This window comes from Paenibacillus xylanexedens (assembly GCF_007680605.1).
Classification (GTDB): Bacteria; Bacillota; Bacilli; order Paenibacillales; family Paenibacillaceae; genus Paenibacillus; species Paenibacillus xylanexedens_B.
In genome coordinates, this window is sequence record NZ_VEIO01000001.1 from 1326444 (window position 1) to 1384114 (window position 57671).

Annotated in this window: 50 protein-coding genes (1 of these 50 only partly in view); 45 read left to right on the forward strand and 5 right to left on the reverse strand. The window is 45.9% G+C overall.

Annotated features, from left to right (window positions below; all coding sequences use genetic code 11):
* Window positions 1–50 carry the end of a LacI family DNA-binding transcriptional regulator gene (locus FS818_RS05950; RefSeq protein ID WP_145330477.1) on the forward strand. Its footprint begins 919 nt before the window's first position, so the window shows 50 of its 969 coding nt (coding positions 920–969); the start codon falls outside the window, past its left edge; the stop codon is at window positions 48–50.
* A 267-nt stretch (window positions 51–317) separates the two neighbouring features.
* Window positions 318–611: a DUF3817 domain-containing protein gene (locus tag FS818_RS05955; protein ID WP_145330479.1), complete on the forward strand. Its 294-nt coding sequence runs from the start codon at window positions 318–320 to the stop codon at window positions 609–611.
* A 154-nt stretch (window positions 612–765) separates the two neighbouring features.
* On the opposite strand, the gene FS818_RS28705 is transcribed toward FS818_RS05955, so the two are convergent.
* Window positions 766–903 carry a hypothetical protein gene (locus FS818_RS28705; protein ID WP_186331597.1) on the reverse strand — a complete coding sequence of 46 codons (138 nt, stop codon included), beginning with the start codon at window positions 901–903 and terminating at the stop codon, window positions 766–768.
* Window positions 904–1003: 100 nt separating this feature from the next.
* A complete protein-coding gene (locus FS818_RS05960; RefSeq protein ID WP_145330481.1) occupies window positions 1004–1834 on the reverse strand; it encodes an AraC family transcriptional regulator in 831 nt (276 codons plus the stop codon).
* A gap of 119 nt (window positions 1835–1953) precedes the next feature.
* Between FS818_RS05960 and FS818_RS05965 the strand changes: the two genes are divergently transcribed.
* The 16 genes from FS818_RS05965 to FS818_RS06040 all read left to right on the forward strand — a co-directional run bounded on the left by FS818_RS05965 (window position 1954) and on the right by FS818_RS06040 (window position 24229).
* Window positions 1954–3414: an alpha-L-fucosidase gene (locus FS818_RS05965; RefSeq protein WP_145330483.1), complete on the forward strand. Its 1461-nt coding sequence runs from the start codon at window positions 1954–1956 to the stop codon at window positions 3412–3414.
* A gap of 646 nt (window positions 3415–4060) precedes the next feature.
* Complete coding sequence (locus tag FS818_RS05970) at window positions 4061–9340, forward strand: S8 family serine peptidase (protein ID WP_145330485.1); 5280 nt, start codon at window positions 4061–4063, stop codon at window positions 9338–9340.
* A gap of 261 nt (window positions 9341–9601) precedes the next feature.
* Complete coding sequence (locus FS818_RS05975) at window positions 9602–10609, forward strand: Gfo/Idh/MocA family protein (protein WP_145330487.1); 1008 nt, start codon at window positions 9602–9604, stop codon at window positions 10607–10609.
* Window positions 10610–10744: 135 nt separating this feature from the next.
* Window positions 10745–11668, forward strand: coding sequence for an AraC family transcriptional regulator (locus FS818_RS05980; RefSeq protein ID WP_260984534.1), 924 nt, complete (start codon window positions 10745–10747; stop codon window positions 11666–11668).
* 12 nt (window positions 11669–11680) lie between these two features.
* Window positions 11681–12766 (forward strand): Gfo/Idh/MocA family protein, encoded by a 1086-nt coding sequence (locus FS818_RS05985; protein WP_145330491.1) that lies wholly within the window; start codon window positions 11681–11683, stop codon window positions 12764–12766.
* 227 nt (window positions 12767–12993) lie between these two features.
* Window positions 12994–13707: a glycosyltransferase family 2 protein gene (locus tag FS818_RS05990; protein WP_145330493.1), complete on the forward strand. Its 714-nt coding sequence runs from the start codon at window positions 12994–12996 to the stop codon at window positions 13705–13707.
* A 279-nt stretch (window positions 13708–13986) separates the two neighbouring features.
* A complete protein-coding gene (locus FS818_RS05995) occupies window positions 13987–14739 on the forward strand; it encodes a FadR/GntR family transcriptional regulator (protein WP_145330495.1) in 753 nt (250 codons plus the stop codon).
* Complete coding sequence (locus tag FS818_RS06000) at window positions 14736–15947, forward strand: M20 metallopeptidase family protein (protein ID WP_145330497.1); 1212 nt, start codon at window positions 14736–14738, stop codon at window positions 15945–15947. The genes FS818_RS05995 and FS818_RS06000 overlap by 4 nt, the downstream gene beginning before the upstream one ends.
* The gene (locus tag FS818_RS06005; RefSeq protein ID WP_145330499.1) at window positions 15944–17515 is read left to right on the forward strand and encodes an ABC transporter substrate-binding protein; all 1572 of its coding nucleotides are present in this window, start codon (window positions 15944–15946) and stop codon (window positions 17513–17515) included. Before FS818_RS06000 ends, FS818_RS06005 begins: the two co-directional genes overlap by 4 nt.
* Window positions 17516–17619: 104 nt before the next feature.
* Complete coding sequence (locus tag FS818_RS06010) at window positions 17620–18537, forward strand: ABC transporter permease (protein ID WP_145330501.1); 918 nt, start codon at window positions 17620–17622, stop codon at window positions 18535–18537.
* Window positions 18538–18552: 15 nt separating this feature from the next.
* On the forward strand, window positions 18553–19485 hold the full coding sequence (locus tag FS818_RS06015) for an ABC transporter permease (protein WP_145330503.1): 933 nt from the start codon (window positions 18553–18555) through the stop codon (window positions 19483–19485).
* An 18-nt stretch (window positions 19486–19503) separates the two neighbouring features.
* Window positions 19504–21615 carry an alpha/beta hydrolase family protein gene (locus FS818_RS06020; RefSeq protein WP_145330505.1) on the forward strand — a complete coding sequence of 704 codons (2112 nt, stop codon included), beginning with the start codon at window positions 19504–19506 and terminating at the stop codon, window positions 21613–21615.
* Window positions 21616–21821: 206 nt separating this feature from the next.
* Window positions 21822–22184 (forward strand): Asp23/Gls24 family envelope stress response protein, encoded by a 363-nt coding sequence (locus FS818_RS06025; protein ID WP_145330507.1) that lies wholly within the window; start codon window positions 21822–21824, stop codon window positions 22182–22184.
* A gap of 57 nt (window positions 22185–22241) precedes the next feature.
* Complete coding sequence (locus tag FS818_RS06030) at window positions 22242–22850, forward strand: GNAT family N-acetyltransferase (protein ID WP_145330509.1); 609 nt, start codon at window positions 22242–22244, stop codon at window positions 22848–22850.
* An 86-nt stretch (window positions 22851–22936) separates the two neighbouring features.
* Entirely contained in the window at window positions 22937–23542 is a 606-nt protein-coding gene (locus tag FS818_RS06035; protein WP_145330511.1) for a pentapeptide repeat-containing protein, read from the forward strand.
* 120 nt (window positions 23543–23662) lie between these two features.
* Window positions 23663–24229: a TetR/AcrR family transcriptional regulator gene (locus FS818_RS06040; protein WP_145330513.1), complete on the forward strand. Its 567-nt coding sequence runs from the start codon at window positions 23663–23665 to the stop codon at window positions 24227–24229.
* A 225-nt stretch (window positions 24230–24454) separates the two neighbouring features.
* Here FS818_RS06040 and dapA read toward each other — a convergent pair whose 3' ends face one another.
* Complete coding sequence (gene dapA, locus FS818_RS06045; protein WP_145330515.1) at window positions 24455–25324, reverse strand: 4-hydroxy-tetrahydrodipicolinate synthase; 870 nt, start codon at window positions 25322–25324, stop codon at window positions 24455–24457.
* A 125-nt stretch (window positions 25325–25449) separates the two neighbouring features.
* Between dapA and FS818_RS06050 the strand changes: the two genes are divergently transcribed.
* The 7 genes from FS818_RS06050 to FS818_RS06080 all read left to right on the forward strand — a co-directional run bounded on the left by FS818_RS06050 (window position 25450) and on the right by FS818_RS06080 (window position 32978).
* The gene (locus FS818_RS06050) at window positions 25450–26352 is read left to right on the forward strand and encodes a LysR family transcriptional regulator (RefSeq protein ID WP_145330517.1); all 903 of its coding nucleotides are present in this window, start codon (window positions 25450–25452) and stop codon (window positions 26350–26352) included.
* A gap of 320 nt (window positions 26353–26672) precedes the next feature.
* On the forward strand, window positions 26673–27827 hold the full coding sequence (locus tag FS818_RS06055; RefSeq protein ID WP_186375418.1) for a glycosyltransferase family 2 protein: 1155 nt from the start codon (window positions 26673–26675) through the stop codon (window positions 27825–27827).
* A gap of 54 nt (window positions 27828–27881) precedes the next feature.
* Complete coding sequence (locus FS818_RS06060; RefSeq protein ID WP_145330521.1) at window positions 27882–29168, forward strand: aminotransferase class III-fold pyridoxal phosphate-dependent enzyme; 1287 nt, start codon at window positions 27882–27884, stop codon at window positions 29166–29168.
* 44 nt (window positions 29169–29212) lie between these two features.
* Window positions 29213–30244: a zinc-dependent alcohol dehydrogenase gene (locus tag FS818_RS06065; protein WP_145330523.1), complete on the forward strand. Its 1032-nt coding sequence runs from the start codon at window positions 29213–29215 to the stop codon at window positions 30242–30244.
* Between the two features lie 84 nt (window positions 30245–30328).
* Window positions 30329–31621: an MFS transporter gene (locus FS818_RS06070; RefSeq protein WP_145330525.1), complete on the forward strand. Its 1293-nt coding sequence runs from the start codon at window positions 30329–30331 to the stop codon at window positions 31619–31621.
* A 79-nt stretch (window positions 31622–31700) separates the two neighbouring features.
* Entirely contained in the window at window positions 31701–32294 is a 594-nt protein-coding gene (locus FS818_RS06075) for a DUF1349 domain-containing protein (RefSeq protein WP_145330527.1), read from the forward strand.
* Window positions 32295–32336: 42 nt separating this feature from the next.
* Window positions 32337–32978 (forward strand): HAD family hydrolase, encoded by a 642-nt coding sequence (locus tag FS818_RS06080; protein WP_186331600.1) that lies wholly within the window; start codon window positions 32337–32339, stop codon window positions 32976–32978.
* 44 nt (window positions 32979–33022) lie between these two features.
* Here FS818_RS06080 and FS818_RS06085 read toward each other — a convergent pair whose 3' ends face one another.
* On the reverse strand, window positions 33023–33838 hold the full coding sequence (locus tag FS818_RS06085) for an AraC family transcriptional regulator (RefSeq protein ID WP_145330531.1): 816 nt from the start codon (window positions 33836–33838) through the stop codon (window positions 33023–33025).
* Between the two features lie 228 nt (window positions 33839–34066).
* Here FS818_RS06085 and FS818_RS06090 point away from each other — a divergent pair, with 228 nt between their 5' ends.
* From FS818_RS06090 to FS818_RS06180, 19 genes are all read left to right on the forward strand, one after another.
* Window positions 34067–35200: an NAD(P)/FAD-dependent oxidoreductase gene (locus tag FS818_RS06090; protein WP_145330533.1), complete on the forward strand. Its 1134-nt coding sequence runs from the start codon at window positions 34067–34069 to the stop codon at window positions 35198–35200.
* A gap of 24 nt (window positions 35201–35224) precedes the next feature.
* Window positions 35225–35521: a hypothetical protein gene (locus FS818_RS06095; RefSeq protein ID WP_145330535.1), complete on the forward strand. Its 297-nt coding sequence runs from the start codon at window positions 35225–35227 to the stop codon at window positions 35519–35521.
* Window positions 35522–35567: 46 nt separating this feature from the next.
* Complete coding sequence (locus FS818_RS06100) at window positions 35568–36128, forward strand: GNAT family N-acetyltransferase (protein WP_145330537.1); 561 nt, start codon at window positions 35568–35570, stop codon at window positions 36126–36128.
* A gap of 87 nt (window positions 36129–36215) precedes the next feature.
* Complete coding sequence (locus FS818_RS06105) at window positions 36216–36893, forward strand: response regulator transcription factor (RefSeq protein ID WP_145330540.1); 678 nt, start codon at window positions 36216–36218, stop codon at window positions 36891–36893.
* A complete protein-coding gene (locus FS818_RS06110) occupies window positions 36886–38256 on the forward strand; it encodes a sensor histidine kinase (protein ID WP_145330542.1) in 1371 nt (456 codons plus the stop codon). The genes FS818_RS06105 and FS818_RS06110 overlap by 8 nt, the downstream gene beginning before the upstream one ends.
* Before the next feature lie 202 nt (window positions 38257–38458).
* Complete coding sequence (locus FS818_RS06115; RefSeq protein WP_260989792.1) at window positions 38459–40594, forward strand: serine hydrolase domain-containing protein; 2136 nt, start codon at window positions 38459–38461, stop codon at window positions 40592–40594.
* Window positions 40595–40803: 209 nt separating this feature from the next.
* On the forward strand, window positions 40804–42522 hold the full coding sequence (locus tag FS818_RS06120; RefSeq protein ID WP_145330544.1) for an ABC transporter ATP-binding protein: 1719 nt from the start codon (window positions 40804–40806) through the stop codon (window positions 42520–42522).
* Window positions 42523–42703: 181 nt separating this feature from the next.
* Window positions 42704–43165 carry a MarR family winged helix-turn-helix transcriptional regulator gene (locus FS818_RS06125; RefSeq protein WP_260984536.1) on the forward strand — a complete coding sequence of 154 codons (462 nt, stop codon included), beginning with the start codon at window positions 42704–42706 and terminating at the stop codon, window positions 43163–43165.
* Window positions 43162–44265 (forward strand): threonine aldolase family protein, encoded by a 1104-nt coding sequence (locus FS818_RS06130; RefSeq protein WP_145330545.1) that lies wholly within the window; start codon window positions 43162–43164, stop codon window positions 44263–44265. The genes FS818_RS06125 and FS818_RS06130 overlap by 4 nt, the downstream gene beginning before the upstream one ends.
* Before the next feature lie 903 nt (window positions 44266–45168).
* Complete coding sequence (locus tag FS818_RS06135) at window positions 45169–45840, forward strand: class I SAM-dependent methyltransferase (protein WP_260989793.1); 672 nt, start codon at window positions 45169–45171, stop codon at window positions 45838–45840.
* Window positions 45841–45896: 56 nt separating this feature from the next.
* On the forward strand, window positions 45897–46526 hold the full coding sequence (locus tag FS818_RS06140; RefSeq protein WP_145330547.1) for a pentapeptide repeat-containing protein: 630 nt from the start codon (window positions 45897–45899) through the stop codon (window positions 46524–46526).
* 105 nt (window positions 46527–46631) lie between these two features.
* On the forward strand, window positions 46632–48179 hold the full coding sequence (locus tag FS818_RS06145; protein WP_145330549.1) for a DEAD/DEAH box helicase: 1548 nt from the start codon (window positions 46632–46634) through the stop codon (window positions 48177–48179).
* 106 nt (window positions 48180–48285) lie between these two features.
* Entirely contained in the window at window positions 48286–48639 is a 354-nt protein-coding gene (locus FS818_RS06150; RefSeq protein WP_145330551.1) for an MmcQ/YjbR family DNA-binding protein, read from the forward strand.
* Between the two features lie 68 nt (window positions 48640–48707).
* The gene (locus FS818_RS06155; protein ID WP_145330552.1) at window positions 48708–49613 is read left to right on the forward strand and encodes an alpha/beta hydrolase; all 906 of its coding nucleotides are present in this window, start codon (window positions 48708–48710) and stop codon (window positions 49611–49613) included.
* A 177-nt stretch (window positions 49614–49790) separates the two neighbouring features.
* Window positions 49791–51344: a hypothetical protein gene (locus FS818_RS06160; RefSeq protein WP_145330554.1), complete on the forward strand. Its 1554-nt coding sequence runs from the start codon at window positions 49791–49793 to the stop codon at window positions 51342–51344.
* Between the two features lie 305 nt (window positions 51345–51649).
* Window positions 51650–52807 (forward strand): type III polyketide synthase, encoded by a 1158-nt coding sequence (locus tag FS818_RS06165; RefSeq protein ID WP_145330556.1) that lies wholly within the window; start codon window positions 51650–51652, stop codon window positions 52805–52807.
* A complete protein-coding gene (locus tag FS818_RS06170) occupies window positions 52794–53522 on the forward strand; it encodes an SAM-dependent methyltransferase (protein ID WP_145330558.1) in 729 nt (242 codons plus the stop codon). The genes FS818_RS06165 and FS818_RS06170 overlap by 14 nt, the downstream gene beginning before the upstream one ends.
* Window positions 53519–54658 (forward strand): NAD(P)/FAD-dependent oxidoreductase, encoded by a 1140-nt coding sequence (locus FS818_RS06175; RefSeq protein ID WP_145330560.1) that lies wholly within the window; start codon window positions 53519–53521, stop codon window positions 54656–54658. Before FS818_RS06170 ends, FS818_RS06175 begins: the two co-directional genes overlap by 4 nt.
* A gap of 178 nt (window positions 54659–54836) precedes the next feature.
* Window positions 54837–56027 carry an aminotransferase-like domain-containing protein gene (locus FS818_RS06180; protein ID WP_145330562.1) on the forward strand — a complete coding sequence of 397 codons (1191 nt, stop codon included), beginning with the start codon at window positions 54837–54839 and terminating at the stop codon, window positions 56025–56027.
* Window positions 56028–56172: 145 nt separating this feature from the next.
* Here the strand turns inward: FS818_RS06180 and FS818_RS06185 are convergent, their stop codons facing one another.
* Window positions 56173–56598, reverse strand: coding sequence for a MaoC family dehydratase (locus tag FS818_RS06185; protein WP_145330564.1), 426 nt, complete (start codon window positions 56596–56598; stop codon window positions 56173–56175).
* 197 nt (window positions 56599–56795) lie between these two features.
* Here FS818_RS06185 and FS818_RS06190 point away from each other — a divergent pair, with 197 nt between their 5' ends.
* A complete protein-coding gene (locus FS818_RS06190) occupies window positions 56796–57671 on the forward strand; it encodes an AraC family transcriptional regulator (protein ID WP_145330566.1) in 876 nt (291 codons plus the stop codon).

Here is a 57671-nt window from a genome sequence, read left to right on the forward strand (position 1 = left end):
ATAAGGCGACATCACTGGCATACCGTTTGGTTGAACGAGCAACGACTTGAGCGAAGCAAAACGGATGATATTGATTTGTTGTGGTTTGACCCGCAATGATGTTTATTGAACGGAGTTAATATACGTACGGCGTAAATCCGATCGATTCTATTCAACAATTATTCAAATTTAAAGTAAATCTGAATCGGATTGATGTTTTATAATACGGGGAAGGAGCTTACATACGTTGTGTGAGAATCGAATACAGCGTTGTAAAGCGTCATGTTATAAGTTACATATTTCACAAACAATTTAGCGGAAAGGTGAGAGCATACGGAATGAACACGGTCACAGGTCGCTTCAGAATTGCAGGTATTTGGGAGGGGATATCCCTTCTACTACTCGTATTTATTGCAATGCCACTCAAATATTTAGCGGATATTTCTTCAGCCGTAGCCATACTGGGGATGATTCATGGTATTTTATTTCCTCTATATCTCATTGCGCTGGTACATGTAGGCTTGGTCAAAAAGTGGAAGATATCGCTTTGGATTATGGGCCTATTGGCGGGTCTGCTTCCTTTTGGAACATTTGTGTTTGAGTCTTATCTCAGAAAAAGAAATTGGCAGTAACATAGCGCTCATAACGCATGGCGCATATTGAAAGTTAACGTGACCGAACAACCTCCTGAACAGAAGTCAGGAGGTTGTTTTTGTATAAGCTTTTGCACACTAGGAATTGTATCAGTTATGTATACCATGATGTCCAGCATATAAAGATGAATCGTTATCTTGGTTTAACGGTTCCCGTTTCACGATCAGATAACACGCTATACCCGTTGTCTGTCGGTGCCGCCGAAGCCAAAGCAGCGAACGAGGAAACAACAAACAGGGCAGCAATTAGCAGGAGCGTCTTCTTCGTCATATACGAACCTCCTTTCTTCAAGAATGAGCTACACTTCCATTTTAATCCAAAAATGAAACTTGCGGGAATGTTTTTTTGGAGTTGAACTATATTTTGAAATTTATGTGGTTACCGTCGTTTGCTTGCGATATTCGGTGGGATTCAATCCGGTATGTTTCTTGAACTGTCTGGAAAAGTAATACGAATCGCTGAATCCGAGATTGCCCGCGATTTGAGTCATCGTTAGAGAGGTGCAGTGAAGCATCTCTTTGGCCTTATCTATTTTACGGCTGGTCAGATAATGAATGGGGGGCATGCCTATATGCTGTTTGAAAAAACGAATGAAATAATTCGGATGCATGTGCAGCATCTTAGCCAAATCCTGAACGGACATGTTCTCTTCAATATGTGAATCAATATAGGTGAGCAAGGTGGATAATTTCTCAACCACGGGCACGTTCAAGTAGGTAATCTGGTTCATATCCAAGTTCATGATGTAATAGGAAAGAAGTTCTGTCAATTTGCTCTTGGCCATCATAGGGGCGTAAATTTCATTCGAATTCGCATAGGTTAACACACTGTCAAAGATGTCTTGAAATCGTTCGGGCTGTTCCATGTTAACAACGTGCGGGAATTGGAGAATCTGAAATAGATTGATCCCCCCGACTTTAGCGGAAAAATGACACCAATATTTAAGGAAAGGTTTGTCACTGATTACTGAGTAAGATTGCTTTATTCCTTCCGGCATCAAAAAAAGCTGTCCTGGTTTGGGGTAATATTCCTGATCCCCGATGCGAAGCCAGCCTTCTCCCTCGCAGATCCAGTACAATTTGCTATAGTCCGGTGTGTAGTCCAGATCTCTCCAATCCGGGCCGCAGCGGTTGTAATTCACCATGAACAGATCCACTTCCAGATTCGACAAATAGCTGGTCAGCAGTGTTTGATGATCCATGAGCATATCTCCCTGAAGGTTATTATCGTCCATCTAATCGTTAGAGTTCTGCATGTTCATCGGAATCCTGCCACACTACAATACAACTGTGGTCAACCAGGAAAGGGTGGGGATAACACATGAACAAACATGAATATTTGCAACATATCGATACCCGTATTGCTAACGGAAAATTCAAGGACAACTGGACTTCGCTTCGTGAAATTGTCGTTCCCGAGTGGTATCCAAAAGCGAAATTCGGCATTTTCATCCATTGGGGCGTGTATTCGGTTCCGGCTTATGATAGTGAGTGGTACTCCCGTAATATGTACATTCAAGGGTCCAAGGCTTATGAACACCATCTTGAGGTGTATGGGGATCATAAGGAGTTTGGATATAAAGATTTCATCCCGATGTTTAAGGCAGAGAACTTTGATGCAGATGAATGGGCGACTCTTTTTAAACAAGCAGGTGCAAAATATGTAATGCCGGTTGCCGAGCATCATGACGGTTTTCAGATGTATAAAAGTTCTATCTCTCACTATAACACATATGAAATGGGCCCTAAACGTGATGTGTTAGGTGAGATGAAAGTCGCCTATGAAAAGCATGGGTTGACCTTCTGTGTGTCGTCCCACCGTGCCGAGCACTGGTTCTTCATGTCTCATGGCAAAGAATTCGATTCCGATATCAAGGAACCGTTGCATTGCGGAGATTTCTATTGGCCCGCCATGCCGGAGCCTCCCGATTTTCAAGACCTGTACGGCTCACCGCCTTCGGACGAATTTCTGGAGGATTGGCTCATTCGGTGCTGTGAACTGGTAGATGAGTATCAACCGAGGGTGTTCTATTTCGACTGGTGGATTCATACGGCGGCGTTCAAGCCCTATCTAAAAAAGTTTGCAGCGTATTATTATAACAAAGGCGAGGAGTGGGGCATTCCGGTTGCCATCAATTACAAGCATGATGCGTTCATGTTTGGTGCAGCGGTTCCTGATGTAGAGCGTGGACAATTCGCTGAGCTGAAGCCTTATTTTTGGCAGACGGATACAGCAGTTGCGAGAAATTCCTGGTGTTATACGGAAAATAACGAGTACAAAACGGCAGAAGAGATTATTCGGGATCTTGTGGATATCGTCAGTAAAAATGGAAGTCTGCTGCTCAATATCGGGCCACGTGCAGACGGAACGATTCCAGACGAGGATCGCAATATCCTGCTGGCTATAGGGAAGTGGCTGGAAGTGAACGGAGAGGCCATCTATGAGACCTCGTTCTGGCGTACGTATGGGGAAGGGCCAACAGAAGTGAAGGAAGGCCAGTTCACGGACGGGGATACGAAGGTTTTTACATGTGAGGATATACGCTTTACGGTGAAAGGAAATAGTCTTTATGCGACGGTAATGGTGTACCCGGATAACGGAATCGTGCACATTCAATCGTTGAAAGACGGATCTCCGCATTTTCATGGAATGATTGAGCAGGTTCGGATTCTGGGATATGAAGAACAGCCGAATTGGGAGCGGGATGAAAATGCTCTAACGATTACCACTACGAGTGTGCAGAGCAACGTACCTGTTGTATTTAAAATTGATCTGGATTAAGTGTGAAGAGAACCGGCGTAAGGGCTGGTTCTTTTTTTGGATTATGCGCAAATGCGAAAGGGGTATAGGTCGAAGGTGTATACAATAGATATTCAAAAGCATGATATAGACTTATTTTCTATTTTTTTCAAATAAGGACTTGTGCAGTTTCCACTTTGAAACTATACTATACCAATAAAATCCAATTAAAGCCTAAATTTAACTTTTATATGTAATTCAAGATGTACCCTGCTATTCAAACCCGTACGAATCACCCAGATTCACATACCACTTCATGGCAAGCGTTATACGATCACTTCTGAATATCCTCCACACGAATGCTTACGACATCCCGGTTACTCTCTTATGACATCCACACTAATTATTGATGACATCAGTCAGCATATAGACTTTTATCTAAATACCATTTCTTCACATTTATTTAACCTATGGACAATTTTCGAATGTATCAGTCCCCTATGTTCCTAACCAAACCTGTAAAGGAGGTGAGGCCGTATGTGAAATGAAAAGAAGGTAAGCAAGGTGAAGTAAATAATGTCCGATGATGCTCACTACACCGCTACAAAATCAGCAATTGCATACATTCACAGAGAAGGGTACTTGTACTAGATCAAATCATAAAACCGGGTAAAAGGAGTGGAAAAGTTTGATTAAATTAAAACCGTTACGCAAGCCCGTTTCCATGGGGCTCTCGCTTCTCCTTGCATTATCAATGGCACTTCCGGTTTCTGCACAGAACTCATCCTCATCTAAAATCGATATGAAGTCCAGCTTGGCTGAGGTTTCAACGTCTAAAGTGAATGCCAAACTGACCAAAGCCTTTGAAGGCAGCGAATATGTCACCTATCTTGTCAAAATGAAGGAACAGGTGGATACCAAGGCTGTCTCCAAACAAGCGATGGAAAAGGCAACGATTGCCAAGGAAACACCTTCGGCAACCAAGCTCTCTGTGCGGAACTCTGTGGTGAGTTCACTTCGTGAAACCGCCTCGCGGACACAATATTCGATCGAAAATTATCTGGAAAAGGAAATTGACCTCGGGAAGGTCAAAGATTATAAAAGTTATTTTATCGTGAATTCACTCGCGGTCACCAGTACCAAAGAAGTCATGGAACAGATTGCGTTGCTGCCAGAGGTAGAGAAAATTCTGCCGAACGAAACGCGATATCTGGATAAGGCGGAAGTAAGCAAGCAGCCAGCGAGTGTCTCGACAGAGAAGGATTCCGTCCAATCACCGGCTAAAGAGTCGGCTTCACAAGGAAGCGCAACCAAAGAAGCGGATTCCAAGGTGAAGAAACAGACGGAAAATGTGGAATGGAATATTGACTACATCAATGCACCTGCAGTTTGGGAGCGGGGCATTGATGGCACGGGCATCGTAGTTGCGAACCTGGACAGTGGCGTGGATTACACGCATCCTGCGCTTCGCAGTAAATGGCGTGGTCTGGACGCTTCAGGCAATGTCGTTGATCCAGAGCTAAGCTGGTACGATCCGCATAGTGGCGCGACTCTTCCTGCTGATGGGGATGGACACGGTACCCACACGATGGGAACGATGGTTGGTTCCGAAGCGAACGGCACGAATAAGATCGGCGTTGCACCTGGTGCAAAGTGGATCGGAGTACGTATTTTTAATCCGGAAACAACAGATGCCATTATTCTGGATGGCGGACAATGGCTCATTGCCCCAGTGGATGCCGAAGGCAATCTGCATCCTGAACTCGCACCGGACGTTGTAAACAATTCATGGGGCGGAGGTCCAGGTTTGGATGAGTGGTTCAGACCCATGGTTCAGGCTTGGCGTGATGCTCAGATCTTCCCAGAGTTCTCTGCTGGAAATACAACCTTGACCAATCCGGGAGGCCCGGCTTCAGTTGCGAACCCGGCTAACTATCCGGAGAGTTTTGCTACAGGAGCAACCGATATTAACGGCAACTTAGGTTCATTCTCATTGCTGGGACCATCCCCGTACAATGAGATCAAACCAGAAGTATCCGCCCCTGGCGTGAACATTCGTTCAGCCGTGCCTGGAGGTACATATGAAGGTGGATGGAACGGCACATCCATGGCAGGTCCGCATACGACGGCGCTCGCAGCATTGTTGCTTCAAGCGAACCACTCTCTTAACGTGGATCAGCTGGAACAGATCATCATGGATACGGCGACACCGCGAACCGATAGCAAATTTCCGGTTACCCCGAATAACGGTTATGGTCACGGAATCATTAACGCACTGGATGCGGTTGGTTCGGTTCTAGAAGGCATCGGCACGGTCTCCGGTAGAGTTGTCACGGCTGGCGATGACTTGGAAGAGCCGGTGCTGGAGCACACGCCGGTAAATACGGCCTTTACGGGTCTGGACATTCCTTTAACGGCACATGTGACAGATAATGTAGCGGTGGTTTCAGTCGAAGCTTTTGCCAGAACCAAAGGCACGAAGCAGTACGTCTATCTGCCCATGAATCGGATTGAAGGAGACAGTAAAGCGGGTACGTATACTGCGACGATTCCGGCTTTCTTGATTGAACCAGAAGGCGTGGAGTATTACATTCGAGTGAATGATTACGGCAACAATGGATTTGAGAGTAAGGTATATAACATCGCGGTGTCTAATGGTGTCAAACCTGGATACTTGCAGGACTTTGAAGCCGATCAGCTTGGCTTTACTACAGGCGGCACAGGAAGCACCTGGGTTTGGGGGGCACCTGTGAGCGGACCAAAAGGTGCTTATTCAGGTGAGAAAGTGATTGCTACCAATCTGCAAGGCACGTATCTGCCTAACAGTAATGCGTACTTGCTTGCTCCTCCGATCGACTTGACAGAAAGCCCTGAAGGGGCATTGTTAACATTCAAACATTGGTATGACCTCGAAAATAATCTCGATTTTGGCAAGGTATACATTGCTACTGAAAATAACGACTATGTATTTGAAGAACTGCTTAGTTACACAGGGACGAGTGGTGGATGGAAAACACAGTACATTGATCTGCGCGATTATGCCGGACAGCAGGTGTTCATCCAGTTTAACCTGACCAGTGATGCTTCAGTTCAGAAAGCTGGCTGGTATATCGATGACTTTGCCGTTCAGGAACTGGACGATATTGCTCCAGGAACGCCTTCGGCTTTGTCTGCAACTGCGGATATTTTAGGTAACGTAACCCTGAACTGGACGGGTTCGGATGATGAGGATCTTGAATCTTATGTCGTCTACCGTTCCGAAACGGCTAGTTCCGGTTATGAGGCTGTCGGCACGGTGAAGAAAACCACATTTACGGATACGGCTACAGAGTCGAACTCTACGTATTATTACACTGTGGCGGCACGTGACTATAGTGGTAACGAAAGTGAGAAATCGAATGAAATTTCCATTACCGTAGAGGTGCCGGAAGATATTTATATCGATTCGTTTGATGGAAACGATGATAATGGATGGACTCATGCCGGAACCAAGGATGAGTGGGAGCGAGGTATCCCGTTAACGGGTCCTTTAAGTGCGGTATCCCCGCCTAATGTGTGGGCAACCGATCTTGACAACACGTATGAGAATGGTTCCAACTACTCACTGGTGTCCCCGGTGATTGATTTGACGGATGTCTCTGATGCGACACTTACGTTTAATCACTGGTATGAGATTGAAGGTGGATATGACTTCGGTTATGTCGAAGCAACCAAAGATGGAGGAACAACCTGGACGGAACTCGGCAAATTCTCGCATAACACCAACGGAAAACAGTGGACACCTGTCTTCTATGGACTGAATGCACTGACCGGGAATGAAGTTCAATTCCGTTTCCGGTTAACCTCGGATAACAGCGTGGTGAGAACGGGCTGGTTTATCGATGATTTCCGTGTACTGGGTGTTGCTACACCAACGGTAACAAAGGATGAAGTCGTTGTGCTTTCAAGTGACAAGCCTAAACCGGACTATGATAATCCATGGTACAAAGTCACGCGTACAGACAAATCAACGTTCAATCAGACGAAACAGCAGGAGCCTGACGCCCTAAAACCGGGAACAGGTTCAGTTCAGCCACAAAGTCTCCCGGCGAGTGCAACGGTCACTGTGCTTGAGACCGGGCGTTCCGTGAAAACAGACTCGTCAACAGGCAAGTACAGCTTCACGCATGTTGCAGGAGAGTATACGTTAAAAGCGGAAGCATACGGTTATTATCCGCAAACGAAAACGGTGACGATCACAGATGGTGGCGGAGCCAAAGCCAACTTCAATCTGGAAACGATCCCTTATGGACAGATCAAAGGGGTAGTTAAGGATGAACGCTCAGGTCAACCGATAGCGGATGCCTCGGTGCTCGTTGTGGAGGATGCTAAAGTAGCAGAGGTTCGTACAGGAGCAGACGGAAGCTTTACGCTTCAAGTGTTAGAGGGAAGTTACACATTGTCGGTTCGCGCGGCGGACTACTACAGCAAAAAAGTTACGGTGACTGTACCGGGCAACGGCACAGTAGATAGTAATATCGCTTTGAAACCATTTATCGGTTTCCCTGGTGAAATTGCGTATGACGACGGTACAGCCGAGAATGCAAGAGCCTTTAATGCTGCCGATAATGCGTGGGCCGTTCGAATGACTCCAGAGCTTGAAACAGCACAACTCACGGGAGCTTCGTTCCGATTCTGGAATACGGAGTGGCCTGTACCTGGTGGGACTGCTTTCCAATACGCGGTTTATGATGCATCAGGCGCTGGTGGCGCACCAGGCAAAAAGCTTGCTGGACCGTTCAATGGTACGGCACTGCGGAACGATCAGTGGACTTCCGTGGAATTCCCTGAGCCGATTATTGTGACAGGTGATTTCTACATCGTTTATATCCAGAGTTTAGCGGGTACAGCCGCTCCTGGTCTGGCTACGGACGAGGACGGGACTTATGCGGCACGTAGCTGGCAGCGTGTAAGCGGGGCATGGAGTGCTTCACCTGCTGAAGAGGGGAACTACATGATCCGCGCGGTGGTACAATATCCGGTGAATGCTCCGGTGCTTACACCACCAGCGAATACGTATACCAATCAGTCTACCTTTACGGTCGCTGGAACATCTCCTGCTTCTGGAGCACAGATCAAGTTTTACAATGGCAAGGATGCTGCAGGAACAACAACCGTAAATAACGGGACATTCTCTTATGGAGTGAAGCTGCGGGCTGGCGTTAATGTGATTACCGCAGAAGCTGTCATTAATGGTAAAACGACAGATCGTTCGCTTCCAGTCATTATCATCCTTGACCAGACCAAACCTCAAGTGAACGTTGTCAGTCCAGCGGAAGGAAGCCGGATTAATACCGAGGTCGTTCATGTGACTGGCAGTGTGGTGGAACAATTCCTCGACAAAGTCACCGTGAATGGTCAGACCGTGCAAGTGGACAGAGACAGAAAGTTCAGTCACCGTGTACTGGTGAACAAAGGTGAAAACATCATTACTATTGTGGCAACCGATCTTGCCGGAAATAAAACGACAGTAACACGTAAGGTTTATGTGGAAACGGAAGTGCCTGAACTTACCGATATCACACCAGCCCAAGATGTACGAATTACATCAGGGGAAAGTCTCAACGTTTCATTCAAAAGCAAACCGGGATTGGAAGCTTCTTTCCGGGTTCAGTTGCCTTTGAATCTGAACGCGGACGGTGCGGGAGAGGTGCCTCTGGTGGAAACAGAACCGGGTGTATACACAGGCTCTTACACAACACCTGCTAATCTTGTGCTTGAAGGTGGAGTCATTGTGATCCGGGCACAGGATGCAGCAGGCAACAAGGCTGAAGCTCAAGCCGCTGGAAAATTGTTTGTCCATGCAGAGCAAGGAGAAAACAAAGCAGAAGGGCAGCCAGCTCCTGAGAAGGAAGCTGATGCAGGAAGTGATTTGAAATCGGAACAAACGGATACAGGTTCTGCTCCTGCTGAAGGTCTTGAACCATGAATTGAGTAGAAGACAAACGTATTAAAAAGGCAATTTTAACGAATGACTTATTTTAGATGTGGTTATGGCAGTAGAAGCGGCAAGCCCAGCAATCAGGGCTTGCCGCTTTTTTTGTCTGGTTCACCTTCATTTGGGAGAGGAGAATTAAATGTCGTAATCTTATATATGAATTGTCGTGAGTTTCGATTAAAAATAAACAAATCATGTGATACCTTATAGATACGTTGTCAGAATATTATATACTATGGAGGGAAGACATCCGTGACCATTCGAATTGGAAAAATCAGTTTGTGGCATGTACATGCATGGGACTACATCAAGCAAGCCCAGGAACATAAGGATACAGTAATCGCCGCCGTGTGGGACGAAGACCCGAAGCGTGGGCAGGAAGCCGCTGACCGCTTGAACGTGCCCTTTTATTCATCGCTTGAGGATATGCTGGCACAAGATGACATTGATGCGGTAATTGTAGATGCGCCTACACGTCTCCATGAAGAGGTGATTACGGCAGCTGCCAAGGCGGGGAAACATATTTTCACCGAAAAAGTCATTGCCGCTACGCAAGTGGAGTCTAATGTGATTCTGAAAGAGGTGGAGGCAAACGGAGTTAAAATGACCGTTTCTCTTCCGCGTCTATATGCTGGATATACGCTGACCATTCAAGACGTGCTTGAGCGCGGATTACTCGGTCAAGTTACATACGTGAGGGCGCGATTATCCCATGATGGAGCGATCACAGATTGGCTTCCTCAGCATTTCTATGATCTGCATGACTGTAAGGGCGGAGCACTGATTGATCTGGGCTGTCACCCGATGTATTTAACGAGATTGTTTCTAAATCAGCCAATTACCGATGTGAGCGCAAACTTTGGTTATATTACAGGCAAAGAAGTTGAGGATAACGCAGTGGCAACCCTCTCAACCGCATCAGGAGCGATTGGGGTAGTCGAAGCGGGATTTGTGAACAGTCATTCACCTTTCACCATCGAAGTACATGGCACAGAGGGCACGTTGTTGTACGGCACGCCGGATTCCACATTGTTGATCCGCACGAAAGTAGCGGAAGGTCAGTATACGGATTGGACCGAACTTCCTGTTGCTGAAAATGTAGAAAGCGCATTCAATCAGTGGGTAGGACACATTCAACATGATACCGAGGACAGCGCAAACATCAACATGGCGATGGAGTTGACCCGTTTGATGGAGGCGGCGAATCGCTCAGCGAAGGAAGGTAGACGAATTGCGCTGACTGAGTTGCAAAGTTTTTGATAAGAGGGCCATACAGGATTAGATTGGATTATATAAGTTGAATGATTTATTTACACTATAACGGAGTGGACTGTGTAAAACCTTTAGTTCAACTTATATAAATTCATCCTGCAAGGCGTTAAGGAGGAAGGCATCTTGAGTCTGTATCCGTATGAGAAAATGCTTGATCGGCAGGATCTCCTGGAGCGGCTTGATATTACCGTGGTATGGGGGCATTACGAGATTCGTGTGCTGCGATTTCACCTGACGACGTTTCCCGCGGGACGTATTGTCGACTTTCATAACCATGCGGAGTATGAGTTCCATCTCATTCCTAGAGGAAAAGGCAAAGTTATTATTGATGATCAGTCCCACGCACTATCGGAAGGGCTGTTGTATCTAACCGGACCAGGGGTTGTTCATTATCAGGAAGCTGATGCCGAGCAGGATATGGATGAGTTGTGTCTTCATGTGGATATCGTGCATAAACCACGAGAGCATGTCGATCCATGGGAAGTTGCGGAATCGGAAGAAACGATTGAAAAACTAAAGACACTTCCACATTTTCCGGTTCAGGATTATCACCGTGCGATGCTCTGTTTTCTCGAAGCGTACGAAGCATGTGACCACAAGATGGTCGGATATTATACCTCGATTAAACAGCTGGTTGTTAGCATTTTATTAAAAACGGTTCGCGCTTACGATACGGGCGGGATTCGAGCTCAAGCCCCCGTAAGGGATATGACGGTCTACCGATACGATTATGCCGTTCAGTACATGGAGGCTAACCATGCTTCTGTGGTGACGCTGGAGCATGTTGCCGAGAAGCTGCACATCAGTAGCCGCCAGTTGCAACGCATTTTTTATCAGGTACAGCCTGATATGCCGTTCAGCCGTGTGCTGGAGGACATTCGCTTGCGCGCGGTGTGCCGAAATTTACAGGAAAGCAACGTGTCCATTGAGCAAATTGCGGTTGGCTCCGGCTTTAACAACGCCAACTATTTGCATGCTGTGTTTCGCAAACGCCTCGGGATGACCCCGTCGGCTTTTCGCAAAATGAAACAACCAATACTAAAGTGAGGGTGACTTATGATGAGTAAAGTATATCGCATTGGAATTATTGGCTGTGGCGGAATCGCAAATGGCAAACATCTGCCAAGTCTGAGTAAGCTGGAGAACGTTGAACTGGTTGCTTTCTGTGATATCGTGGAAGAGCGTGCCGCAGAGGCAAAGAAACAGTACGGTTCAGCCGGTGCCGAGATATACACGGATTACCTGGAACTGCTGAAGGATGATTCACTTGATATTGTACATGTGCTTACCCCGAACATTTCCCATGCGGAGATTTCAATTGCGGCGCTGGAGGCTGGCAAACATGTGATGTGTGAAAAACCGATGGCCAAGACTGCGGCTGAAGCTCAGCTTATGTTGGAAGCGGCGGAACGTACAGGTAAAAAATTGACGATTGGTTACAACAACCGATTCCGGCAGGACAGCATGGTTTTAAAGCAACTGTGCGAAGCGGGCGAGTTAGGTTCGATCTATTTTGCCAAAGCCCATGCGATTCGACGAAGAGCCGTGCCGACTTGGGGAGTGTTTCTGGATGAAGAGAAACAAGGCGGCGGCCCGCTGATTGATATCGGAACACATGCACTGGATCTGACTTTATGGATGATGGACAACTATCAGCCGAAAGTGGTACTTGGTACTACGCATCATGAGCTCTCCCAGAGAGAAAATGCAGCGAATGCCTGGGGACCGTGGGACCCGCAGAAATTCTCGGTGGAGGATTCGGCTTTTGGTATGATTGTCATGGAAAACGGAGCAACGATTATGCTGGAATCCAGCTGGGCGCTGAACTCGCTTGATGTGGATGAGGCTAAATGCAGTCTGAGTGGCACCGAGGCAGGCGCTGACATGAAAAACGGACTGCGTATCAATGGCGAGAAGTTCAGCCGTCTGTATACCAATGAAATTGAACTCAGCTCTGGCGGTGTAGACTTCTATGAAGGACAGTCTGAAAATGCACCAGATGTGGAGATGCGCAAATGGATTGAAGCGATCGATAAAGATTTGGAGCCCGTAGTTACACCGAAACAGGCGCTGGTGGTATCACAGATTTTGGAAGCTATTTACGAGTCGGCACACACGGGCAAAGCCGTATACTTTAATAATTAACGCATACGCTTGCGTACACTTATCTTTGCTGTGAGTGTAATGTATTCTTTTAGCAAATAAGCAATGATCATGAATAATGCTAAAAAAATCAATTTTCCTGTAAACCTCTGTCCCTGTAATCAGGGCAGAGGTTTTTATTATTTTGCAAGACTAGAGGGAGCAGTCCATACCTGGTAAGAACCAAGCACATAGGATGAGAGATAATAAGCGGAAAAGAGGGGGATGTTGTGTCTAAAAATCGTACTTCTCCAGGAGTATCCATCGTGGTTTGTACCAATCGCCCACAATTTCTCGATAACATCCTGAAAAATTATCTTCGACAGCGCTACAAGGCCAAGGAACTGATTATTATTCTGAATCTGGACAGCATGAACATGCGTTTGGTTCGGAAAAAGGTACAGAAATACGCAAATGTTCAAGTATACCGGGTACCAGAGAGGGTATCACTGGGGCAGTGTTTGAACGCAGGAATGACGAGAGCCCGCTTTTCACTCCTGGCCAAAATGGATGATGATGATTACTACTCTCCCTATTATCTGGAAGAACAGGTGCGTGCGCTCAGAAGATCCGGTAGTGATATTGTAGGCAAACATTCCTGTTTGGTCTATCTGGAAGCTTCCCGAACATTGTTGGTGAGATCACCGGGCGAGAGCAATAAACCAGTGGAATTTATTCAGGGAGGCACCTTGTTATTCAGAAAAAAGGTGTTAAAGAGGGTTCGATTCACGGATCGTTCGGTAGGGGAGGATGTCACATTTCTGCGGCAATGCAGGAAGAGAGGTTATAAAACGTATGCGACCTCACCTTACAACTATGTGTATCTGCGAAGGCAAAACAAAGCGAGCCATACGTGGAGAGCAGAGGATCGGTTCTATCTCGAAGGAAGCGAGCGGCTGGCTGTAACCGGGGATTTCAGGCCTTTTGCACACAAAGATTTATAGAAGATGAATATACAGAGTATTAAGGGCTACCGGTTACTATCTTCGTTTTTTTTCAATATGAAAATGAATAGCACATCTTCTTGAACGATAGAGGTTCTGACCGATGCAGAGCGTCTTTTTTTTCTTTACAGATCACGTTTTTTCGATAGGGAAAGAAAGGTGCTATGCAGAGGATTAAAATAAATGTTGAATTTTATCAAGAAAAGTATTGCATATCAGTTTAGTCGGAATTATATTAATGGTATAAGGTCTAGACCATATACAGATCGGAGTGATCAGATGTCTAATCCATTCTCCTTTCATTTCGAAAAAGTATCGACTAAAAAGGTTAGTGAATTTATTCGGGAACAACTGGAAGAAGCCATTATTTTAAAAGAGTTGATGAGTGAAGAGCAACTTCCCGCTGAACGGGATTTAGCCGAGATGTTTAATGTAAGCCGCATTACGGTTCGTGAAGCTCTCTCCGCACTGGAAGATAAAGGATTGATCGAGAAAAGAGTTGGAGCCAAAGGTGGAACCTTTGTCCTGCCACTCACGACCAATTCGCATAAACGTACGAGAGAAGAGATCAAACGAGGCTGGGCTCAGATGCTCAAAGTATTTGAGTACCGGACCATTATTGAGCCGGAAGCGGCTTTTCTGGCTGCTGAGCGGATCACCGCAGGCGAACTGGAACAGCTGTATAACTATATGGAGCAAAGTATCGAGCCGGATTGTACACGGGAATGGTTCAGAGCACTGGATGTAAAGTTCCATCTAACGATAGCCAAAGCATCAGGAAATCCATACTTCGAAACCGCCGTCAGACAAATTCGGACGAAGATTAACCCTGCGCTCGATCTGATGCCTTACGATGAGCGAATTCGTTCCGTAAATTACGGAGTACATATGGAGATTCTTGAAGCACTGAAATCTAGAGACAGCGTGAGATCACGGGATACGATGAAAAGGCACATCGAATTCTCGGCTGATGCCATCTATGCGCGGTTGGTGTCGGAATCCGAGGAACATGAAAGGAATGAGATCCAATGAAACAATCTGAATTAATACAGCTGGCTCAGCCGCTACAAGCGAAGTTAAGTGCTTGGCGCAGAGACTTGCATCGCCATCCGGAAATTGGTTATGAGGAGCATCGCACCTCTGCCATCGTGGCCGAGCACTTGGAGAGCCTTGGACTAGAGGTTACTCGTCATGTTGGGAAGACGGGCGTAACCGGCCTGCTTCGCGGGGAAACAGATGGTCCTACCTTTGCACTTCGAGCGGATATGGATGCTTTGCCGATTGAGGATCAGAAATCAGTGGAATATCGCTCAACGGTGAAAGGCAAGGCACACCTCTGTGGTCATGACGCACACACATCCATTCTGATGGGGGCTGCTGAACTACTCACAGGGCTTGGCAGGCCTAAGTCCGGCAACATCAAGTTCATTTTTCAACCCGCGGAAGAGGGACTAGCCGGTGCAAGAGCCATGATTCAGGACGGCGTGCTGGAGAATCCAAAGGTGGATGCCATTGCTGGCTTGCATATGACACCCGGTCAGGATACGGGCACAGTTGGGGTGAGCCAGGGGGTTGCTTTTGCTTCGGCTGATCCACTTGTCATTAAGATTGTGGGTCAGGGAGGTCACGCGGCTCGTCCGCATGAAGGTATTGATGCGATTGCCGTATCTGCTCAGGTGATTACTGCATTGCAGAACATCGCCAGCCGTATGGTTGATCCGCTTGAACCAGTAGTGGTCACGATCGGTAAAATCACCGGAGGTTATATGGGTACGGCTATAGCGCCTGAAGTCGAGATGATTGGCACGGTCCGCACATTATCTCCTGCAGTGCGCGAACGGATGCCATCACTGATCAAACAAGTGGTGAACGGTGTCTGCAGTTCATTCGGAGCGGAATGTGAAGTCACCTATGGTGACGGTTATCCGGTCGTTGTGAATGACCTTGGCATGGTTGATCTGCTCACAGATGTCTGTGAAGAGGTGAATGCGCAGAAGGGGTGGAGTTACATCAAACCGTCGACAGGCGGGGAAGACTTTGCTTTTTATTGCGAACATGTGCCGGGTGTGTTTTTCCGGTTAGGATCGGGAAATGAGGAGGAACGTACACGGTATCCGCTTCATCATCCGAGATTTGATCTTGACGAAACGGTCATGCCTTATGGCGTAGGCCTGTTGTCAGCAATTGCACTTGAATTTTTGGCAAGGAATACAACTTCCAAGGGGGAAGAATCACAATGAAAAAGAGACAATGGACAGGCTTGTGGATTACTTTGCTGGCAATCGTAATGGTATTAAGTGCTTGTGGCGGAGGCAGTAAAGGAACGACGAGTAATACAACTTCTGAAGGAAGCGGGAACGAAAGTGCAGCTGCCAGCAACACGTTAACGATTGCGGCGGCAACGGATATCGAAAGCTTTGATCCACACAACAATAACAATACCGCGAGTGAAGCTGTGCTTGTAAACGTATTTGATTATTTGATCAAAAACGACAGTCAGCAGAAAAAAGTTCCTGCGCTCGCCACTTCATGGGAGCAAGTGAACGATACAACGTGGAGATTCAAGCTGCGTGAAGGTGTAACCTTCCACAATGGTGACCCGTTCACTTCCGCTGATGTGAAGTACACGCTGGAGAGAGTCGCCAAAGATAATACGCTGAAGCAAAACAGTTATTTCAAAAACATCGTTGAAGTCAAAGCGGTGGATGAGCATACGGTAGACATCATTACCGATGGACCAGACCCGTTGCTGCTCAATCGTTTGTCCAAAATGGGCGCTGGCATCCTGCCTTCCAAATATATTGCAGACAAGGGCATCGACACATTTCTGAAAGAACCGGTGGGTACCGGCGCATACAAGTTCAGCAAATGGACTAAAGACGACCGCATTGAGCTTGTGAAAAACGAAAACTATTTCGGCGGTGAGCCGAAGTGGAATGAAGTGGTGTTCCGTGTCATCCCTGAGGCTTCCACACGTGTATCTGAATTGCTTGCCGGCGGAGTTGACATTGCGTCAGCCATCCCATCGACAGATATTACACGCATTGAAGGCGAGGCAGACAAAAAGATTGTAAAAGCACCCATTCAACGTGTTCTTCAACTAATCTTCCGTCAAACTGAGGGCAGCATCACGGCTGATCCAAAAGTGCGTGAAGCCATTGATCTGGCGATTGATAAACAAGGGATTGTAGACAGCATTGCCGGGGGAGCAGGAATCGTTACACGTACATCTGTAACACCTGGAAACTTTGGGGCTGATCCGTCACTGTATAAGACATCTTTGTATGATTTGGAAAAAGCAAAACAGTTGCTAAAAGAGGCAGGGTACGCTGAAGGCACAGCCGAGATGACCATCTCCGTATCTTCTCAGTATAAGGAACAAGCTGAAGTTGTTGCAGCCATGCTGGATCAGGCCGGATTCAAAATCAATCTGGACGTGCTTGAGCCGAGTGCATTCAGCGAGCGTTATAGCTCCAAATCGTTTAAAGAAATTTTCATGATCGGAATCGGTAACTCCCTGTTTGACGCTTCGAACAACTATAACCGCTATATGGTGGAAGAAGCCAAAGGGGAATCGGATTACAACAATCCGGAAGTGGAGAAGTTGTTGCAATCTGCACTTGTAAACATGAATCCTGAGTCTCGTGAGAAAGAATATCAGCAAGTACAACAGATTTTCTCAGAAGAGCGCCCTGCCGTATATTTGTATCAGATGGAAGGCGTCTATGGAACCAATGACAAAGTGAACTTTGCACCACGCAGTGATGAGATGTTCTATGCGGATGAGATTACACCTGTTGCAAAGTAACAGAGGCTAATACCACCTGTCATTGCATGAGTAAGCCGTGAACGGCAGGGACTGGATGAACAAGTTCCTGCCGTTCTTTTTTGGAAAGAGGAGGTGAGCCGGGAGTGGGAAAATACGTATTCAAATCTTTACTGCAGGTCATTCCGGTGCTGTTAATTGTCTCATTAATTGTTTTTATTCTGGTTCGGGTCACGGGTGATCCTGTGGCTCTGATGTTACCCGAGACCGCTACAGCGGAGGACAGGGCTGTGTTGACGCAGGCACTGGGCCTCGATCAGCCTTTATACGCGCAGTATATGAAGTTTCTCGGCAATGCCATTCAGGGAGATTTTGGTCAATCCTTCCGTTACGGTCAGCCTGCACTTGAGCTTGTGTTAGAGCGATTGCCTGCAAGCTTTGAACTTGCCGCGGCTGCCATGTTATTTGCAGTATTGATGGCCGTTCCGCTGGGAGTGATCTCGGCAGTGAAAAGAAACACATTTACCGATCTTCTCATTTCAGGTATTTCGGTGATCGGCAAGGCGATGCCGAACTTCTGGATGGGCATTATGCTTATTCTGCTATTCTCGGTTGTGCTGGGCGTTTTACCGGTTTCGGGTCGCGGAGGTTTATCCCATCTGATACTGCCCGCTTTTACGCTGGGAGTAGGACTTGCTGCACAGATGACACGGCTAATCCGATCCAGCATGCTGGAGATTTTGAATCAAGATTACATTCGCACGGCACGCAGTAAAGGATTGGGACGAATGACAGTGATCGCGAAGCACGCGTTCCGTAACGGTTTGATTCCGGTTGTGACCATTATGAGTCTGCAGTTTACCAGTCTGATCGGAGGTACTTTGATTACGGAAACCGTATTTTCCTGGCCAGGCTTGGGTCAACTGTTAGTTGTGGCCGTAAATACTCATGATATGGCGATTGTGCAAGCTGCGGTGTTCGTGATTGCATTCATTGTAGTGGTTGTTAATATTCTGACGGACGTGTCCTATAGACTGCTAGACCCACGTATCAAATATGACTAGAAGGAGGTGCGATCTATGAGAGACAACGATGAAAAAAATGTTCTGGTTACCGGACCGGACAACAACAGCCCGCGTGCGATTGCCGGAATTCGATCTATCTGGCAACAGCTAATCATCAGCAAGACCGGATTCATCGGTGCAGTGCTTGTATTGGTTGTTGTCCTGATTGCAATAGCCGCACCTCTGCTGACGAGTCATGATCCGTCAGCGGTCAACCCGCTGAACCGTCTCAAACCTCCTGCGTGGCTTGAAGGCGGAACGGCCGAATACTGGCTGGGAACCGACAATCTAGGCAGAGATATGTGGAGCCGTATTGTATATGGCGCACGCGTGTCTTTAATTGTAGGTATGGGCGCCGTCATTGTCTCCGGAATAATCGGAGCCGTTCTGGGTCTCATATCCGGATTCTATGGAAAGTGGCTGGATGCCATTATTATGCGTGTGGGCGATGCATTCATGGCGATACCCACAATCCTGTTCATGCTCGTGGTGATGGCTATTGTGGGTCCAGGTATGACTACATTGATCTTGGTTATCGGTGTAACCAACTGGGTGCCATTCACCCGTGTAGTTCGTAGTGAAGTGCTTAGTATGAAAGAGCGGGATTTTGTATTTGCCGCCAGATCGATTGGTGCCAAAAATGGACGGCTGATTATTAAACATATTCTGCCTAACGTATTGTCGTCGTTTATTGTTATCTGCGGCATGAATGTAGGCACAACGATCATCATGGAAGCGTCGCTGAGTTTCCTGGGGCTTGGAATCAAACCACCGGATGTATCGTGGGGCGGCATGTTAAGTGACGGACGGCAGTATGTAGCCACGAGCTGGTGGGTTGCGACATTTCCGGGACTGGCTATTACGTTTACGGTGCTGGGTGTTATTTTCCTCGGCGATTGGCTGCGGGATGTGCTTGATCCTCGAACAGAGTCAGCTCAGAAATCATAACGGAAGGGAGTTATGGATATGAAAAAAAGCCAGATTACGCCGGAGGATCTCTATCACTACCGCTGGATCAGTCAGCCGGTGATCAGTGCAAATGGACAAGTAGCCTACGTTGAACAGACGATTGATCGGGCAAAGAACGAATATAACACACAAATTCGGGGAATTTCGCTGGATGGGACAGAAGATGTAGCGCTGACGGATGGAACGAAGGATTCCTCTCCCGCATGGTCACCAGACGGCGACAAGTTGACGTTTATTCGATCTACTCCGGCTGGAAAAGGACTTTGGTCAGTTCATACGGAATGTACAGAACCGTCCATGCTCATATCTCCTGAACGTAAAATCATGAGTTACGTCTGGTCTCCCGATGGGAAGTATATTGCGTTTACGAGTAAAGCTCGGATGAGTTCAGCTCAATTATCGACCGATGAATCAGCGAAAGATGCTGACGATGAAGCAACCCGGCAACCAGAAGCAGCATTGCGCGGAAAAGTCTACGAGCGCACCACGCCGAAAGCCGAAGGATCAGGTTGGTGGGATGGTCAATACAGCCATTTGTTTCTTTATGAGATCAATAGTGGACTTATCAAGCAGATAACGTCCGGGTTATGGAACATCACGACCCCCGTCTGGTCACCGGACAGCCTGAATCTTGCCTTTATCTCCAAACAAGCAGAAGAAGCAGGATCAGATCCGGATTTGCTTCATCATACGGACGTGTATATGACCAGCATTGAAGCAAACTCAGGAAACGTTGGAGAACCTTTTAAGGTTACGGATTCAAGTCTTCAGATCACCCAATTTTCTTTTACAGCCGATGGAAAACAACTGATTCTGATTGCAAGTGATCGTAAATACGGAAGTGGAAGTCATCATCAACTGTTTACACTTCCCGTGAATCGGGGGATTCCCAGGCTAATCGCACCTGAGCTAGATATGCACATCGGCAATGCTGCACTGGGGGATATGAAGTCGGCAAGCGCCTCTCCTTCGCCAATCCTTAGTCGTTCATCTTCTCAACCGGGAGTATATGTACTAGGCACACATCACGGTAATGTCGATGTATACCGAATTCAGTCCGATGGAAACTGCGAAATGATCACAACTGCAGGAGAAAAAGATGTTTATCAGTATACGATCTCTGCAGATGAAGAGACTTTGGTTGTAGCTGCGCTCACGGATAAGCATCCAGGAGAGTTGTACACCGTCGGCATGAAAAGCGGTAAAATGGCCAGACTCACTCATCGTAATGATGAATTTATGGGGCAACGGATGGTTAGCGTACCGGCAAGAGTGGAATTCACCTCATCGGACGGTTGGCGGATTCAAGGCTGGCTAGCGATGCCTGAACTAACGAAAGGTGCAGATTTGGCTGAAACTACGGGTGCAACGGCTCCATCGTCCGGAATTCAGATTGAAGATGAACTGCAATCTGATCGTAAATTCCCTTTGATTTTACAGATTCATGGTGGACCTCACGCCATGTATACCGGAGCATTCAGTCATGAGATGCAGACACTTCTAGCAGAAGGTTATGCTGTGTTATGGGTTAATCCTAGAGGTAGCATAGGTTATGGACAGGAGTTCGCCAGAGCTTGTCGTGGAGACTTCGCTGGCGGTGATTATCGGGATCTGATGGAAGCTGTGGATGACGCACTGGCGACGAATTCAATGCTGGATGTATCTCGTTTGGGTGTTGCTGGCGGCAGTTATGGCGGGGTCATGACCAACTGGATTGTCGCTCACTCAAACCGTTTCAAAGCAGCTGTGACACAGCGCTGTATCTCCAACTGGTTGTCCATGTATGGCACAAGTGACATTGGCATTTCGTACGTGGAGGGCGTTATTGGGGGGAATCCCGCGGAGAATGCCGCATATCTTTGGTCTCGCTCGCCGCTTGCTCATGCGCACAATATTGAAACTCCGCTGCTCATCATGCACGGGGAACAGGATTACCGGACGCCGATCGCTCAGGCGGAGGAATTGTATACGACGTTGAAGCGTTATGGAAAAACAACCAAGCTGATCCGTTACCCGGGTTCCAACCATTCACTGCTCAAAAGTGGCAAACCTTCTCTTCGAGTCGATAGCTTCGAACAGGTGAATGCCTGGTTTAAAGAGTACTTGTAACTCATTAGATGCAGAACAAATTCAGGAAGTATCCTTCCGTTCATATTTTTAATATAGAATAAAAGCCGAATAGAGAGAAGCCAAAAAACCGCAAATCCTGCGGTTTTTTTTTGCTTTATGTAGTAATAGTTGAATTTAGTTATTGGATGATATATATTTTAATTAAATGATAGTATTGTCTATCAAAATTGGCGGGGGTGATTCATATGATCATTCAACAAACGTTAGGTCAGATCCAAATTTCCGATGAGGTCATCTCCAAAATGGTCGGTAAAATAACAGCTGCTACCCGTGAGATTTCTTCCATGTCGGCTGGATTGGTTGAAAGTGTCAGCAAAATATGGAGCGGTCGAAGTCTGCAGAACGGCATTGCTATTCGCAGGGTAGACAATAGCGTGGAGATTAACGTGAAAATCATTGTTTATTACGGTAGTAAAGTACACGAAGTTTGCAGAGAGCTGCAACAAAAGGTCATTGACCAGGTTGAACATCTTACCGGGGTATCCATTCAAGCGGTGAACGTTTTTGTAGATGGCATGACATCCGAACCGAATTACGCTAAAGCATAAAGTATAGAACTAGGGACTCTAACAAGCAAGCATAACAACACATGAGGAGTGATCACCATGAGCCAAGTATCTATTGTAAAAGCAAACCCGCAAACCGCCGTCGGAGGAAAACTAACGGAGATGGCGCTTGATTATATGAAATATTCGCTGGCAGGTTCCAGAGAGCCCGCAATTATCAATAATACCTTCCAGAAGCTTTGGAAGGCCCGAAATAATCGGTTTAGTCACGAGTACGCTTATGAAGCGGTTCGGGAGGGGAAAACACTAGGCATGATTATGTGTTATCCAACAATACTGATGGATAAGCTGGCGTGGCCGACGTTCTCGCAGCTGTTTGATATACATAAATGGAGGCTGATCGGATACAACCTGCGAAACTGGAAGGAGTTTTATACGATGGTAACGCTAAAAGAAGGAAAGAAGGATGAGTTTCACATCGGGACTATAGCTGCTTTACCAGAAAGCAGGGGGCTTGGGATCGGGACAGAACTGATCCGTCATGCGGAGAAACAGGCGCTCCTGCAAGGATTTGCAAAGTCTTCCTTAACCGTTAAACAGGAGAATGCAGGTGCGATCAAACTTTACGAGCGACTGGGGTACAACAAGGTAGGCATGATCAACAAACCTGCTGTATCGATGTATCGCATGTCGAAATCACTTAACTGAACGAAGCGACCTCATGTGCTATAGTAGAATGAGTTGTTATTCAAAATGACTTCGACGTTAATACGATACCAGATGAGGTGTAATTCATGTATCAATATAAGGATCAGGAATATGAGGGCGTTCACTTTGAAGGACGGGATTTGCGTTACGGTGAGTTGATTAGCTGTGTGTTCAAGCATTGCACATTTATGAATGCCTCCATGGAGGAAGTCGAAACAAGCCATTGCCGTTTCATTGAATGTGATTTCAAAGGGGCATCCATGAATGGTTCCTTACATACGGAGTCTGCGTTTGAAAACTGCCTGTTTGGGGGTGCGAACCTGTTTGCCTCCAAATTTATAGCCTGCAAGATGACAGGATCGGATTTTTCCGGTGCGCAGATGGACGGCATTACACTTGTCAAAGGGGATTGGTCTTATACTAATCTGAGGCATACGCGGCTTGGAAAACAGGATTTGCGAGGTATTCGTTTTTTTGAAGCGGATCTCGCTGAATCCGACTTAACCAAGGCCGACCTGCGTGACTGTGATCTCACGAGAGTATCCATGAGTAAGGTGAAGCTTCAGGGAGCAGATTTGCGAGGGGCGATATTGGATGGAATCGATCTCAAATCACTGGATTTGAAAGGGGTGCGAATGGATCGCGAACAGGCCGTTCTGATTGCACGCTCCTATGGAGCGAAAGTGGACTAGCTGGACTTCTGACTTGAAATTGCCATTCTTCACATATGATGAATCAGAAAAAGAACAACTTCATGTACCTATGCCCAAAATAAAAAGTAGTAGTCTATTCGTTCCGAGGTGCCGTTTGAGATGAAAAATGAAAAGTTAACATTTAAGCAAAATCGAATGCTTGCCATTCTGGATGAAGCCACCAAATTACTTATAGAGAAGCCCAATGCGTCGATGAACGACATTGCTGAAGCTGCGAATATCGGAATTGCCACATTACATCGATATGTGGAGAGCCGTGAGCGACTCATGATTCACTTGGCGATGCGTGCAATTGATGTCGTTAACGAGACGTTGCAGCACGTCAAGCTCGATGAGGAGCGGGTTGAACAGTATATCCCGGAGCTGATTGAAGCGCTGATTCCACTGGGAGATAAGATATATTTTCTGGCTCACGATGCAACCGTCAATTATAATACCGAGATTGAAGGGGCCGATCAGAAGCTGAGACAACCGGTGCTTCATGCCATTGGTATACTTCAAGAGAAAGGTTTTTTTCGTTCGGATGTGGACAAATCGTGGATTGTAGAGGTGTTGTATTCGATCCTTTTCTTGACGTGGCAGCAAGTGATTCAAGGTAATATTGCCAGAAATGCCGCACCTGCGCTTGTCGTGGACACGTTCTATCACGGGTTTGTTGCGAAATGAGCGGATAATCGGAATGAACTTCGACAAAACCTGGAATACGTTGTTGCGTTGCTTGGATAAATATAAAATGCACAAAACAAGCCGCAGAATAAGCTGCGGCTTGTTTATATTCGGACATATGGCAAGCACAATTTCAGAGACGCCCACTTAATAAGCAACACATTTATTTTTAATACAGGTGGAATGCAGCAATCCATTGCACTTAACTATGTTCAGCGTGTTAATTTACAGTGCAATCTTTGCTTTTAATTGTTCAGATGCTGGCATGAGAGGCAGGCGCAACTGTGCAGAAGCGATGATGCCTTGTTGTGCAAGCAGATGTTTCAGCATGGCAGGCGCAGGCTCCTCGAAGAGATTTTTAATGAACGGAAGCAACTGCGTATAGAGACGGTAGGCATCCTCTTTTTCACCAGCCACAAAACGGTTATACACTTCCAGAAACCGCTCCGGATGAATACTGGCCGATGCCATCATGCCGCCGGCTGCACCTCTCGTTAACATATCGAAGAAGAAGGTATCGTCTCCACACAAAATGGGCTTCGAGCCGCAACGTACCAGTTCGGTCATAAGATCGAGGTTATTTGTGCTATCCTTAAGACCGATGATACCATCAATATTCATAATTTTTTTCATCATATCTATGGAAACTCTAACCCCTGTACGGGCTGGGATTTCGTATACCATCACGGGGATGCCCACGCTGGCTGACATGCGGAAGTGCTCGTAAATGCCCTCTTCCGTAGGTCTGTTATAGTATGGAGTAACGACAAGAACGGCATCGGCTCCGAGTGCGGCAGCTTTCTTTGTTCTTGCCACCGTTGAAGCGGTATCATTGGTTCCAGTTCCAACCATAATGGGTACGGAGGAGTTGATGCTGCTCAGTGTTTCCTTCGCGGCCTTCACAAGCTGTTCCACTTCATCCCATGTCACGGTAGGTGACTCTCCAGTCGTACCATTAATCACCAAGCCATGAATGCCGCTGTTTGCCATAACTTTGATGTAATTTTGGAATGAAGGGAGATCAAGTTCGCGTTCTTTGGTAAAAGGTGTGATTACAGGTATATAAATACCTTGAATCTGTTGCTCGGTTAACATCGTATAACCCCCAAATGTATGTTGGAATTCCATTTCATTCACTTTACCATGGGAAAACGTATCATAGTTAGCTATAATAGATGATAGGTGTTATCAATAATTTCGATGATGTGAGGGAATAAATAATGGATTTGAATTATTTTCAAACCTTTCGTGAGGTGGCATTGAGGCAAAGCTTTACCAAAGCAGCCGAAGAGCTTGGCTACGCGCAGTCGAGTGTGACAACCCAGGTTCAAAAGCTGGAGAAAATTTATCAGGTCAAACTATTCGAGCGTTTTAATAACAATAAAATCCGGCTGACTTCGGCTGGAGAAGAGCTATTTAAGTTGTCCGGACAGCTTCTGGAGATATTTGAACATTCTCAGGAGAAGCTGACCAAACAGGGCGGCGGGTCACTCACCATTGCTACGATGGACTCGCTTGCTTCCTACTATCTGCCAGTGCCCATTCAAACGACACGTAAACAATATCCCGAGCTCGGCATTCGGCTACAGACCGATCGGGAAGATCTGATTCTACAAAAAGTAAGAGAAGGGGAAGCGGATGTTGGTCTGATTTTGGCCAATGCTTCACCGGAATCAGGATTACAATGGATTACGATTCGCGAGGAACCGCTGGTGCTCATCGTGAATTCCGACCATCCACTTACCGCTAAATCCGAGGTAACGTTGAACGATCTGGCGGACGAAGAATGGATCATGCCGGAGGATTCGTGCAATTACAGGCAGTTGCTGGAGAAAGTACTCCGAACCAATGGCATTCCTTATAAAGTGGGGCTGGAGCTGGGAAGTCCTGAGGCCATTAAACGAAGTATTATGGCTGGGCCGGGCATCTCGCTTTTGCCTCGAATGATTGCCATGGATGAGATCCAACGACAGAAGCTTACGGTATTACCACTGGTTCATACCGACTTTACACTGGAAATTCAGTTAGTTATTCATGCCCGCAAATGGATATCGCATGCACTGCAGCAATTCATCACGAATCTGGGTGCCAAAGAATCCGATTGGTTGCCTGCAAGGGCATAAAGTGAGCAAGTGAAGGCGTACTAGATAGATTAAAAGCAATAACCTCTGGAAACTCTTGATCGGCTTGTCGCATTGGATGCGAGGGGCCCATCGGGAGTTTTTTTGATTTTAAAGAGATTCAGAACTTGATAGTGTTCAGAATTTAAGATTTAAAACTTCCAATAAATGATATAAATTTCTATTAGATTCAAATCATTGCCAAATTAAGACAAAGTTTGAGCGGAGGAGGACGACAGAAAACAAGAAGTTTTTTCATGCACAACAGTTCATATTTCAGGTTTATTAGTTCCATCAACTTTAACGTCATGAGGAGGAATTATATGCTTTACACCATTATTGTACCGGTCAATCAGGACTATAACATTCTGAACCTGTTTACAGACTCGCTGCTTCGAACAGTCGTCCCATCAACACAAATTATTTTTATCAATGACGGTTCAGGCTCGGCTGTCTTCCAACACCTGGATAAACTCAAACAAGAGGTTAGAGAAGGTGTGACAATTGACATTCTTCAGCATGACTTTCCGCTTGGCTGCGCCGTATCCATTAACAGCGCCCTGAATCTTGCTAAGGGAGAATATATCTTTTTCCTCGACTCCGACACGATATTGCAGCCTCATTGGCAAACGATGATGAAGGAGACGCTCGACACGGATATTACGATCGGTATGATCGGAGGCGTGCTGTTGTATCCACAGACTGGCGGTGTGCAGCATTGTGGTATCGCCTTTGCGGACTCGATTGGACGACATCTTTTTCTGAATGCATCTCCGGACGATATCCCGAAGGAGACGTTCTCCGTGCAGCTTGTTGTATTTGCGATGTTTGGCATGAAACGGGAAGTATATGAGACGATCGGTGGTCTGGACGAAAAGTTTTTCAACGGATATGAAGATTTTGATTATCAGATGCGGGCAAGAGCAGCGGGATATGATACGGTCATTAATCCTAACATTCAAGCCTATCACTGGGAACGCAGCAGCGGCATTCATCGTAATTTTAACCGCAAGAACAATCTGGCACGATTTTGGAAAAAGTGGGGAAGTCAGATCGAAGCCGATGTATGGCCCTTCGTATTCAGTCATCTAAAGGAGCAGTTGCATCATCAACGCGAATACGAGCATCTGCCGATGGTTGGTATCGATCTTGCCGAGGTTCGAAGTGACGCGGATACGTTCTGGAGCAAGCTTGACGAGGCAGGTATTGCGCCCCTTGCCGACGTGCGAGACTACTCGAACCGCTTTAACTCGAATGGAGCGATTTGGCTCCCCCAAGTATTAGGCAAGGAGCTGATTCATAGCGAAAATCGGTTGCTATTTCTGGTGGACAACTTCACCCGATTGTTGGAGAACCGTTATTGGATCGAAATGCGACATGCCCACAGAGCCAAGGATCTAATTATTGACCTCTACGGTAACGTAATCACGATGGATCGCATCTATGATGGATGCTGGCCGGGCACGAAAGTGCGATAACTTAAGGAGTCAGTTTGAATACAAAACTATTAAGCCGTAGGGAGGTATTTCAAAGTGAGCGATGAAAAAAGCACGCTGGATCGTGGCGCAAGATTTACTCAAAATCTGGAGTGGCTGGAGAAGGTCAAAAAGGTTATTCCGAGCGGGTGCAGTACACTGGCCAAAGCTCCGGAACGCTTATTTCCGGGACATACTCCCGTCTGCTGTGCGGAAGCATATCATTCCAGATTCACGGATATTGACGGTAATGAATGGCTGGATTGTGAGATGGCTATGGGCACGGTTCCTTGGGGACACGCCAGACGAGAAATTCAGCTTACCGTCATTCATCAGTTGAAAAAAGGGACGGGCTTTTCACTCCCGGCGGATATTGAACTGGAGTGTGCCGAGTTAATTCTGGAGCGGTTTGAGGGACGTTATCCGTCCCTGCGCTTCACCAAGAGCGGTGCAGACGCGGTAAGTGGAGCGGTGCGGCTGGCCCGTGCGGGAAGTGGTAAAAGCAAGGTCATTGCAACGGCTTACCACGGGTGGCACGACTGGTCTGCATACGGTTATTACGGCAGTCAGACCAAAGAACGCGGCATTCCGGTGGATATTGAGCGTTCCACGATTTGGGTGAACAAGCCTTCCTATACTAACATTCGGGAACACATTTCATCTATGGATGATATCGCTTGTATTGTCTTGTGCCCCAACGAGTGGAATAAGGAAGAACTGGAGAAGGTAGTGAATTTATGCCGCACTCTGGACATCATTATTATCTTCGACGAGGTGACTTCGGGAATACGAATGGGCAAACAGGCGACTGCAGGAGAGTATGACATCTGGCCGGACTTGCTCTGCATCTCCAAGGGCATGGCCAACGGACTTCCGCTTGCGGCGGTATTGGGGCCAGAGCACCTCATGTCCCTTGCAGGTCAGGTGCGATTCAGCAATGCGCATTCCAGCGAGACAACAGCACTTGCGGCAGCTATTGCTTGCGAAAGGTTAATTAAAAATGCCAAAGTCTGGCCCACTTGGCGTGAACCCGCTACGCGAATCATGAAACGACTGGAATCCGAACTCGTGTTGCTTGGTCTCACCGAACAATTAGCCTTAAAAGGCACCTATGCTAGCTTTTACATTCAGTCCCTGAATGAGCACAATTTTCAGACGGACCCGTTCCGGGAATTTATGGTGAAGAAGATGGCTCATTACGGCATTTTCACCAAAGGTTACTTTATTTTCTCGGATACGCATACGCGGGAGGAATTGATTTGGGTGGAGGATGCGCTGCTTCAGATTTTGTCGGACTGGAAAGAAATGCAGAAGCTTGAACATCTGAAATATGCCAATCTGTAAGGAAAACAACACGAAAATTTATTATATGACCAGGAGGATATCTCATGAAAGCACTCGTATATCAAGATTTGAAACAGGTGGAGCTGCAAGAGATCGAGGAGCCCCGTATTCAAAGACCGAATCAGGTCAAAGTGAAAATCTATGGATCAGGGATCTGTGGAACAGATTTGAACATTGTTAAAGGTAAAGTCCCGGCAAACAAAGGAACGGTTATCGGACACGAGGGCGTAGGAACTGTGGTCGAGGTGGGGGATGAAGTACGAGGCATTCGCGTAGGAGACCGGGTTCTCGTGGACCCGACGCAATCCTGCGGACACTGCTCGTATTGCCGTGAAGGCTTGTTCATTTACTGTGAAAATTTCGATGACTACCAAGTAGGAATGACCACACACGGAACGTTTGCCGAATACTTTGTGGGAGATGAAAAATATATCTATCCGATTCCCGATTCCATGAGCTGGGAAGCGGCCATGATGATTGAACCTCTGGGTTGTGTGCTGCAAACATTCATGAAAGCAGGTGTGAAGCCAAGCGACTCTGTACTCGTACTGGGGTCAGGCGCCATTGGTTCACTGTGTCAGCTGGTGAGCAAACGACTGGCAAGACTTACGGTGGGTACCGAAATTGATCCTTATCGCAAACAATTCGCAGAAGGTATCGCTGATTATGTTTACTATCCACAGGATCTAACACTGGACAACGTATACGAGATCAACAATAACAAAAAGTTTGATATTGTTGTCGATGCTGTAGGGAATCAGCTTCATGTCGGATTTGAGATGATTGCGAAAGGCGGCCGAATCATTCCGATGGGGTATGACGACAGTTACGAAGTGACTTTTAAATCAACCCATGTCATTAACGATGGACTCAGTATTATTGGGGCGGTAGCTGTACACTCCATGATTAGCACGGCGCTGAAATTCGCGCAAAGCCTTCCTGAACTGGAGCGGATGGTAACCGCCAAAGAATATTTGACGGAGTATGAGCAGGCTTTCAATGGCACCATCGGTTATGACCTGAGAAGCGGGGAGAAGCTACCGATGAATTCGGTCAAAACCGCTTTGATTCTATAACGATGTAGATATTATGGGGTTCTCCGCTGTGACCTGTGAGGTATAAGGCGTTAAGCGCAAGTGAGATGTGCTTTCGATTCGATTTTGCGGGCCACGGCGGAGCAATCCGCAGAGAGAAAGAAGGGATATGGAGTGAAGTTGCTTCGGGATTTGCCGAGAAATCCGCGGTATTCCATTTTACTAGAACCGGTATGGGCCATTCCGGGAACGATTGTTTTATTTTACGCGCCTTTATATATGAAAGAAGCCGGTTTGTCCGACATTGAGATAGGTATCATTAATTCGGTAAATCTGTATTTTGCCTTCGTTTTTCAGTTGTTTGCAGGGTCGGTAACCAACAAGCTGGGACGTAAACGAACGACCCTGATCTTTGATTTACTCGCCTGGAGTGTCCCCATGTTGATCTGGGCATTCTCTCAAAATTTCTGGCTGTTCCTCATCGCTTATTTGCTCAATGCGACATCAAAGTTTGTCACCGTGTCTTTCAATTGTCTGATTATTGAAGACGTGGAAGAACATAAACGATCCAAAGTGTTCGCCATGTTGAACATGATTATTACCGGTGCAGGAGTGCTTACGCCGATTGCGGGGGTTGTAATTGCAGACTTTGGCATCGCGCCTACGCTGGCAAGCATTTATTTTGTGGGCGGGTTGCTGATGACAGCGATGTTTTTTATTCGAAACCGATACACGGAAGAGACGGAGGTTGGCAAGGAGCTAATGGGCATACACAGCAAAACGCATGTATTTCGCAGCCTTGTCACCAGCCTTCGTCTGTTTGGGCGGTCGTTTTACAAGCGCAGGCTGTTTCCGATCATTTTAATTACTGTATTGTCCAATCTGGTACTGCAGTTGAACTTCTTTCAGGTCATTTATTTTAAGGAGCAGTTAAGCTTTGGTGATCGAGTTATTTCATTTATTCCGGTCGTGACAGCGGTTACCGTCATGCTGTTATATCTTGTTGTTCTTCCCCGCTTGAAGCGGAGATCGGAAGAGAAGTATGTCAGCTTTTCCATTGTTCTCAGTACCGCGGGTGCAGTGTTATTTCTTCTGATTCCGGCCGGTAATATAACGATGCTGTTTCTCACCCTTGTTGTACTTGCTGCGGGGAACTTCATTCTGCAAACGTACCGTGATTCATTACTGATGAACCGACTGGGCACGCATGAGAAGGCGGACATGTTCTCGGCTGTACAGACGGTTATGACGTTAACAGCAATACCTTCGGGGTATCTGACCGGATTGCTGTATCATTACCATCCGGTTCTTCTGTTCGGCGTTATTCTTGCACTGTATATTTTCTTGATGCTTATCATGCTGTTTTTACATGATCCACAGCAACGCCCCCAAGTGACGGATTCTTACAATAATATGTAGAAGAAGGGCTTTTCTGTATATTGCCGAATATATAAAACGGTAAATTACAGTAAGCAAGCACAATCCTTGGGAGGTTGGAATGATGAATGTACTAACAACAGAAGCAAGGGAAAAACTGAGCTGGATCAATGAGCCGCACAACTGGTCATATACAGATCAAGGCGGCCTGATCGTAGAGGCGCAAGCTGATTCGGATTTCTTCCAAGACCCGGCAGGCAAGCATATTCGAGCAACTGCACCGTTCTTGTCGATGTCCGTGGCTGGTGATTTCGAGATGACCACACAGCTGAAGGTAGAGATGAAGCATCAATATGATTCCGGTTGTTTGATGGTAATGCTCGACGAACGTAACTGGTGCAAACTCTGTTTTGAATATGATGGTAAAGCAGCAACCATCGTATCTGTCGTTACGCGGGATGGATCATCCGATGATTGTAACTCGTTAGAGGTGCCTGTGTCAGATCCTTACCTGCGCATACGAAAAGTGGAGGGATGTCTATCCTTCTTTTACTCTCCCGATGGGGAAGAATGGAAGTTAATTCGATACTTTGGCATGCCGATGGATGGAGAGCTTCGAGCTGGAGTTGTTGCTCAGTCACCGACCGGCACGGGTTGCACTTGCCACTTTTTATCCGTAAGCATGACCCAGCCGGATTTGACCGCACGCTTCTGATCCGTTTCTCCAGCGATGGATGAGAGAGAGAGGAATAGAACAATGGTACACAAGTTAAAAGCATTTATATTTGATTTTGACGGCCTGATTGTCGATACAGAAACGCCTTGGTATTACGCTTTTCGTGATATCTATGAAGAACATGGTGTGGAGCTGGGGCTTGAGCTTTGGTCTAAGAACATAGGCACCTCCTTCGAGGAATTTCATCCGTATCGATATCTGGAGCAGATGTTGCAAAAAGAGATTAATCATGAGCAAATCCGCTTGCTCTCTGAACAGAAGTACGAAGCATATTTGGGACAAGCAAGCATACTCCCGGGCGTACTTGAATTGCTGGACGCTGCCCGGGAGAAGGGAATTCGGCTTGCGGTTGCTTCGAGCTCCACTCGTGATTGGGTACACGGGTACTTGCAAAAGCTTGGGTTGTTTGATTATTTTGAAGTCATTCATACTTCGGATGATGTGAAGCGGGTGAAGCCTGACCCGGAACTGTACTTACTGACTTTACAGAAACTTGGTGTGGAGGCAGATGAAGCGATTGTGTTTGAAGACTCTCCGAACGGACTAAAGGCAGCAAATGCCGCAAATATCCGTTGTTATATCGTGCCGAACGAGGTAACACGCGGTTTGGAATTCACCATGCATGAACGGCGGTTATCCTCGTTGGCCGAGATGAAGATATAATTCCTGTACCTCTAATTACTCGTATCTCATACCGAATACCTTTTTTATCTCTTAAACTTCTTGCGCAGTTCAATGGGTGAGATGCCTTCGTATTTTTTGAATACGGAGCCGAAATAACTGGCACTGTTAAAACCGACTGCTTTTGCAATCTCATGTGCGGTGATATCCTCTTGTTGCACAAGCATTTCCTTGGCCTTAAGCAAGCGATAGCGAACCAGGTAATCGAGTGGAGTCATATGGAACTCTTTTTTAAAGATGCGGTTCAGATGTTGCTCGGTCACATTCATCTGATCCGCGAGTAGGGAGAGGGAGAGATCCCGTTGATAGTTTTCTTTGATAAAAGCAACAAGCTCTGTCAGACGTAGCCGAGCCTCAGAGCGCTCAACGTTGCTGTAGCGTTCACTCTCAAGAGTTAAACGAACCAAAAGAGTATAGAGCAGCGTAGAACCGTGCCAGATGTAATCCTTGTGACGGGACTGTAGCGCCAGTGTGATCTCACGTAGCAGAAGGCCAAGTATGCCGTCTGGTTTGAAGGTGCGTAGTTCCCCGATCTGCAAGGAGTGCAGGAAACGCGGCAAAATGTAGCCATTAAACGACAAACAATCAAACTGCAATGTGTTACTTGAATTGTTATAACGGTAGGGTACCTGTGGAAACATGATAAGCGCTGTTCCTTTCCGAACAGAAAACTCAAGATTTTTGGCTGCGATTCTCCCTGTTCCGCCGATGCATTGTACAATGGTGTAATCCCGTGAATGGTCGCTCCAATCCATTAATTCATTAACGGTCAACCGGTTTTGCCCAGTAATGATGAGAGGCATATCGGGCACCAGCAGATTTCCCATGTTAGGTTTCGGCATCGTTGAATAATTCCTCTTTTCGTTAAAAGGTCTTGTGCGCAGGTAGCATGATTAGAGCATGAAAGAAACCTATATAGAATTATATTACATAAATGTAATTATTTTAAATTCGTTAACATTTCAACAATGTATTTTTCCGAAAACGGTATCTGTGTGACTCAGCTTGCCAACAGAATGTCAAAAAGGGTACGCTATATAGATGAATGGACGAAGGAAAGGAATACTCGTATGAAAAAAGTCATCGTAGTCGGAGCGGGAATATTAGGAGCATCAACAGCCTATCATTTAGCAAAATCAGGAGCAGAAGTATTGCTTATCGATCGGAAAGATGCAGGGCAGGCCACGGATGCGGCTGCTGGTATCATCTGTCCTTGGTTGTCCCAACGTCGGAATCAGGATTGGTATCAGCTAGCCAAGGCAGGTGCTCGTTATTACCCTGAGCTTATAACTGAATTAGAACGTACTGGGGAAACCGAGACGGGGTATGCACAGACAGGCGCACTCAGTATACATACCGATCTGGATAAGATTAAAAAAATGGCAGAGCGGGCGAAGCTGCGCAGGGAAGATGCACCTGAGATTGGAACAATCACATGTCTCGACGAAAAAGAAACCCGTGAACGTTTTCCTTTACTTGGGGAAGGTTATTCATCTGTACACATTAGCGGCGCTGCTCGTGTGGATGGAAGAGCGCTGCGTGACGCGCTGATCCGCTCTGCACAGCGGCACGGGGCTCGTCTGATTAAAGGAGAAGCCGTGTTGCTCTATGAGGACGGGCAAGTAACTGGCGCCAAGGTGCAATCGGAGCAATATGTCGCGGATCGGGTGGTCGTGTGTGCAGGAGCGTGGGCGAATGAGTTCATGAAACCACTGGGGATTCATTTTAACGTCCATTATCAGAAGGGTCAGATTGTGCACTTGCGTACTTCTAATCAGCAAAATACAGAAGAGTGGCCTGTGATCATGCCGCCTACGGATCAGTATTTACTTGCGTTTGCAGAACAGAAAATAGTTATTGGCGCTACGCATGAAAATGATGTCGACGGTTACGATACACGAATTACTGCCGGAGGTATGCAGGAAGTGTTGAACAAGGGACTAGAGCTGGCACCTGAGCTTGCAGACAGCTCACTGGATGAGGTTCGTGTAGGTTTTCGCCCGTTCACCCCGGGATTTTTGCCCGTCATGGGACATGTCCCGGGATGGTCAGGTTTGATTACAGCTAATGGATTGGGTGCTTCTGGTCTAACCATGGGGCCTTATATTGGTAGTCAGCTTGCCAAATTGGCATTAGACATGGCACCGGATATCAAGATGGATGCGTATAATGTAAGTAAAGCGATCGAGTCAAAGGCAGAATAACAGTTGCATGAATGAGGTGAGCAAATGACGTATTCACAGCGTTTATCAGGCGGAGCAAGCCTGTCCGAAGTATTGTATCTGGAACAGCAGATTGATCAAATAAAAGAAGAGCACGTTGTAGCTGTTGAAGAACTGAAGCGGTGTGAACAAGAATGGACTCAAGCTCAGATCAATTCTGAAGCCCCTGAGACAGAAGCAGTCGCAGAGAACGAACAGACAAAAGTTTTACAGAAAAAGATTGCTGACGCGAAAGAACAGGTGAATATGCTGTCAACTCGGCTTGAAGAGCTGGAGAATACACTGGATGAACTCGTGGATTAGGTCGTTTTCAGATGACTTGAACTGAATATCTAAGGAGTAACTTGAGATGAAATATGAGGCGGAACGAATTTATATCAGAGCTTGGACGTTAGAAGATGCTGGACTGCTTCAGGAGTTTCAGTTGGGCAACAGAGAGGAAATAGAGAGGACTTCGGCTGGTCATCGAAATGAAGCATTTTATAGTCTGGATGGACAGAGCCGTCTGATTGAAAAATGGCTTGAGCTTAGAAAAGAAGGAAAACGACATTCTTTTGGCATTTTTCTTAAAGATACCGATGAACTGGTGGGCGAAATCTCATTATTTCGAATTGAATTGAATGGTGCGGAAAAATGGGTCATTGGTTATGCAACAGATCGGCAACACCACGGTAAAGGATATATGAGCGAAGCGTTAAAACGTGTGCTTCAATATGCCAAACATGAGATGAACATTACACAAGTTGAAGCGGGTGCTGTTCCAGACAACATAGGCTCCATCCGAGTGCTTTTGAAAGCAGGCTTCCAGGAAAGTGGCACACATGATGTACCTATTCAGGGAGTCATGAAAAAACATACGATGTTCACGATATCTCTGACGGATGTGGAAGAAGGAAAAAGCATCGAATGAGATTGCAAAGATTGAGGACTCACTAAATTAACGAACTGGCGATATAAATGCATAACAATTCGTATAATGTTGCCGAAGGAGAAGCATATGGCTACCATATTAGTTGCAGACGATGATGCGAATATTCGTGAGCTTGTCTGTTTGTTTTTACGAAATGACGGATTCGATACCGTAGAGGCTGTGGACGGCCATCAGGCGCTCACGCTGTACAAGGAACGCTCGATTGATCTGGTGGTACTGGATATTATGATGCCAGTGATGGACGGGTGGGCTTTGTGCAGAGAATTGAGACAATTAAACGCGGATCTTCCCTTACTTATGTTGACCGCAAGAGGGGAGACATGGGAGAAAGTAAAAGGTTTTGAGCTTGGAACAGACGATTATTTAACGAAACCGTTTGACCCTCTGGAGCTAACTGTACGTGTGAAAGCTCTGCTAAAACGATACAAGATTGGTTCCACACATATGATTCAGTTTGGGAACGTCACACTGGATCGTCAGAGTTACAAAGTTATTCTGGGCACAGAGTCGTTAACTCTGCCACTCAAGGAATTCGAATTGTTATACAAGCTGGCCGGAACACCGGGACAGGTCTATACACGAGAGCAATTGATCGATCAGATCTGGGGTCTGGATTACACAGGGGATGATCGGACAGTGGACGTACATATCAAACGTTTGCGTGAACGCTTTGCGACGACGCCTGATTTTCAGATTGAAACGGTTCGTGGTTTAGGATATCGGTTAGAGGTCAAGCATGATTAAGTCTTTGTATATACGGGTCGTTGTGACTTTCCTTGTGTCTGTAATTGCGGGGACTGTGATTGCATTTCTCTTGTCCACCTGGATTTTTGAAGATCAGCTCAATGAAAATTCACATATCAATATACGTAACTTTGGTCAGGATGTTGTACAGATATATAAAACGCTGCCGCTATCCGAAGCGGATGCATTCGTGAACAAGATGAAGCAGCTCGATTTATATTATATTCGGATGTATGAGCCCTCAGGACAGTTCCAAACGTACGGGAAGGCTATAGATCATGAGCCGATTTCAGTGACGAAAGAGCAACTTCAGAAGGTACTGGGAGGAGCTGTCGTGGAGGCGAATCCGAATGGGTTAGGTACCGTTCTGCTGGGATTACCTGTTCCGACGTCGAATGGTACTCGAGCTATGTTTCTTGAAGCTCTTTCGCCGCCTGCAGCAACTGTTGTTATAAGGTGGGGTACCATTTTTGCGTCCTCTTCCCTGATAGCTGGTAGTTTGATCATTTTGATTGCATCGATGTTCCTGGTAAGGCCGATCAAAACATTAACTCAGGCAACAAAACGAATTGCAGCAGGAGACTTCAATGTGAAGTTGAATATCAAACAGTCCAGTGAATTGGGTACACTCGCACGAAGTTTTGAAGATATGATGAAGGATTTGCAACAACTGGAGCAGATGAGAAAAGAGTTTGTCGCCAACGTTTCACACGAAGTGCAATCACCGCTCACTTCCATCTCAGGATATGCTCAGGCGTTAATGAATGTGGAGTTGCCAGATCGGGAACGGGCACGATATCTCGACATCATTATCTCGGAGGCAAAACGGTTGTCCAAAATGAGTGATAGCCTGCTAAAACTCAGTATGCTCGAATCACAATCCCATCAGCTACAGCTTGTGACACGTGACCTCGATGAACAGATCCGTAGGGTTATCGTTGCATTACAGCCCCAATGGGCTGCCCGTAATATACATTTTGAGCTTGATTTGCAGAAGGTTCAAGTCATCGCAGATCACGATCAGTTGAATCAGGTATGGACGAACATTCTCAGCAATGCGATTAAGTTCTCAGACGACAACAGTGAAATTTTAGTCAAAGTGCAACGAGATGTACGTAATGTAACGGTGTACATATCAGATCAGGGGATTGGAATTCCTCTCGAGGATCAAAAGCGTATATTTGAGCGTTTCTTTAAGTCGGATCGTTCCCATAGTCGGAAATATGATGGCAGCGGGATGGGGCTTGCAATAACCAAACAGATTGTGATGTTACATCAAGGAGATATCAGGGTAGAAAGTAAAATGGATCAAGGAACAACGTTTATCATCACGTTACCTGTCCATCAACGGCAGGATGACTAACTCATCTGTGCTGGTTAATGAATCTCAGTTGATATAAACCTTCAATGCTACGTTTATGTACAAGTTCGCTTGTATGTGAAGTAGCATTTTTTTGGTTGTTCATGTTCCGTTCATACTCATGTCATGATGAGTACATTTGGCTTGATTAATCTTGTATTAGAACTAGCGGTAAGATAATAAACAAAACCAGGAGGAGATGTGAATGGAAAACCAAACCGAGAGCGCATTCAACAAGGCGATGACCAGAGGAACAGTCATGAAATGGACTTCAATCGCAGCTTTGAGTCTGGTGATAGTCATGATGTTAACACCATGGACTGTTATGGCTGCACCATCTGTTACTAAAAGCAATGACCTCATGTACGGAACGACCAAGAAAACAGTGATGGAGAAGGCAAGCCTACTTACCGAAACATACGGGGTAACCAGTGTGCAATATGCACTTATGGATCAAGGAGAGATTGTTGTTTCCGGGCAGACAGGTAAAAATGACCTAAAGAATGAAGTTCCACTCACATCCGATACTATCTATGGCATAGGGTCAACCAGTAAAATGGTTCTGACAGCTTCTGTAATGAAGCTGGTTGATGAAGGCAAGGTCGATCTGGATCAACCCGTGACGAGTTATATTCCAGAATTTAAGATGAAAGATCAGCGCTATAAACAGATTACACCACGTATGCTGCTGAATCACTCGGCAGGTCTTCTTGGCACTTCAAGTCACAATGCAACCTTGTACGGGGATAATGATACGCTCTCCCATGATACGTTGTTGGATCAACTTGCAACGCAGCATCTAAAAGCAGAACCAGGTGCTTATTCGGTTTATTCGAATGATGCATTTACATTAGCTGAAATTCTGGTTGAGCGAGTCAGTGGGTTGAGCTTTACGGCATATATACACAAACACTTTACAGAGCCTTTGAAAATGGAACACACGAAAACACCACAGGATGTGATTAACCCGGCAAACATGGCGGGAATCTATTCACCGTTATATAAAGGTCGGCTCCCACAAGAGAATTATAATATCATTGCTAACGGAGGCATCTATTCCACCGCTAAGGATCTTGTGAAATTTTCACAAATCTTCACTGGCGAGGTTGAAGGTATTCTTTCCGAGAAGTCGGTAAAAGCCATGGAACAAAAGGAGTACCAACGAGGCATGTGGCCAGAAGAGAGTGATTCTTCTATATCTTACGGATTAGGGTGGGATAGTGTAAACTTGTTTCCTTTCAGTGACTACGGTATTAAGTCGCTCACGAAAGGGGGAGATACTCTATCGTATCACTCATCCTTGATTGTGCTTCCAGAGCATAATATGGCTGCCGCGGTGACTTCCTCAGGAGGTTCGAGTGCAATCGATCAATTGATAGCGAGTGAACTGTTACTTAGCGCACTCGAGACCAAAGGTATCATTCAAGAACGCAAGCCTGAAAAGTCGTTTGGCTTACCTGCAAAGGCTGATATGCCAAAAGAGATGTCTGCGTATACAGGGAACTATGGAGGTAATAACTCGGTTATGAAGGTGGATGTAAACACTGGCGGAGAACTGTTGATTACTCCCCAAATGGTTCCGAATAGTCCTTCGAATCGATACATCTATACGTCGGATGGAACATTTGTAAATAAAGAGGGCACAGAAAAGTTGAAATTTGTTGAAGAGTCAAACGGTCATGTCTACTTGTGGTCTCGATCCTATCTGTCCGTACCTGGGTTAGGACAACTTGCTTTCTCGGAATATAAGGCACAAAAGCTGGAAAACAATGAATTGCCTAAGGATGTTCAAGCGGCATGGGATGAGCGTGATGGGCAGCGGTATTATTTGATGAATGAAAAATATACCTCGACGGCATATCTCCATTCTTCAGCAATCATTCCATTGGATACAGTAAATGGCGTTCACGGGTATATGATCAATCACAAAATGGTTGGAGCCGACCATGCAGTGAACCAACTCCAGATTCCCGGCATGGCTGGCAGGGATGCGAGGGATATCTACTTTTCCAGAAAAAATGGTGTAGAATATATTCATTTTACAGGCTATAAATACGCCAGTGAAGAGATTGTCCAGACACTTTACAGTGGCAAGCAATCCAAGATAACGATCCAGCCAGAAGGTTATAACAGATGGTTCTCCGTGCCGTCAGCTACCGAAGGTCAGGTTATGACCGTGAAAATGCCTGCAAATGCCGCCTTTGCTGTATATGACGAGAAAGGTGTCTGTGTGAATCATACTGTGGTTAGTGGCAAGAATGAGGTAGTCTTACCCGAAAACGGGCGTATTGTGTTTGCGGGTGAGGCAGGTGCTCGATTTGAAGTTTCATTAAAAAAATAGACAACGATAGTACATCATTCAATCATAATCTTCATTTGAACTTATCCATATGTATGAACAGAATCAACATGCAAAAAGTCTTCTCTCTAATGCAGAGAAGGCTTTTTAGTATCGATCAACGAGAATAGGTTTACATGTTTTGGAAGACTGTATAGAATGGTATACACTGTATAACCGAATATGAATGTGGAGAGTGAGTGTGAATCGAAATGCTTCGTCGTTTTTTTTCGTATTACCGACCGTATAAAAAACTGTTTTTGATCGATTTTGGCTGCGCTGTATTTGCGGGGTTGCTGGAGTTGGCATTCCCTCTTGCCGTTAGTAAATTTATCAATGAACTGCTGCCTGGCCAAGACTGGCCGCTGATTTTATTGGCGTGTATCGTGCTGTTATCGATCTATGCACTCAATACGGTACTGAACTATGTTGTTACATACTGGGGGCATATGCTGGGCATCAACATCGAAACGAATATGCGGGAGAAAATGTTCGCCCACCTGCAAAAGCTTTCGTTCCGATTCTTTGATAATCGCAAAACCGGGCATCTGATCGGTCATCTCACGAATGACCTCAATGATATTGGCGAAGTGGCTCACCACGGACCCGAAGATGTATTCATCGCCGTGATGACGCTGATTGGTTCATTCTGGCTGATGGCCAATATTAATCTGGAGCTGGCTTTGCTCACCTTTATCATCATTCCGATTATGGCGTGGGTGATCATTGTATTCGGCGGTCGGATGACCAAAACGTACCGTAGACTTTTCGGTGACGTCGGTAACTTCAATGCGCGTATTGAAGACAACGTAGGCGGAATGCGCGTCGTTCAGTCTTTTGCCAATGAAGAGCATGAGAAAAAGCTGTTTGCCGTAGATAATGCCAATTTCCGTCTGACCAAATTACTCGCGTACAAAACGATGGCGAAAAGTATCTCGGTGAGTTATATGATGATGCGTCTGGTGACCGTGTTTGTCATGATCAGCGGAGCTTGGTTTTACATTGATGGCCGAATCAACATGGGCGATTTCATGGCATTCCTGCTTTTGTCGAATATATTCTTCCGCCCGATCGAGAAGATTAATGCCGTGATTGAGAGTTACCCGAAGGGGATCGCGGGGTTCAAACGTTATCTGGAGATCATCGACACCGAGCCTGAAATCGCAGATCGCAAAGAGGCGGTTGAACTGCGTGAGGTAAAGGGAGATATCCGTTTTGAAAATGTGTCGTTTGGTTACGAATCCAGCCGGCGCATCTTGAATCAGATTAGTTTGTCGGTTCGTCCCGGGGAAACGGTTGCTTTTGTCGGGCCTTCTGGTGCAGGGAAAACGACGATTTGCAGCTTGCTTCCACGTTTTTATGAGGTTGAAGAAGGCCGAATTACGGTCGATGGCATTGATATTCGAGATATTAAGCTGCAATCGCTGCGCAAACAGATCGGGATCGTGCAACAGGATGTATTCCTGTTCTCGGGTACGATCAAGGAAAATATTGCATACGGTGACCTTACGGCAACCGAGGATCAGATCTGGGAGGCCGCGCGCCGAGCTTCACTGGAAGAACTAATTCTGAGTTTGCCGGACGGCATGGACACAATTATTGGAGAACGTGGGGTTAAGCTGTCCGGTGGGCAAAAACAGCGGTTATCCATTGCCCGTATGTTCCTCAAAAATCCGCCGATTCTGATTTTGGATGAAGCGACATCTGCCCTGGATACGGAAACGGAAGCACTCATTCAGCAATCTCTTGCTGAATTGTCGGTAGGCAGAACAACGCTGGTGATTGCTCACCGGCTGACTACAATTAAAAATGCAGACCGCATTATCGTGGTCAACACCGATGGCATTGCTGAACAAGGAAATCATGAAGAGCTGGTTGCTGCCGGAGGCATTTACAGCCGCCTGCATCAAGTACAACATAATCACACGTAGGATGGGATTTTACCAAATTCTTTAAAATTCATTAAAGTTGCCGCGCCTTGCGCGGCTTTTTGCTTTCTTTAGATATGATGTGCGATGTCTGGAGTTGATGAACTGGAAGAATAATGTTGACAGTGTCCACAATCCTGATTAATATAATGTTGACAATGTCCACTAAAAGGGAGGTTTCATAATGAACTCTCAACATATTCAACCAGAAGTTCTCGCAGACATGCGGCGGTTTAACCGTTTTTATACCAATATTCTCGGAGTGCTTGATAAGCATATTCTCGGGACGGGATATTCTTTTGCCGAAGTCCGGGTCATTATTGAGATTGGGATGCGCGGGGAAAGCATTGCGAACAATCTGGTCGATACACTGACCATTGATCGCAGCTATATGAGCCGCATCGTGAACAAGCTGACAAAGGAAGGACTGCTCATTAAGGTGGATTCCGCAGAGGACAGCCGGGTTAGTCTCATTCGCCTGACGGAAAAAGGGCAAGTGTTGTTTAATGAGCTGAATGACCGATCCGATCAGCAGATTATGAAATTAATGCAAAACCTGAATGAAGAAGAGATTCAAGAGGTCTATGCCTCTATGATGAACATCCAAGAGAAGCTGAACAAGAAGGCAGGAGAGAGAGCACGATGATACGATTTGAATGTGATTATAACGAAGGTGCGCACGAACGCATTTTGCAGCGATTAATGGAAACCAATATGGAGCAAACGAGTGGTTACGGCACAGATGATCATTGTGAGCGAGCGCGTATGCTGATTCGGAGGGCCTGCGGTCACGAAGAGGCCGATGTACATTTTCTCGTTGGAGGTACGCAAACCAATACAACGGTGATTGCATCTATTCTTCGCCCGCATCAAGGCGTCATAGCCGTGGTGTCTGGTCATATTGCTGTTCATGAGACAGGTGCAATCGAAGCGACTGGACACAAGGTGCTGACGGTTCCGAGTCTGGATGGCAAAATTACGGCTGCGCAAGTGAAAGCTGTCTATGATGCACATGCACAGGAATCGTCACCAGAGCACAGTGTTCAACCCGGCATGGTATACATATCCCAACCAACCGAGTATGGCACCATGTATAGCAAAGATGAACTTGAGGCGCTGTATGCGGTAAGCAAGGCGTGTGGTCTGCCATTTTTTGTGGATGGAGCACGTCTCGGTTACGCTCTTGCATCCAAAGATTGTGATATGACGATGGCCGATCTTGCTCGACTTTGTGATGTATTCTATATTGGCGGAACCAAAATTGGTGCATTGATGGGTGAGGCGGTTGTTATTCTCAATGATGCGTTGAAGCGGGATTTTCGTTATATTATCAAGCAAAAAGGTGGATTGCTGGCGAAGGGCAGATTGCTCGGTATCCAGTTTGAAACGTTGTTTGAAGATGGTCTGTATCTGGAAATTTCCCGTCATGCCGTAGATATGGCTTTGAAAATCCATGATACCCTTAAACAACATGGTGTGGAGTTCTTGTATGATTCTCCAACGAATCAGCAGTTCCCGATTCTGCCGGATTCCTTGCTGGCACAATTGAGCGAAGACTACACATTTACATTTTGGGAAAAGGTTGACCATTCCCGCAGTGCAGTTCGCTTCTGTACCAGTTGGGCCACTCGCCCAGAAAACGTAGAAGCACTAACGCATGATATTGCATCACTGTTGCAGAAAGACAAAGGTCAAGCTGAATCGACTGAAACGGTTGCGGTGTTAGAGTCTGCGGTAATGGTGTAACTGAATTGGTGTGATTGAATGCGCAAATAACAGTAGAATGAAGTGGGCTATCCAAATCAAGCATGCTGCCACTGAAGTAGAGCACCTTTTGTTAAAGATTCACCAATCGAGTTGAGTGAAAGGTTCAAACGCTAACGATCATGACAGAGCTTATTTGGAGCATTTTAGCGAGTAAATTTTTCTAACGATCACCACAGACGTTATTCGATTAAGCATCGCGCTTTTTCAGGATAAAATGCTGATTTATTACAAAATAAGCTTCCTGGTGATCGTTAAAATTTAGCATTGCCAGAATTGAGCCAAATAGCGTTTCTGGTGATCGTTAGAAATTTATAACTGGCCAGGAGTGGCCTACTGTTTTCATAAATTAGTGCCCTCATACAATCATCCAAGGATAGAGAACTAATTATAGGGACGAAATGTGCCTGGAATAGAATTTGGGGTGTCTTGCAGGTGAGATGTAACCTGTAAGGCACTTCTTTGTATTTTATATGAAAATGATGCAATCCGGATTTTTGTGCAAATTAAATATATTAGGAATTATTTTATTAGAAGTAAGTTTATCAGAAATTAGTTTACTAGATGTGAGTTTATTAAGGGTTAGTTTAGCAGGGCTTAGAAACATTTGACCTCTCCGTTGTTAGACTGTGATTGTTAAATTTTAGTGGTTAGACCTTAGTGGTGAGGTTAGATTGACATCTTTCTTCGAATAATTTAAGTTATTATAGATATATTATGTCTCTAATATAAAGGAGAGAAGTTATGCAACCTGAAGAAAAACAATCCTTTCCAACAAACAGTTCATTGAGTAAGAATTCATCTACTTTTTTAATAAATGAAACGACTCCAGCGATCCAAGACCTTCAAACTAAGCTTCCCATACAGTCTATGCCTATCCTAACGATGTTACAGCCATCCCCCGGAGAACGGATTCTGGATTTGGGATGTGGGAATGGCGTGCTGACGGCTAAAATTGCGGCAACCGGAGCGATCACCACCGGAATTGATTTTTCGAAAGAAAGCATTGCGCAAGCTTTGGAAAAATATCCGGAACTTGATTTTCAGACGGCAGATGCTGCTCATTATCGGACGAAGGAACCTTATGACGCCGTATTTTCCCATGCTGCATTTCATTGGATGGCTGACGCTCCAGCTGCCTTGAGAACCGTGCAATTGGCGTTAAAGCAGGGAGGGCGCTTTGTTACTGAGTTTGCAGGTAGCGGTAATACGGCGATCCTTCTTCATGCGGTTCAGGAGGAGTTGCTCACACGAGGATACACTTGGGAAGGACGTAATCCGTGGTATCATCCAACCGTAGGTGAGTTTTCAAGCTTGCTGGAGCAATATGGATTCCGAGTCTTATTCATACAACATGCCGACACGATGAGGCCGCTGAAACAGGGGGTCCGTCAATGGCTGAGTAGCTTTGCTTCGTATCTCTTCCATGATATAGATGCAGAGGAGCAGGAGATAATGATGGAGGTTGTCGAAAAGAAAGTAGAACCGCAGCTTTATCGTGAAGGGCAGTGGAATCTGGATATTGCCAGAATGCGGGTTGTGGCTGTAAAAGGTTAACCATTAAGAATACAATAGCCAGGCTGGTATTTTCCGACTCATCAAAGGAGGCTCGCATGAAAATAGAGAAACCCAAGCTGACCTTGCAATTGCTTGAATCTGAACCGATCTATACGTTGGATTCGAAAACAGAGTACAAGGACAGACTGTTTGAACATATGACACTGGACATGCTGGAGGTGAGCAAAGCATCATTCGAGAACGTGGTGTTCCGGCATGTAACCATTCTGGAGTCATCACTTGAACATTGTGAGTTTACGGATGTGCGGTTCGAGCACTGCGACTTGTCCAATGTGAATCTGCAAAATACGTTTATGCATCGTACGGAGTGGGCCAATTGCAAACTGGTCGGCACGGACTTTTCCGGTAGCAGGTGGCAAAACGTTAGCATTGTGGAGAGTATATGCGACTATAGCAATTTTCGTTTTTCCCATCTTAAACAGGTGGAGTACCTCGAATGTAGCTTGATCGGTGCGGATTTTGCCTATCTGAAATTACAAAAGATTGCATTCGGTACATGTAGGCTGGATCAGGTGACGTTTACCGGAACACCTATGAAAGGATTGGACCTCAGTGATAGCGAATTTGATGCTCTTGTTCTTACGCTGGAGGATCTGGCCGGGTGTGCGATCGCACCGCATCAAGCAGCAACGTTTGCCGGATTAATGGGACTGATCATCAAATAACGTTCAAAAAGATATACAGAATCGTGATTTAGTGTTATCCTTAACCGTTACGTGTGACATAAAGATTCGTTTTATGTAGAGATGTGCGTAGATGAAGGAGATAACATGACATTTCAGGAATTAAACATTATCCCTCCGATTTTGGAAGGATTGAAAAAAGCAAATTACAGTAAACCCACTCCGATTCAGGAGCAATCCATACCTGCCGTGCTTGCGGGCAGAGATTTACTTGGCTGTGCGCAGACGGGAACAGGTAAGACAGCGGCGTTTTCGGTGCCTATTATCCAGTTGTTGAGCCAAGGTAGCAAGCAGAAACAAGCGACTCCCGGTAAACAGTCAGATCCAAAAGCAAAATCCGTCCGTGCTATTCGCTCACTGATCTTGTCCCCGACAAGGGAGCTTGCCATTCAAATATCCGATAATATTAAAATGTACAGCAGATACACGGACATTCGCTCCGTGGCGATTGTAGGCGGCGTGTCTCAAAGAGTACAGGAGCGCGCACTGCATCAGGGAGCAGACATTATCATTGCTACACCTGGACGCTTGATGGATCTGGTGAATCAGAAGCAGATTGATCTTAGCAAAGTAGAGATTCTTGTCCTGGATGAAGCGGACCGAATGCTCGATATGGGTTTTATCCACGATGTGAAACGCATCATTGCCAAGATGCCGAACAAGAAACAGACTTTGTTCTTCTCGGCTACCATGCCGCCAGAGATTGTGAAGATGGTGCAAACACTGCTGGTGAACCCCGTGAAAGTGGAGATTACTCCGGTATCATCAACGGTAGATCGTATTCAACAGTCTATATATTTGCTGGAGAAGGGCAATAAGCAGAACATGTTAAATCATATTTTGCAAGATAAATCTATCGCTACTGCACTGGTGTTTACTCGTACAAAACGCGGTGCTGATCGGGTTACGCGAGATTTGGCCAAAAATAATGTAACGGCGCAGGCGATTCACGGCAACAAGTCACAGAACGAACGCCAACGGGCGCTGAACAATTTTAAAAGCGGTGTAACTCGTGTGCTGGTTGCAACCGATATTGCGGCGAGAGGTATCGATGTGGAGGAGTTGACTCATGTCATCAACTTCAATCTGCCGAACATTCCTGAGACGTATGTCCATCGTATTGGTCGGACAGGCCGAGCCGGGAAAAGCGGGATGGCGATCTCGTTCTGTGAGAAGGATGAGCTTCCTTTCCTGAAGGATATCGAGAAAGTCATTAAAAAATCGATTCCCGAAGTGAAGGACCATCCTTACCCGATGACCAATACGCCTGTGTTTGCCCCAATGAATCAAACGAATCAAGGTAAACGGACAAAACAAAGTTCCAGAACAGCTGACAGTAGATCAGGATTTAATCGCGCTACTGCGGATAAACCGGCGAAATCCAAGGCCAATCCGGCGCGTAAGCCTAGGTCCGAATGGTTTACCAAACGGGATAAAGCAACATCCGGCGGTAGAAGCGAAGAGCGTAGCTCGAATGGATCGCGTTCCGGACGTAGCGACAATCCTCAAGCCAAAGTTAAGGGTACACCGTCATCTGAGAGAGTGCGTAAAGCAGATCATAGCCAAACAGGTAGCCGTTCTACCTATCAGAGCCAGCAGCGCCGTAGCAAAACGCGCAACGATAAGGTTAATTAACATACAAGGAACGAAGCCTTCTCCGATTTATCGGAGGAGGTTTTCTTTGTGTAAGGCTTCGATTAAAATGGAAGATAAACGAGTTCAGTTTAGAGGAGGAAGTATTGTGACGGGTAGCATTATGGATTATTGTCTTGGCAAAAAAGGGGCTGTGAAGGAATTTCCATTCGGTCCTGAAACGGCAGTGATTAAGGTAGCAGACAAAATGTTTGCACTTCTGTTTGAAGGCAATGGAGAGAATAGCCGTTTGAATCTGAAATGTGATCCGATCATTGCGGAGAACCTGAGAGAGCAGCATAAAGCTGTTATTCCCGGCTACCATATGAATAAAAAGCATTGGAATTCCGTCATACTGGATGGTTCCTTATCGAACGAGGACATTTATGCCATGATTGATCACTCTTATGACTTGATTGTGCAGAAGCTTCCAAAGAGGATTCAGGAGACACTCAGCGAATAGATTTAATGAAGCAGATGCGATTGTAGCAGTTTTCGGTATACACAAAGATGATGAAGGAGTGGATGTGAATGGATCAACAGCAGCAGATTGCCATGGTTCAACAAATGCGTCAGCATAGCTCGGGAAATGATCAGAGTCTCCAACCAAGTCTTACATATGACGTTACTGTAAAAGAATACACGATTCCTACCTCCGCCGGAGAAACCCGGGTGTTGGTGTATGTGCCGAACCCAAAAAAGAAAAACGAAGAAGCCTTAACTTGGCCCGTGTTCTTTAACATGCATGGAGGCGGGTTTGTGCTGGGTCAGGCTGACGGGGACGACCCTTGGTGTCGTTTGATTGCAGATCGTGCAGCATGTCTCGTCGTGAACATTGATTATAAGTTAGCACCTGAGCACAAATTTCCCACGGCTGTCCATGAGTGCTATGACGTCGTGAAATGGATGCATTCCAATGCAGATCAGTTCTCCGCTAATGCAGCTATGTTTGCTATTGGTGGTCATAGTGCGGGAGGCAATCTGGCAGCATCGGTATGTTTGCTGAATAGGGAACGTGGGGATGAATTCCCGATTCTGCTCCAGATTATTGATTATGCTGTGCTGGATGTGGCTACAGAACCCGAGGAGAAACCTGACTTTCCGGAAGCTATCCCAGCCCATGTGGCTAGAACGTTTAATGCAATGTATTTATCAAAACCAGAGGATGCCTCGAACCCCTTAGCTTCTCCGGTGCTTGCCGAATCACTCTCTAATTTGCCTGAGGCTCTGATTATTACTGCGGAGAGAGATTCTCTAGCTGAAGAAGCTCGTGTATATGCCGCGAAGCTGGAAGCAGACGGTGTAAAGGTGACCCACAAAGAGTACGCAGGGGCAGTGCACGGTTTTACACATCATGGCGATATTGAAATGGCTGAAGATGCTTGGTACTTGATGAGTGACAAGTTGAGGGACGTTTTTAGCCGCGCAGAAGTTTGATATATAACGATGACGTTGAAGCCGCCTATGGGCGGCTTTTTGTGTGTGAGAAGAAGTTTCCTTCGTGTGACCATCAAAATTCAAAAGAAATGGATTTATAATCCTTGTGGGCTAATCTTTCTCAGATTTATAATAGTCCTGAAAGTCCATTCATTACATTTAAGATAGGAGATTAGGATGAGAAAACGTCATTTTACAGCATTATTTTTAATTATGTTATTTTTGTTAAGTTGTACTTTTCCGGGGAAAGTAGCTATGGCTAGTGAGGGAGGAGCTGGAGTAAAGCAAAAGATATATTTTCAATGGATGTACCATACTTACAAGCAAAACGAAACAAAACAGCCTTTTATTCGAAAGACGATTGTAGATTATTCCACAGGTCTGTTTCGTCAAGAAGATACGGTAATTGATTTTATAGACACATCAAAGGACTATTCTTTTACAGAAGCATATGGATCGAATACAAAGAACCCCTGGATCAGGTACAGTACATTAAACACGGCATCTAACCAGCAAATTTTGAAGTATGATAGTCGATCCAACAAGGTGTCTGTAATCGGAAATGTAAGTAAATCTACGGGTACAATGGATGAAATTTATCCCGATGCGAATATGTATGTTGTCGAAAAAGGACCACGTGAGTATCTCGTATATTCATTATCAACGAATAAGTTAATACATAGAACTAAAGAAAAACCTTCCGAACACACGAGTCTTTATGTGACAAATTTGTTATTTCATAATGACTTCGATCCAGAACCAACGAAAGGTTCGTTATATGTTACGCCAGGGAAATATTACGTTTCTGGTCGGGGTTATGTGGACAATCCCGGTGAATATTCTTACGAGATCAGACCAGATGGGAGCGAGCGCAGACTAGGCTCATATAGAAAAAAAGACACGTATGACTACGTCTACAAGAAAATGTTAACTTCATCTACAATGTATAAACAAACAAGCCAAAAAAGAATGTTCAAACATGAACTGATCATAAACGGTAAGGCGCATACACTTCTCGAGTCTAACACATCCAAAGCGAAATACACATTCGGTGTTGCGCAGTTTAGTCCTAACGGGAAATATGTTGTACTCTGGGTGAACTATACGGAGAATGGGCGTCGCGTTCCTGGAAAGGAAGAATACCGTATATTTGACACCTCATCCGCGAAACTAATCCAAACGATTCCCATTAATACGACAGGTGGATCTTCTGCGATTGACTTCGGACTGGGTTGGGTGGATAACAATAATACGGATCACATTATGCAATCGGGACTGCTGAATAAAGGTGCATTACGAGTCATTGGCACGAATCTGATGACACCTTCCAGAAGCGGAAATGTCATTAACGTTTCAAGTCAGAGCGAGTACTTGTTTACATTTGACCTGGCCAATTATTTAACGATTAATGATCCTGTGCCGGTTAAATACAACGGGGAATATATGCAATTCCAGGGTCAAGGAACATTCAGAGCGATGGATTCTACCATCTACACCCCTGTAGACGAATTGGTAAAATTAATTGATGGCACTGTAAATCGCAGTAAGGATCAGATCATCGTAAAATATCAAGACAAGTCCTTCACTCTAAATCCGGCTAAACAAATCAAGTGGAAGAATCGGATCTATTATCCTTTGAGAGAAATCCTGACCGGGGTATCGTTAAAATTGCTGGTCGAATCCAATTCGCAAGCTTCTGAAGATTGGAAAGAATTAAGAATCGTTGATTAATCGAATAACGCCTTTTAAGGATGAAATCCGCCTGTAAGTAGCGGAAGGATTTATCCTTAGGAGGTGTTTTTTTCTATGAATTGTTGAAGTTCGTCAAACGGCGCTTCTGAGTATGTCATCATCTTAATAAAATATATAATCCGGGCAGAGAACTCGTCGCCTGGAAACAGTGAGTCATGTTACGGCTTCAATACATCTTCGCAATAATTTTATATGGATCAATATCATTTTGGGGATTACAACTTTTTCATAAAGGGTAAGAGGTGTTAATTGCAGGTAATTATAGCCAAAATCAGGAGGTTCATATGAATCCAAATAACCCTTCGAGTGATATCGCCATTCTTGGCATGGGAACGGCGCTCCCCGTACACAAGGTAGCTCAGCCGGACATTGCAGAGCTTATCGCTTCTTCACTGGTTGATCGACCGGATTTGGCGAGGTTTGCCAAGCGTATTTTCAAATCCTGTGGTGTGGAGACACGGTATACCGTGGAACCGAGTTATCTTGGAACACTGAAAGAATGCCGTTATATCCCTTCTGGTACACAGCCGGATATTCCAACGACACGGGAACGCATGGATACATACCAGCGGGAGGCGCTCCCTCTGGCGATTAATGCCGCGGAAGAAGCAATGCAAGACGCGCAGATCTCTCCCGAAGCGATAACTCATATAATTACGGTGAGCTGCACTGGGCAGTATCTGCCAGGACTTGATGTGCAATTGATCCAACACTTTGGACTTTCTGCTCGAGTGAACCGATTACCACTCATTTTTCAGGGCTGCGCAGCAGGGTTAAAAGCAGTTCAGATGGCCCGTGACGTCGTTCAGGGTGCCCCAGGTTCACAAGTGCTGATCGTTTGCGTTGAATTATGTACCCTTCATTTCCAGCCGGTGCAAGATCGGGAGGCACTGTTTGCTGCGTCGTTCTTTGGAGATGCCGCTTCTGCATCCATTGTGGGTACGCCAGAGGCGAGGCATAGAGACTACCTGAGTCTGGGAACCGGCTATTCGGTGTTGCTACCCGATTCGACGGAAGACATGACGTGGAAAGTGGCCGATTACGGCTATGATTTGCTTCTGTCGCCACGCATCCCGAAGTTACTTGGCAACCATTTGCAAGAAGAACTGGGTCTCTTGCTGCAAAATGAACAGCTCCCCGAACTATGGGCAATACATCCGGGCGGACGAGGAATCGTAGATTCTGTTCAGGAAGTGATGAATTTGAAGCCGGAACAGACGAAGTACAGTCGGGATGTTTTGAGAGATTACGGCAACTTGTCTTCGAATACGATCTTGTTTGTGCTGCAAGCGATGCGCATGGATATGAAAAAGCAGGCACAATCGTCAACGGAAGGCGTAGCCATGGCTTTTGGTCCCGGACTTATCGCAGAATTAATAAAATTCACTTATGTTCCGGCGCTAACATCGGTCATGGAGGAGCAGGATCATGTCCTTCTTTAGAAGATTGAGCAGTCGTGCCAGGGAAGAAGAATTGATGGATGACTTTTCCATGGGTGGCGAAGAACTGCGTGAAGCGTTGCGACATTTACGGCGGTTGAACAAAATATTTGCTGCTCCTGGTCCCACCGTGTCCGGTGTGGAGAAGTTATGGAAATCCGTAGGTAAGCCGGATAAGCTAACCCTTCTGGACGTTGGTGCAGGTTCAGGAGATGTGAATCTGAAGCTATTGCATTGGGCGAAAAAACAAGGGATAGATATGCAAATTACGCTAGTGGATCTGACCGAAGAGGCTTGTGAAGAAGCAAGACAGTTGTTTCAGAGCGAGCCTCGTGTTCGAGTACAGCGTGCCGATCTAACAGCGTTGCCTGATGATTCAGCCGATATTGTGACAGGCTCACAGTTTATTCACCATTTTGAAGGAGAACAACTTGTCGATATGATTCGTCATATGCTTCGTGCATCGAGATATGGTGTGGTTATCAACGATATTCACCGTCATCCGGTGTCTTATAAAGCGGTATGGATTACAACAAGACTTATCTCGCGTAACCGTTATATTCGTCATGACGGACCGTTGTCGGTAGCCAAGGGATTTACAGATCAGGATTGGCAGGAACTCAAACATCGATTGAAACATGAGACAATGACCTATGAGTGGAAACCGTTATTCCGATATTCTGTGGTGATTCCGCGAAAGGGAGGCCTCGTAACATGATGAAATCAACCGATGTAATCATTGTTGGAGCTGGCATTGCGGGCAGTAGCTGTGCGATCGAACTGGCCAGGCAAGGTCATCGAACGTTGTTGCTCGATCGGCAACAGTTTCCCAGACATAAAACATGTGGGGAGTTCATGTCACCTGAAACGAGGGAGATGCTGGAGCGTCTTGGCATTCATCTGTTGAATCAGGAGAAGAGCCCCAGCAGTATGGATCATGCCCGGATTACGATGCCGGATGGTGGTGAGATTGAAGCACCTTTGCCTGGATTCGCCTATGGAATAAGCCGATATGAGCTGGATCAGCTACTGCATCAGCAGGCTTATAACGCCGGGGCCGAAATTTTAACGAAAGTGAATATTACTTCGATCCGGCAACTTGAGAATCAGAGTTATGAAGTCGAGGTGAAGCAGGGCGATGAACGGAGATGTTATCAAGCCAAGGCGGTTATCGGGGCATACGGGAGCAAAAAGTTGAGAGGAACAAGTAGCGAAGAAGGAGTTCGGGACGAGACGATATATGTCGGTGTCAAATCTCATTACAAAGGTATTAACATACCGGCGAGGGTAGAATTATATTTTTGTGATGGTGGTTATGTGGGCATATCTCCGATTGAAAACGACACGGTTAATGTTGCCGCATTGTTAACACTTGATTCTGTACAGGGGAGCGGCAAGTCCGTAACAGAGATTTTGCAGGCAGCCGCGATGACGAATTCAAATCTGGCGGCTCGTTTAGCAGAAGGGGAGGCCATTCAGGGAACCCAAGTGTCCGTTGCGCCTTTGCAACTGTCTAATGTCCCGGAATCGTGGTCCGATTATCCGCATATTGGGGATACGATGATGGTCATTCCACCTCTGTGCGGAGACGGGATGTCCATTGCCCTTCGTTCCTCGATCGTATGCGCGCGGTGGACAGATGCATACCTTAAGGAAGAAATCGACTATACCACATGGCAAAGCGAGTATATACTTGAAGCGAATCGGGAGTTCGCCCCATTGCTTCGAAGAGCCAGAATGATTCAGAATCTTGCCTTTGCCAAAACCAACCGCTTTTATCCTGCTCTAGCTCGAATGTTTCCTGGGCTTGCGACCTACGTAGTAAAAGCGACGAGACTGTCTGAGATGAAATAAGCTGCCGAGAGCAGCTTTTTGTCGTTACTAGAGGTATTCGGAACAAGGATTCACAACATTTTGTATGAAAAAGCAGCAGGACTCTTTGGCAAATTGAAAAATGCTCGTATAATAGAGTCTAATGTATCATTAGAGCTAGAACTCAGATCGATTAGATGCCGAGAGGATGTTAGTAAAGATGAATTATACCTTTTCCAACCGGATTGCATCACTGCAACCGTCCATTATTCGTGAGATTTTGAAAGCTTCTTCAGGTCAAAATGTAATCCCATTCTCAGCGGGCAACCCTGCGCCAGAAACGTTCCCGATTGAAGCGATTCGTACCTTCACCCAGTCGATTCTGGAACAAGATCCGGTTACAGCGTTGCAATATGGCATCACGGAAGGATATGTACCGCTTCGTGAAGCACTCCAGCAACACTTGGAACAGAATTTCAATACAGGTAAGCCGTCCGACCAACTCTTTATCGTGTCAGGGGCACAACAGGGGATTGAGCTTGCGTGTAAAGTGCTGTGTAATGAAGGGGATACCATTATCTGCGAAAGTCCCAGCTTTATCGGTTCTCTGAATTCCTTCCGTGCTTCCGGTGCGAAGCTGGCAGGGGTTCCGATGGAGACGGACGGTATGGACATCGATAAACTTGAGCATGCGCTCCAAACCGAGCCGAATGTAAAAATGATCTATGTTATTCCTAGTTTCCAAAATCCTACAGGCGTAACCACCAGTCTGGAGAAGCGCCAAGCGATCTATGCACTGGCTAAGAAATATGGTGTTATGATTCTGGAGGATAATCCATACGGAGAGCTTCGATTTAATGGTGAGGACGTGCCAACGATTAAGTCTATGGACGAAGAGGGCTTGGTCATCTATGTCGGATCGTTCTCCAAAATTTTGTCGGCCGGACTGCGAGTTGGCTTTGTACAGGCTCCGCATGAAGTCGTGGAGAAGATGGTTGTAGCCAAGCAGGGGGAAGACGTACATACAGCGATGCTTCCGCAGATTCTGGCTCATCGTTTTATGACGCAGTATGATTACGCCGGGCACATCAATCACATTCGTGAAGTCTACCTCCGAAAGGCTACACTGATGATGGACAAACTACAAGAGCATCTAGGCGATGCTGTGACCTATACTCGTCCAGATGGCGGACTGTTCTTATGGTGTGATCTGCCTGCTCATGTACCGATGGTGGATTATGCCAAAACGGCGGCTGCGCAAGGTGTAGCCGTAGTACCAGGTAACGCCTTCCTCGTAAATGAGCAAGACCCGTGCAATGCGATTCGATTGAATTTCTCAACACCATCTGATGAACAAATTGCCAAAGGTGTGGAGATTCTTGGACAAGTGTTAAGGAACTCGTTTTCCTAAAACCATTGATAAATAACGGAAGCCGCCCCCCCCAGGGCGGCTTTTTGCATGACTCTTATTTACTATTTTTGTAGTTAACCAACGAGAGACTATGTCGATCATTTTTTTCTCAGTTATTATGACATAACATAACCAGCTTAGCCTTTTAATTGTCCACCAACGCGCTCAATTCCGCCCGAAATACATTCTGGCCCTTTTGGTTATATGTACTTAGCAATACCGTCACCGTGCCATTCCCGGTTCGTCTCGGACGAAGCTCGGTGACTTCAGCGATAACGTGAAGTTCATCCCCTGGATAGACAGGTTTCAGAAATTGAATATGGTTCATGCCCGTGCCAGCGATAATATGCTCACCATACACGCCAACATCGATCCATAGTCGGAACGTGACATTCAGAGTCTGCATGCCCGATGCAATCAGACCTCCGAAGCGTCCTTTTTTCGCTTTGTCCTCATCCAGATGCATGTATTGCGGATCGTAAAGTTCGGCAAAATGTAGGATGTCCTCCTTCGTTAAAAGAACCGACCCGGTTTCGTAACGCTGTCCTATTTTAAAATCGCTGAATTTCATGTCTGACCACTCCGATTTCATTGGATTTCCTTAGCTTATACTAACATGCTTATGTTCAATCTCCCTAACCATTGAGATCAGAAAATTTGGATGTTTGGTCCCATTTTAGATAGAATATGAGAAACGGGGAAGTACATTCAGGCATAAGTATAGAAACATGAGGCAGATGTGTATGGAAAAAAGAGGAGGCAAATGACATGGGCGTACCTACTTTTCTCGAAACAGGTCACATGGCCGACGGGTTTCCCATTCGGTTAATTTATACAGGTGCAGAATTCAATTATGCGGCACATTGGCATGATGAAGTGGAACTTGTTATCGTGACTGGAAAACATGCACGGATCGGTGTAAATGAGCAAATGTATGAATTAAACCAAGGGGACATCATTCTGATCAAACCGGGGGATGTGCATTATTTTATGCCTGGCACCGGACGGCTAACTATTCTGTTGTTTCGGCTTGAATTGTTAACCGGAAGCTTTACGAATGAAACGGAAATGCAGGAACTCGGGACACTTTTTAATCAAACGTCCATCATTCCGTCGGGCAGTCAGTCTAACCCCAGTCCTTATATTGAAGCAATTGCCGCAGAGATAAAAAACCAGAAACCTGGCTACCGTTGGCTTATGGTTTCTCGGTTATATGATCTGATCGTACTGCTGCTGCGTACCGCGCCCCCGGCTCCATCAAGGGATACGTCGCCATGCTGGCCTTGCGTATCTTCCAAAAAGTTCGAGTTTCTCGAATCCGTATGCGAGTATTTGGAAGAGCACTATGCCGAGCCGATTAAGCTGGAGCAGGTGGCAGAACATATGAAGTTCAGTAAGTTCCATATCTGCAAACTATTCAAAGAAATCAAGGGCATCACGTTAATGGAATATTTGAATCATTTTCGCATTATCAAGTCGGAGTGGGCGCTTTTGTTTCGTCAGGAATCCATTTTGGAGATTGCGATCAGTCACGGATTCAACAATGTGAACTCCTATAATCGTCTTTTTAAGAAATACAATAACTGCACGCCGTCCGAATTTCGCAAACGTCACCGATCCAATATCGCAAAATATCAAGGATGA

What these genes read in the sequence shown, in the direction of transcription:
- FS818_RS06160 (WP_145330554.1), top strand. Translation starts at nt 49,791, where the DNA reads ATGAGAAAACGTCATTTTACAGCATTATTTTTAATTATGTTATTTTTG.
- FS818_RS06170 (WP_145330558.1), top strand. Translation starts at nt 52,794, where the DNA reads ATGTCCTTCTTTAGAAGATTGAGCAGTCGTGCCAGGGAAGAAGAATTG.
- FS818_RS06175 (WP_145330560.1), top strand. Translation starts at nt 53,519, where the DNA reads ATGATGAAATCAACCGATGTAATCATTGTTGGAGCTGGCATTGCGGGC.
- FS818_RS06000 (WP_145330497.1), top strand. Translation starts at nt 14,736, where the DNA reads ATGAAACAATCTGAATTAATACAGCTGGCTCAGCCGCTACAAGCGAAG.
- FS818_RS06145 (WP_145330549.1), top strand. Translation starts at nt 46,632, where the DNA reads ATGACATTTCAGGAATTAAACATTATCCCTCCGATTTTGGAAGGATTG.
- FS818_RS06125 (WP_260984536.1), top strand. Translation starts at nt 42,704, where the DNA reads ATGAACTCTCAACATATTCAACCAGAAGTTCTCGCAGACATGCGGCGG.
- FS818_RS06120 (WP_145330544.1), top strand. Translation starts at nt 40,804, where the DNA reads ATGCTTCGTCGTTTTTTTTCGTATTACCGACCGTATAAAAAACTGTTT.
- FS818_RS06105 (WP_145330540.1), top strand. Translation starts at nt 36,216, where the DNA reads ATGGCTACCATATTAGTTGCAGACGATGATGCGAATATTCGTGAGCTT.
- FS818_RS06050 (WP_145330517.1), top strand. Translation starts at nt 25,450, where the DNA reads ATGGATTTGAATTATTTTCAAACCTTTCGTGAGGTGGCATTGAGGCAA.
- FS818_RS06095 (WP_145330535.1), top strand. Translation starts at nt 35,225, where the DNA reads ATGACGTATTCACAGCGTTTATCAGGCGGAGCAAGCCTGTCCGAAGTA.
- FS818_RS05955 (WP_145330479.1), top strand. Translation starts at nt 318, where the DNA reads ATGAACACGGTCACAGGTCGCTTCAGAATTGCAGGTATTTGGGAGGGG.
- FS818_RS06100 (WP_145330537.1), top strand. Translation starts at nt 35,568, where the DNA reads ATGAAATATGAGGCGGAACGAATTTATATCAGAGCTTGGACGTTAGAA.
- FS818_RS06015 (WP_145330503.1), top strand. Translation starts at nt 18,553, where the DNA reads ATGAGAGACAACGATGAAAAAAATGTTCTGGTTACCGGACCGGACAAC.
- FS818_RS06110 (WP_145330542.1), top strand. Translation starts at nt 36,886, where the DNA reads ATGATTAAGTCTTTGTATATACGGGTCGTTGTGACTTTCCTTGTGTCT.
- FS818_RS06075 (WP_145330527.1), top strand. Translation starts at nt 31,701, where the DNA reads ATGATGAATGTACTAACAACAGAAGCAAGGGAAAAACTGAGCTGGATC.
- FS818_RS06085 (WP_145330531.1), bottom strand. Translation starts at nt 33,838, where the DNA reads ATGCCGAAACCTAACATGGGAAATCTGCTGGTGCCCGATATGCCTCTC.
- FS818_RS05995 (WP_145330495.1), top strand. Translation starts at nt 13,987, where the DNA reads ATGTCTAATCCATTCTCCTTTCATTTCGAAAAAGTATCGACTAAAAAG.
- FS818_RS06130 (WP_145330545.1), top strand. Translation starts at nt 43,162, where the DNA reads ATGATACGATTTGAATGTGATTATAACGAAGGTGCGCACGAACGCATT.
- FS818_RS06030 (WP_145330509.1), top strand. Translation starts at nt 22,242, where the DNA reads ATGAGCCAAGTATCTATTGTAAAAGCAAACCCGCAAACCGCCGTCGGA.
- FS818_RS06080 (WP_186331600.1), top strand. Translation starts at nt 32,337, where the DNA reads ATGGTACACAAGTTAAAAGCATTTATATTTGATTTTGACGGCCTGATT.
- FS818_RS06055 (WP_186375418.1), top strand. Translation starts at nt 26,673, where the DNA reads ATGCTTTACACCATTATTGTACCGGTCAATCAGGACTATAACATTCTG.
- FS818_RS06185 (WP_145330564.1), bottom strand. Translation starts at nt 56,598, where the DNA reads ATGAAATTCAGCGATTTTAAAATAGGACAGCGTTACGAAACCGGGTCG.
- FS818_RS06140 (WP_145330547.1), top strand. Translation starts at nt 45,897, where the DNA reads ATGAAAATAGAGAAACCCAAGCTGACCTTGCAATTGCTTGAATCTGAA.
- FS818_RS06020 (WP_145330505.1), top strand. Translation starts at nt 19,504, where the DNA reads ATGAAAAAAAGCCAGATTACGCCGGAGGATCTCTATCACTACCGCTGG.
- FS818_RS06155 (WP_145330552.1), top strand. Translation starts at nt 48,708, where the DNA reads ATGGATCAACAGCAGCAGATTGCCATGGTTCAACAAATGCGTCAGCAT.
- FS818_RS06115 (WP_260989792.1), top strand. Translation starts at nt 38,459, where the DNA reads ATGGAAAACCAAACCGAGAGCGCATTCAACAAGGCGATGACCAGAGGA.
- FS818_RS06190 (WP_145330566.1), top strand. Translation starts at nt 56,796, where the DNA reads ATGGGCGTACCTACTTTTCTCGAAACAGGTCACATGGCCGACGGGTTT.
- FS818_RS05960 (WP_145330481.1), bottom strand. Translation starts at nt 1,834, where the DNA reads ATGGATCATCAAACACTGCTGACCAGCTATTTGTCGAATCTGGAAGTG.
- FS818_RS06025 (WP_145330507.1), top strand. Translation starts at nt 21,822, where the DNA reads ATGATCATTCAACAAACGTTAGGTCAGATCCAAATTTCCGATGAGGTC.
- FS818_RS05965 (WP_145330483.1), top strand. Translation starts at nt 1,954, where the DNA reads ATGAACAAACATGAATATTTGCAACATATCGATACCCGTATTGCTAAC.
- FS818_RS06035 (WP_145330511.1), top strand. Translation starts at nt 22,937, where the DNA reads ATGTATCAATATAAGGATCAGGAATATGAGGGCGTTCACTTTGAAGGA.
- FS818_RS06135 (WP_260989793.1), top strand. Translation starts at nt 45,169, where the DNA reads ATGTTACAGCCATCCCCCGGAGAACGGATTCTGGATTTGGGATGTGGG.
- FS818_RS06065 (WP_145330523.1), top strand. Translation starts at nt 29,213, where the DNA reads ATGAAAGCACTCGTATATCAAGATTTGAAACAGGTGGAGCTGCAAGAG.
- FS818_RS06005 (WP_145330499.1), top strand. Translation starts at nt 15,944, where the DNA reads ATGAAAAAGAGACAATGGACAGGCTTGTGGATTACTTTGCTGGCAATC.
- FS818_RS06040 (WP_145330513.1), top strand. Translation starts at nt 23,663, where the DNA reads ATGAAAAATGAAAAGTTAACATTTAAGCAAAATCGAATGCTTGCCATT.
- FS818_RS06090 (WP_145330533.1), top strand. Translation starts at nt 34,067, where the DNA reads ATGAAAAAAGTCATCGTAGTCGGAGCGGGAATATTAGGAGCATCAACA.
- FS818_RS28705 (WP_186331597.1), bottom strand. Translation starts at nt 903, where the DNA reads ATGACGAAGAAGACGCTCCTGCTAATTGCTGCCCTGTTTGTTGTTTCC.
- dapA (WP_145330515.1), bottom strand. Translation starts at nt 25,324, where the DNA reads ATGTTAACCGAGCAACAGATTCAAGGTATTTATATACCTGTAATCACA.
- FS818_RS06180 (WP_145330562.1), top strand. Translation starts at nt 54,837, where the DNA reads ATGAATTATACCTTTTCCAACCGGATTGCATCACTGCAACCGTCCATT.
- FS818_RS05985 (WP_145330491.1), top strand. Translation starts at nt 11,681, where the DNA reads ATGAGTAAAGTATATCGCATTGGAATTATTGGCTGTGGCGGAATCGCA.
- FS818_RS06165 (WP_145330556.1), top strand. Translation starts at nt 51,650, where the DNA reads ATGAATCCAAATAACCCTTCGAGTGATATCGCCATTCTTGGCATGGGA.